Annotated in this window: 47 protein-coding genes (1 of these 47 cut by a window edge); 28 read left to right on the top strand and 19 right to left on the bottom strand. The window is 60.8% G+C overall.

Going from position 1 to position 57671, the window contains the following annotated elements:
- Positions 1 to 185 precede the first annotated feature (185 nt).
- The gene (locus M5G20_RS13365; protein WP_273919455.1) at positions 186 to 2027 is read left to right on the top strand and encodes a sigma-54-dependent Fis family transcriptional regulator; all 1842 of its coding nucleotides are present in this window, start codon (positions 186 to 188) and stop codon (positions 2025 to 2027) included.
- 176 nt (positions 2028 to 2203) lie between these two features.
- Here M5G20_RS13365 and cysS read toward each other — a convergent pair whose 3' ends face one another.
- Complete coding sequence (gene cysS / locus M5G20_RS13360) at positions 2204 to 3586, bottom strand: cysteine--tRNA ligase (protein ID WP_273919454.1); 1383 nt, start codon at positions 3584 to 3586, stop codon at positions 2204 to 2206.
- 20 nt (positions 3587 to 3606) lie between these two features.
- Complete coding sequence (locus tag M5G20_RS13355; RefSeq protein WP_150735191.1) at positions 3607 to 5304, bottom strand: glutamine--tRNA ligase/YqeY domain fusion protein; 1698 nt, start codon at positions 5302 to 5304, stop codon at positions 3607 to 3609.
- A 263-nt stretch (positions 5305 to 5567) separates the two neighbouring features.
- Here M5G20_RS13355 and M5G20_RS13350 point away from each other — a divergent pair, with 263 nt between their 5' ends.
- Positions 5568 to 6071, top strand: a complete 504-nt coding sequence (locus tag M5G20_RS13350; RefSeq protein WP_046037821.1) for a peptidylprolyl isomerase — start codon at positions 5568 to 5570, stop codon at positions 6069 to 6071.
- Positions 6068 to 6817 carry a UDP-2,3-diacylglucosamine diphosphatase gene (lpxH, locus tag M5G20_RS13345; RefSeq protein ID WP_273919453.1) on the top strand — a complete coding sequence of 250 codons (750 nt, stop codon included), beginning with the start codon at positions 6068 to 6070 and terminating at the stop codon, positions 6815 to 6817. Before M5G20_RS13350 ends, lpxH begins: the two co-directional genes overlap by 4 nt.
- Before the next feature lie 150 nt (positions 6818 to 6967).
- Here the strand turns inward: lpxH and M5G20_RS13340 are convergent, their stop codons facing one another.
- From M5G20_RS13340 to M5G20_RS13310, 7 genes are all read right to left on the bottom strand, one after another.
- Positions 6968 to 8500, bottom strand: coding sequence for a DHA2 family efflux MFS transporter permease subunit (locus tag M5G20_RS13340; RefSeq protein WP_273919452.1), 1533 nt, complete (start codon positions 8498 to 8500; stop codon positions 6968 to 6970).
- An 87-nt stretch (positions 8501 to 8587) separates the two neighbouring features.
- Positions 8588 to 9790 (bottom strand): HlyD family efflux transporter periplasmic adaptor subunit, encoded by a 1203-nt coding sequence (locus tag M5G20_RS13335; protein ID WP_273919451.1) that lies wholly within the window; start codon positions 9788 to 9790, stop codon positions 8588 to 8590.
- A gap of 15 nt (positions 9791 to 9805) precedes the next feature.
- Positions 9806 to 11275: an efflux transporter outer membrane subunit gene (locus M5G20_RS13330; RefSeq protein WP_273919450.1), complete on the bottom strand. Its 1470-nt coding sequence runs from the start codon at positions 11273 to 11275 to the stop codon at positions 9806 to 9808.
- A complete protein-coding gene (locus M5G20_RS13325; RefSeq protein ID WP_273919449.1) occupies positions 11265 to 11747 on the bottom strand; it encodes a MarR family winged helix-turn-helix transcriptional regulator in 483 nt (160 codons plus the stop codon). Before M5G20_RS13325 ends, M5G20_RS13330 begins: the two co-directional genes overlap by 11 nt.
- An 874-nt stretch (positions 11748 to 12621) precedes the next feature.
- Complete coding sequence (locus M5G20_RS13320; protein ID WP_273919448.1) at positions 12622 to 16287, bottom strand: translocation/assembly module TamB domain-containing protein; 3666 nt, start codon at positions 16285 to 16287, stop codon at positions 12622 to 12624.
- Positions 16284 to 18011, bottom strand: coding sequence for an autotransporter assembly complex protein TamA (locus M5G20_RS13315; RefSeq protein ID WP_273919447.1), 1728 nt, complete (start codon positions 18009 to 18011; stop codon positions 16284 to 16286). The genes M5G20_RS13320 and M5G20_RS13315 overlap by 4 nt, the downstream gene beginning before the upstream one ends.
- 64 nt (positions 18012 to 18075) lie before the next feature.
- Entirely contained in the window at positions 18076 to 18726 is a 651-nt protein-coding gene (locus tag M5G20_RS13310) for a GNAT family N-acetyltransferase (protein ID WP_273919446.1), read from the bottom strand.
- Between the two features lie 222 nt (positions 18727 to 18948).
- On the opposite strand from M5G20_RS13310, the gene xthA reads away from it, so the two are divergent.
- Together xthA and M5G20_RS13300 are read left to right on the top strand one after the other, a co-directional pair.
- Positions 18949 to 19761 carry an exodeoxyribonuclease III gene (gene xthA / locus M5G20_RS13305; RefSeq protein WP_273919445.1) on the top strand — a complete coding sequence of 271 codons (813 nt, stop codon included), beginning with the start codon at positions 18949 to 18951 and terminating at the stop codon, positions 19759 to 19761.
- Positions 19762 to 19914: 153 nt separating this feature from the next.
- Positions 19915 to 21255: a phosphate ABC transporter substrate-binding/OmpA family protein gene (locus M5G20_RS13300; protein WP_273919444.1), complete on the top strand. Its 1341-nt coding sequence runs from the start codon at positions 19915 to 19917 to the stop codon at positions 21253 to 21255.
- A gap of 74 nt (positions 21256 to 21329) precedes the next feature.
- Here the strand turns inward: M5G20_RS13300 and M5G20_RS13295 are convergent, their stop codons facing one another.
- Complete coding sequence (locus M5G20_RS13295; protein WP_150735202.1) at positions 21330 to 22559, bottom strand: acyl-CoA dehydrogenase; 1230 nt, start codon at positions 22557 to 22559, stop codon at positions 21330 to 21332.
- Positions 22560 to 22724: 165 nt separating this feature from the next.
- On the opposite strand from M5G20_RS13295, the gene M5G20_RS13290 reads away from it, so the two are divergent.
- The 3 genes from M5G20_RS13290 (at position 22725) to M5G20_RS13280 (ending at position 25246) form a co-directional block, all read left to right on the top strand.
- Positions 22725 to 23654, top strand: a complete 930-nt coding sequence (locus tag M5G20_RS13290) for a LysR family transcriptional regulator (RefSeq protein WP_273919443.1) — start codon at positions 22725 to 22727, stop codon at positions 23652 to 23654.
- A 204-nt stretch (positions 23655 to 23858) separates the two neighbouring features.
- Positions 23859 to 24260: a MerR family transcriptional regulator gene (locus M5G20_RS13285; RefSeq protein WP_007992801.1), complete on the top strand. Its 402-nt coding sequence runs from the start codon at positions 23859 to 23861 to the stop codon at positions 24258 to 24260.
- Between the two features lie 86 nt (positions 24261 to 24346).
- On the top strand, positions 24347 to 25246 hold the full coding sequence (locus tag M5G20_RS13280) for a hydroxymethylglutaryl-CoA lyase (protein WP_273919442.1): 900 nt from the start codon (positions 24347 to 24349) through the stop codon (positions 25244 to 25246).
- 657 nt (positions 25247 to 25903) lie between these two features.
- Here the strand turns inward: M5G20_RS13280 and M5G20_RS13275 are convergent.
- The gene (locus M5G20_RS13275; protein ID WP_273919441.1) at positions 25904 to 27598 is read right to left on the bottom strand and encodes an AMP-binding protein; all 1695 of its coding nucleotides are present in this window, start codon (positions 27596 to 27598) and stop codon (positions 25904 to 25906) included.
- A gap of 292 nt (positions 27599 to 27890) precedes the next feature.
- On the opposite strand from M5G20_RS13275, the gene M5G20_RS13270 reads away from it, so the two are divergent.
- The 4 genes from M5G20_RS13270 to M5G20_RS13255 are packed head-to-tail and all read left to right on the top strand — an operon-like array spanning position 27891 to position 33450.
- Positions 27891 to 29054, top strand: a complete 1164-nt coding sequence (locus M5G20_RS13270; protein ID WP_150735206.1) for an isovaleryl-CoA dehydrogenase — start codon at positions 27891 to 27893, stop codon at positions 29052 to 29054.
- 13 nt (positions 29055 to 29067) lie between these two features.
- Positions 29068 to 30675 carry a carboxyl transferase domain-containing protein gene (locus M5G20_RS13265; protein WP_273919440.1) on the top strand — a complete coding sequence of 536 codons (1608 nt, stop codon included), beginning with the start codon at positions 29068 to 29070 and terminating at the stop codon, positions 30673 to 30675.
- A 13-nt stretch (positions 30676 to 30688) separates the two neighbouring features.
- Positions 30689 to 31504 (top strand): gamma-carboxygeranoyl-CoA hydratase, encoded by an 816-nt coding sequence (locus M5G20_RS13260; protein WP_273919439.1) that lies wholly within the window; start codon positions 30689 to 30691, stop codon positions 31502 to 31504.
- Positions 31504 to 33450, top strand: coding sequence for an acetyl/propionyl/methylcrotonyl-CoA carboxylase subunit alpha (locus M5G20_RS13255; RefSeq protein WP_273919438.1), 1947 nt, complete (start codon positions 31504 to 31506; stop codon positions 33448 to 33450). Before M5G20_RS13260 ends, M5G20_RS13255 begins: the two co-directional genes overlap by 1 nt.
- Before the next feature lie 39 nt (positions 33451 to 33489).
- Here M5G20_RS13255 and M5G20_RS13250 read toward each other — a convergent pair whose 3' ends face one another.
- Positions 33490 to 34128 carry a LexA family protein gene (locus M5G20_RS13250; protein WP_273919437.1) on the bottom strand — a complete coding sequence of 213 codons (639 nt, stop codon included), beginning with the start codon at positions 34126 to 34128 and terminating at the stop codon, positions 33490 to 33492.
- Between the two features lie 129 nt (positions 34129 to 34257).
- Between M5G20_RS13250 and M5G20_RS13245 the strand changes: the two genes are divergently transcribed.
- Both M5G20_RS13245 and M5G20_RS13240 read left to right on the top strand, forming a co-directional pair.
- Positions 34258 to 34599, top strand: a complete 342-nt coding sequence (locus tag M5G20_RS13245; RefSeq protein ID WP_150735211.1) for a DUF6124 family protein — start codon at positions 34258 to 34260, stop codon at positions 34597 to 34599.
- A 479-nt stretch (positions 34600 to 35078) separates the two neighbouring features.
- Positions 35079 to 36230, top strand: coding sequence for a M14 family metallopeptidase (locus M5G20_RS13240; RefSeq protein ID WP_273919436.1), 1152 nt, complete (start codon positions 35079 to 35081; stop codon positions 36228 to 36230).
- A gap of 103 nt (positions 36231 to 36333) precedes the next feature.
- On the opposite strand, the gene M5G20_RS13235 is transcribed toward M5G20_RS13240, so the two are convergent.
- Together M5G20_RS13235 and M5G20_RS13230 are read right to left on the bottom strand one after the other, a co-directional pair.
- Positions 36334 to 36879: a cytochrome b gene (locus tag M5G20_RS13235; RefSeq protein WP_273919435.1), complete on the bottom strand. Its 546-nt coding sequence runs from the start codon at positions 36877 to 36879 to the stop codon at positions 36334 to 36336.
- The gene (locus tag M5G20_RS13230) at positions 36876 to 37961 is read right to left on the bottom strand and encodes a catalase family peroxidase (protein ID WP_273919434.1); all 1086 of its coding nucleotides are present in this window, start codon (positions 37959 to 37961) and stop codon (positions 36876 to 36878) included. Before M5G20_RS13230 ends, M5G20_RS13235 begins: the two co-directional genes overlap by 4 nt.
- Positions 37962 to 38119: 158 nt before the next feature.
- On the opposite strand from M5G20_RS13230, the gene M5G20_RS13225 reads away from it, so the two are divergent.
- Together M5G20_RS13225 and M5G20_RS13220 are read left to right on the top strand one after the other, a co-directional pair.
- Positions 38120 to 38626 (top strand): sigma-70 family RNA polymerase sigma factor, encoded by a 507-nt coding sequence (locus tag M5G20_RS13225; protein WP_273919433.1) that lies wholly within the window; start codon positions 38120 to 38122, stop codon positions 38624 to 38626.
- Positions 38623 to 39375: an anti-sigma factor family protein gene (locus tag M5G20_RS13220; protein WP_273919432.1), complete on the top strand. Its 753-nt coding sequence runs from the start codon at positions 38623 to 38625 to the stop codon at positions 39373 to 39375. The genes M5G20_RS13225 and M5G20_RS13220 overlap by 4 nt, the downstream gene beginning before the upstream one ends.
- Before the next feature lie 43 nt (positions 39376 to 39418).
- Here M5G20_RS13220 and M5G20_RS13215 read toward each other — a convergent pair whose 3' ends face one another.
- Positions 39419 to 40255 (bottom strand): IclR family transcriptional regulator, encoded by an 837-nt coding sequence (locus tag M5G20_RS13215; protein ID WP_273919431.1) that lies wholly within the window; start codon positions 40253 to 40255, stop codon positions 39419 to 39421.
- Between the two features lie 245 nt (positions 40256 to 40500).
- Here M5G20_RS13215 and M5G20_RS13210 point away from each other — a divergent pair, with 245 nt between their 5' ends.
- The 9 genes from M5G20_RS13210 (at position 40501) to M5G20_RS13170 (ending at position 49837) form a co-directional block, all read left to right on the top strand.
- The gene (locus M5G20_RS13210; RefSeq protein WP_273919430.1) at positions 40501 to 41526 is read left to right on the top strand and encodes an ABC transporter ATP-binding protein; all 1026 of its coding nucleotides are present in this window, start codon (positions 40501 to 40503) and stop codon (positions 41524 to 41526) included.
- Entirely contained in the window at positions 41523 to 42392 is an 870-nt protein-coding gene (locus M5G20_RS13205) for an ABC transporter permease (RefSeq protein ID WP_273919429.1), read from the top strand. The genes M5G20_RS13210 and M5G20_RS13205 overlap by 4 nt, the downstream gene beginning before the upstream one ends.
- A 6-nt stretch (positions 42393 to 42398) precedes the next feature.
- Positions 42399 to 43193 (top strand): ABC transporter permease, encoded by a 795-nt coding sequence (locus M5G20_RS13200; RefSeq protein ID WP_150735222.1) that lies wholly within the window; start codon positions 42399 to 42401, stop codon positions 43191 to 43193.
- Positions 43194 to 43200: 7 nt separating this feature from the next.
- A complete protein-coding gene (locus tag M5G20_RS13195; RefSeq protein ID WP_075947994.1) occupies positions 43201 to 43491 on the top strand; it encodes a (2Fe-2S)-binding protein in 291 nt (96 codons plus the stop codon).
- The gene (locus M5G20_RS13190) at positions 43488 to 44843 is read left to right on the top strand and encodes an FAD/NAD(P)-dependent oxidoreductase (protein ID WP_273919428.1); all 1356 of its coding nucleotides are present in this window, start codon (positions 43488 to 43490) and stop codon (positions 44841 to 44843) included. The genes M5G20_RS13195 and M5G20_RS13190 overlap by 4 nt, the downstream gene beginning before the upstream one ends.
- Positions 44840 to 45955 carry an NAD(P)/FAD-dependent oxidoreductase gene (locus tag M5G20_RS13185; protein WP_273919427.1) on the top strand — a complete coding sequence of 372 codons (1116 nt, stop codon included), beginning with the start codon at positions 44840 to 44842 and terminating at the stop codon, positions 45953 to 45955. The genes M5G20_RS13190 and M5G20_RS13185 overlap by 4 nt, the downstream gene beginning before the upstream one ends.
- Positions 45956 to 45973: 18 nt before the next feature.
- Positions 45974 to 47020 carry an ABC transporter substrate-binding protein gene (locus M5G20_RS13180; protein ID WP_273919426.1) on the top strand — a complete coding sequence of 349 codons (1047 nt, stop codon included), beginning with the start codon at positions 45974 to 45976 and terminating at the stop codon, positions 47018 to 47020.
- Between the two features lie 232 nt (positions 47021 to 47252).
- A complete protein-coding gene (gene zapE / locus M5G20_RS13175) occupies positions 47253 to 48383 on the top strand; it encodes a cell division protein ZapE (protein ID WP_273919425.1) in 1131 nt (376 codons plus the stop codon).
- Positions 48384 to 48511: 128 nt separating this feature from the next.
- Positions 48512 to 49837 (top strand): leucine-rich repeat-containing protein kinase family protein, encoded by a 1326-nt coding sequence (locus tag M5G20_RS13170; protein WP_273919424.1) that lies wholly within the window; start codon positions 48512 to 48514, stop codon positions 49835 to 49837.
- A 70-nt stretch (positions 49838 to 49907) separates the two neighbouring features.
- Here the strand turns inward: M5G20_RS13170 and M5G20_RS13165 are convergent, their stop codons facing one another.
- Positions 49908 to 50612, bottom strand: a complete 705-nt coding sequence (locus M5G20_RS13165) for a YebC/PmpR family DNA-binding transcriptional regulator (RefSeq protein WP_008063883.1) — start codon at positions 50610 to 50612, stop codon at positions 49908 to 49910.
- Positions 50613 to 50833: 221 nt separating this feature from the next.
- Between M5G20_RS13165 and M5G20_RS13160 the strand changes: the two genes are divergently transcribed.
- Positions 50834 to 52249, top strand: coding sequence for a type VI secretion system Vgr family protein (locus M5G20_RS13160; RefSeq protein WP_273919423.1), 1416 nt, complete (start codon positions 50834 to 50836; stop codon positions 52247 to 52249).
- A 5-nt stretch (positions 52250 to 52254) separates the two neighbouring features.
- On the opposite strand, the gene M5G20_RS13155 is transcribed toward M5G20_RS13160, so the two are convergent.
- Positions 52255 to 53646: an FAD-dependent oxidoreductase gene (locus M5G20_RS13155; protein WP_273919422.1), complete on the bottom strand. Its 1392-nt coding sequence runs from the start codon at positions 53644 to 53646 to the stop codon at positions 52255 to 52257.
- A 69-nt stretch (positions 53647 to 53715) separates the two neighbouring features.
- Positions 53716 to 55041 carry an MFS transporter gene (locus M5G20_RS13150; protein ID WP_273919421.1) on the bottom strand — a complete coding sequence of 442 codons (1326 nt, stop codon included), beginning with the start codon at positions 55039 to 55041 and terminating at the stop codon, positions 53716 to 53718.
- 269 nt (positions 55042 to 55310) lie between these two features.
- Between M5G20_RS13150 and M5G20_RS13145 the strand changes: the two genes are divergently transcribed.
- Positions 55311 to 56183, top strand: a complete 873-nt coding sequence (locus M5G20_RS13145) for a LysR family transcriptional regulator (protein WP_273919420.1) — start codon at positions 55311 to 55313, stop codon at positions 56181 to 56183.
- Positions 56184 to 56301: 118 nt separating this feature from the next.
- Here the strand turns inward: M5G20_RS13145 and M5G20_RS13140 are convergent, their stop codons facing one another.
- Positions 56302 to 57165, bottom strand: coding sequence for a LysR substrate-binding domain-containing protein (locus M5G20_RS13140; RefSeq protein WP_273919419.1), 864 nt, complete (start codon positions 57163 to 57165; stop codon positions 56302 to 56304).
- A gap of 109 nt (positions 57166 to 57274) precedes the next feature.
- Between M5G20_RS13140 and M5G20_RS13135 the strand changes: the two genes are divergently transcribed.
- Positions 57275 to 57671, top strand: partial view of a 2-aminoethylphosphonate--pyruvate transaminase gene (locus M5G20_RS13135; RefSeq protein ID WP_273919418.1) — the start only. The gene runs 713 nt beyond the window's last position; the window shows 397 of its 1110 coding nt (coding positions 1-397); the start codon lies at positions 57275 to 57277; its stop codon lies beyond the right edge, outside the window.

Here is a 57671-nt window from a genome sequence, read left to right as displayed (position 1 = left end):
ATGAACAATCGGAAATGAACAATTGAACAGTTCACCCATTGACAGTGAACAATAGTGAACAACACTCTATGGACTGTTCACGGCTCCTGCAAAATCGTGGAGTGTCAGGAACGTCACGTGAGAGATTCAGCGTGATGCGCAAAAAACCATAAAAACAATAAAAGCTAGCTCAGAGACTGACTGCCATGGCCGTACCCGCCTCGCCGCTGTCCCACGACACCATCATCCAGGACTCCTGGACCCGATGCCGCGCCTTCGGCCTTGATCACCAGAACGCTCCCGCATTCGACCAGCTTGCGGCGCAGGACATCAAGCAGTTGGTCGAGAGCCAGCATTCACTGGTGCAAACCACCCACCAGGAAGTGCTGCCGTACTACGAGAACATCCTCAGCAACTCCAACTGCCTGATCATGCTCGCCGACAATCAAGGCCAGGTGCTGACCTCTTGGGGCACCCAGCGGTTTATCGAGCCAAGCCTGACCCGCGGCTTCAGCGCCGGCGCCAGCTGGATGGAACGCTGCAGCGGCACCAACGCCATCGGCACGGCGCTGGTCTGCGAGCAGGCGGTCCACATTGAACACGATGAACACTTCCTCAAAGCCAACCGCTTCATGACCGGTTCCGCCGCGCCCATTTTCGATGCCGAGCGCAAGGTCATCGCGGTGCTGGACGTGTCCAGCGACAGCTACCTGCCGCCCTCCCACACCCTGGGCATGGTCAAGATGATGAGCCAGACCGTGGAGAACCGGCTGATCCTCAATCTGTTCCACGGCCAGCATTTCCAGCTGACGTTCAACACCGGCCTGAACAACCTCGACAGCCAGTGGGCCGGGCTGCTGATATTCGATGAAAGTGGGCAGGTGCTGTCCGCCAACCGCCGTGCCGACAATTTGCTGGGTATGCGCCTGTCGCGGTTGAGTGTTGAGAGCCTGTTCAAGGTCTCGCTGCTGGAACTGCTGAATCAACCCGAAGGCCTGCCCTTCTCTTTGCAAGCTTCCGGGCGCAACCGCTTCCAGTGTCTGCTGAAAAGACCCAAGCAAGTGCCGATTCAGCCACTCGTGTTCGCCGAACCCGCCGTGACTGCGCCAGCACCAGCGGCGATCAGCCTCGGCACCCTGCACTTTGGCGACAGCCGCGTGGAAAAAGCCGTGCGCCAGGCCGAGCGCTTGCTGGAAAAAGACATTCCCTTGTTAATCCACGGCGAGACGGGCGTCGGCAAGGAAGTTTTCGTCAAAGCGCTGCATCAGGCCAGCTCTCGCAACAAACAGGCGTTCATTGCGGTGAACTGTGCGGCGATCCCCGCCGAACTGGTTGAGTCCGAATTGTTCGGCTACGAGAAAGGCGCGTTTACCGGGGCCAATCAGAAAGGCAGCATCGGCCTGATCCGCAAGGCTGACAAAGGCACGCTGTTCCTCGATGAAATCGGCGACATGCCGCTTCCGACGCAGGCGCGCTTGCTGCGAGTGCTGCAGGAACGTTGCGTGCAACCGGTAGGCAGCAGTGAGTTGTTCCCGGTGGACATCCGCATCATTTCCGCGACCAACCGATCGTTGCGCGAGCAGGTGCAGTTGGGGCGTTTCCGCGAGGATCTGTATTACCGCATCGGCGGCCTGACCCTGGAACTGCCGCCCTTGAGAGAGCGCAGTGACAAAGAGGCGCTGTTCAAACGCTTGTGGGAGCAGCATCGCGAACCCTCGCAATGGGCGGGCTTGAGTCGTGAGGTGCTGGCATTGTTCAGCCGCCACCCGTGGCCGGGGAATTTAAGGCAGGTCAGCAGCGTGATGCAGGTGGCGCTGGCAATGGCCGAGGAACAACCGGTGCGGCTGGAGCATCTGCCGGAGGATTTTTTTGTCGATCTGGAGATGGAGCCGGTGGGGACGCCGCAGCCGCTGGCGGTGGATCTTGACGATGCCGATGAGTTGAATCGGCAGTTGCAGGCGGTGGGGGGGAATATTTCGCATCTGGCGCGCAGGCTTGGCGTAAGTCGCAACACCCTCTACAAACGGCTGCGCCATTCGGAAAGCTGACCGCTACGCGGTCAATCGCTGGCAAGCCAGCTTCTACAGAAATCATGTCGTACACCAAATTGGCGAACGACACGATTCTGTAGGAGCCGGCTTGCTGGCGATGACGTCAGCTCAAACACCGCCATCCAAAAACAAAACCCGCACAAGGCGGGTTTTGTTTACAGCGGATCAAGCAATCAGTCAGCCAGACGCCAGGTCGTGCCACCCTTGCCATCTTCCAGCACCACGCCCATGGCGGTGAGCTGGTCGCGGATGCGGTCGGATTCGGCCCAGTCCTTGCCGGCACGTGCCGCCAGACGCGCTGCGATCAGCGCTTCGACTTCAGCTGCATCCACGCGCCCTTCGGCACCGGCTTGCAGGAAGTCGTCGGCTTCAAGCTGCAACACACCCAGCACGCTGGCCAGTTCTTTCAGGCGTGCCGCCAGACCGGCCGCTGCATTGAGATCGCTCTCGCGCAGACGGTTGATCTCACGCACCATCTCGAACAGCACCGCGCAGGCTTCCGGCGTGCCGAAGTCGTCGTTCATCACCATGGTGAAACGCTCGACAAACGCTTCGCCGCCAGCCGGTGCCACGTTCGGCAGGCCTTTCAACGCGTGGTAGAAACGCTCAAGCGCGCCCTTGGCGTCCTTGAGGTTGTCTTCCGAATAGTTGATCGCGCTGCGGTAGTGGCTCGACACCAGCAGGTAACGCACGACTTCCGGGTGGTACTTGTCGAGCACGTCGCGAATGGTGAAGAAGTTGTTCAAGGACTTGGACATCTTCTCGCCATTGATACGGATCATGCCGCAATGCATCCACGCGTTGGCGTAGGTCTTGCCGGTGGCCGCTTCGCTCTGGGCGATTTCGTTTTCGTGGTGCGGGAACTCGAGGTCGCTGCCGCCGCCATGAATGTCGAAAGTCTCACCGAGGCAGCAGGTCGACATCACCGAGCACTCGATGTGCCAGCCCGGACGCCCGGCGCCCCACGGCGATTCCCAGCTCGGCTCGCCCGGCTTGGTGGCTTTCCACAGCACGAAGTCCAGCGGGTCCTGCTTGGACTCGTCGACTTCGATCCGTGCGCCAATGCGCAAGTCTTCGATCTTCTTGCGCGACAGCTTGCCGTAGCCCATGAACTTGGCGACGCGGTAGTACACGTCGCCATTGCCCGGGGCGTAGGCATAACCCTTGTCGATCAGGGTCTGGATCATGCTCAGCATGCCCGGAATGTGATCCGTGGCACGCGGTTCCATGTCCGGCTTCTTGATGTTCAGGCGCGCTTCGTCTTCGTGCATCGCCGCGATCATGCGCTCGGTCAAGGCTTCGAACGACTCGCCGTTCTCGTTGGCCCGGTTGATGATCTTGTCGTCGATGTCAGTGATGTTGCGCACGTAAGTCAGGTCATAACCGCTGAAGCGCAACCAGCGCGTCACCAGGTCGAACGCGACCATGCTGCGGCCGTGGCCCAGGTGGCAGTAGTCATACACGGTCATCCCGCAGACGTACATGCGCACCTTGTTGCCATCGAGCGGCTTGAAGACTTCTTTGCTCTTGGTGAGCGTGTTGTAGATCGTAAGCACGTTTATTCCTTGACGCTAAATCACTGGCCCCACGAGTCACGCAGGGTCACGGTACGGTTGAATACCGGCTGACCTGGTTTCGAATCCTTGATATCGGCAACGAAGTAGCCTTCGCGCTCGAACTGGAAACGGTCTTCCGGCTGTGCATTGCCCAGCGAGGGTTCAGCACGACAACCGGTGAGTACCTGCAGCGAGTCAGGGTTGATGTTGTCCAGGAAACTGGCGCTGTCTTCAGCCTTCTCCGGGTTCGGAGAGCGGAACAGGCGATCGTACAGACGCACTTCGCACTCGACGCTGGCAGCCGCCGGCACCCAGTGCACCACGCCTTTGACCTTGCGGCCTTCAGGGTTCTTGCCCAGGGTGTCCGGATCGTAGGAGCAACGCAGTTCGACGATGTTGCCATCGGCGTCCTTAATCGCTTCGTCGGCGCGGATCACGTAGCTGCCGCGCAGGCGCACTTCGCCGTTCGGTTCCAGGCGCTTGTAGCCTTTTGGCGGCTCTTCCATGAAGTCTTCACGGTCGATGTAGATCTCACGGGCGAACGGCAATGCACGTACACCCATGTCTTCTTTCGGGTGGCATGGCAGTTCGAGGTGCTCGACCTGGCCTTCCGGGTAGTTGGTGATCACGACTTTCAGCGGACGCAGTACGCACATGGCGCGCGGGGCGCTCTGGTCGAGGTCGTCGCGGATGCTGAATTCGAGCATGCCGAAGTCCACCACGCCGTCGGAACGGTTGGTGCCGATCATTTCGCAGAAGTTGCGGATCGATTTCGGCGTGTAGCCACGACGGCGGAAGCCCGACAGCGTGGACATGCGCGGGTCGTCCCAGCCATTGACGTGCTTTTCATCGACCAGTTGCTTGAGCTTGCGCTTGCTGGTGATGGTGTAGTTCAGGTTCAGGCGGCTGAACTCGTACTGGCGCGGGTTGGCCGGCACTGGCAGGTGCTCGAGGAACCACTCGTACAGCGGACGATGGCTTTCGAACTCCAGGGTGCAGATCGAGTGGGTGATGCCTTCGATGGCGTCCGACTGACCGTGGGTAAAGTCGTAGTTCGGGTAGATGCACCACTTGTCACCGGTCTGGTGGTGATGCGCGTGACGGATGCGATACATGATCGGATCACGCAGGTTCATGTTCGGCGAGGCCATGTCGATCTTGGCCCGCAGTACACGTGCGCCGTCCGGGAATTCGCCGGCCTTCATGCGGGCAAACAGGTCCAGGTTTTCTTCGACGCTGCGGTCGCGGAACGGGCTGTTCTTGCCTGGCTCGGTCAGGCTGCCACGGTATTCCTTGGCTTGCTCAGGGGTCAGGTCGTCGACGTAGGCGTTGCCGGACTTGATCAGTTCTACCGCCCAGTCGTGCAACTGGTCGAAATACTGCGAGGCGTAGCGCACTTCGCCGGACCATTCGAAGCCCAGCCATTTGACGTCGCTTTCGATTGCATCGATGTATTCCTGGTCTTCCTTGGCCGGGTTGGTGTCGTCGAAACGCAGGTGCGTGACGCCGCCGAACTCCTGGGCCAGGCCGAAGTTCACGCAGATCGACTTGGCATGGCCGATGTGCAGGTAGCCGTTGGGCTCAGGCGGAAAACGGGTGACGATCTGCGTGTGCTTGCCCGAGTCCAGGTCTGCCTGGATGATCGGCCGCAGGAAGTTGACCGGCACGGCTGGGCCGGTCTTGGCATTCGAGGTAGGGTCGACAGTGGGCTTGCTCATAGGATCCTTGAACGTACAAGTGCGTGGCCGTAATGAAGGCCGGACAAAACAAAGCCGCTATCATAGCCGATGCCGTCAAGCACCTGACAGAGCGCACCTGCAAACGGTCGCATTTAATGGGCCGTAAATGAAAAACAGCCTCGAAATTCGCGTCTGTCACGCTAAACTGCGCACCTTGGCCGTGACTGGCTGAACCGGTTGCGGGACGAAATGTCCCGAACCACGAATTCCTTAGATACGCTTTCCTCAAAAGAGACCCGATCATGACCCAAGTCAAACTGACTACCAACCATGGCGACATCGTCCTCGAACTGAACGCCGACAAGGCCCCGATCACCGTGGCCAACTTCGTCGAGTACGTTAAGGCCGGTCACTACGAAAACACTGTTTTCCACCGTGTGATCGGTAACTTCATGATCCAGGGCGGCGGTTTCGAACCTGGCATGAAAGAAAAGAAAGACAAGCGTCCAAGCATCCAGAACGAAGCCGACAACGGTCTTTCCAACGACAAATACACCGTTGCCATGGCCCGCACCATGGAGCCGCATTCGGCTTCCGCGCAGTTCTTCATCAACGTGGCTGACAACAGCTTCCTGAACCACAGCGGCAAGAACGTTCAAGGCTGGGGCTACGCGGTATTCGGCAAAGTGACCGCCGGCACCGACGTTGTCGACAAGATCAAAGGCGTGGCCACCACCTCCAAGTCCGGCCACCAGGACGTACCAGCAGACGACGTGATCATCGAGAAAGCCGAGATCATTGAGTGATATTGCTGATTTCAGACTTGCATCTGGAAGAGGAGCGCCCGGACATTACCCGGGCGTTTCTGGATTTGCTCGCCGGACGCGCCCGCTCGGCGAGTGCGTTGTACATTCTGGGCGACTTTTTCGAGGCGTGGATTGGCGACGACGCCATGACCCCGTTCCAGCGTTCCATCTGCCAGGCCCTGCGCGAATTGAGCGACAGCGGCACGGCCATTTTTCTGATGCATGGCAATCGCGATTTCATGCTCGGCCAGGCCTTTTGCAAACAGGCCGGCTGCACATTGCTGAAAGACCCGAGTGTCGTGCAGTTCAACGGCGAACCGGTGCTATTGATGCACGGCGACAGCCTCTGCACCCGCGACGAAGCCTACATGAAGCTGCGTCGCTACCTGCGCAACCCGATTACCCTGTTCATTCTGCGGCATCTGCCGTTAAGCACCCGGCATCAGCTGGCGCGCAAGCTGCGCAGTGAAAGCCGTGCGCAAACGCGGATGAAGGCCAATGACATTGTCGATGTCACGCCCGAAGAGATTCCACGGATCATGCAGCAGTACGGCGTGAAAACCCTGATCCACGGCCACACCCACCGTCCCGCCATCCACAAGTTGCAACTGGGTGAACAGGCGGCGCGGCGCATTGTGCTGGGGGATTGGGATCGTCAGGGCTGGGCGTTGCAGGTCGATGAGCAAGGGTTTGCGCTGGCGCCGTTTGATTTCATAAATCCGCAACTGACACTACCGAACGCCTGACCCCTTCTGTGGCGAGGGAGCTTGCTCCCGCTCGGCGGCGCAGCCGTCGCAAAACCTGTGCATACGGTCTGGATGACAGACTGTGTCGCCAGTCTTGGGGCTGCTTCGCAGCCCAGCGGGAGCAAGCTCCCTCGCCACAACAGCGTTGTATCAATGCCCTGCAGAAGCCGCCGGCCCGGCCTTCGCCGTGAACGGCGGTTTGGCCAGCCAGACAATCAATATCAGCCCCAGGAACATCCAGCCCAGCAAGGTGAAGTAATCCACCGTGGACATGATGTATGCCTGGCTGATCACCATCTGATCCAGCTGCGTATAGGCCTTGGCCCCTGCCCCGCCCAGTTGCGTCAACGTCTCGCGGGTCGCCGGGTCGAACGGGGTGATGCTTTCGGTCAGGTACGCATGGTGCTGGTCGGCGCGGCGAATCCAGATCCAGGTGGTCAGCGATGCCGCAAAACTGCCGCCCAGCGTTCGCAAGAAAGTCGCCAGGCCCGAGCCGTCAGCAATCTGGTGCGGGGGCAAATCCGACAGCAGGATCGTCAAGGTGGGCATGAAGAACAGTGCCACGCCGATCCCCATGAACAGCTGCACCATGGCGATGTGCTGGAAGTCCACTTCATTGGTGAACCCGGCGCGCATGAAACAGCTCAGGCCGATGGCCAGGAACGCCAGCCCCGCCAGCAAGCGCATATCGAACTTCGGCGCGTACTTGCCAACAAAAGGTGACAGCAACACCGGCAGGATACCCAACGGCGCCACGGCAAGACCGGCCCAGGTTGCCGTGTAGCCCAGCCGCGTTTGCAACCATTGCGGCAGGATCAGGTTGATCCCGAAAAACCCGGCGTACCCCAGAATCAACACGATGGTGCCGTAGCGGAAGTTGCGATAGGCGAACAGCCGCAGGTTGACCACCGGGTGCTCATCGGTCATTTCCCAGATCACGAAGAACGCCAGGGCAACCACCGAAATCACCGAGCCAATGATGATGAAGTTCGATTCAAACCAGTCGGCATCGTTGCCCTTGTCGAGCACGATCTGTAAGGCGCCGACGCCAATGATCAGCGCGATCAGCCCGATGTAATCCATCGGTTGGCGGCTGGTGACCACCGGACGTTTTTTCATCTGCTGGGTCACCACCCACGCAGCGAACAGGCCAATCGGCACGTTGATGAAGAAAATCCACGGCCAGCTGTAGCTGTCTGTGATCCAGCCGCCGAGGATCGGCCCGGCAATCGGTGCGACCACCGTGACCATCGCCAACAGCGCCAGCGCCATCCCTCGTTTCGCCGGGGGGTAGACCGCAATCAGCAGCGTTTGGGTCATCGGATACAACGGCCCCGCCACCACCCCTTGCAGAACCCGAAAGCCCACCAGCTCGGGCATGGAAGTGGAAATCCCGCACAGAAACGACGCGAGCACGAACAGCAGCGTCGCCCAGATAAACAGCTTCACCTCGCCGAAACGGCGGCTGAGCCAACCGGTCAGCGGCAGTGCGATGGCGTTGCTCACCGCGAACGAGGTGATCACCCAGGTGCCCTGCTCCGCACTCACGCCCAGGTTGCCGGAAATCGTCGGCAGCGCCACGTTGGCGATGGTGGTGTCGAGCACCTGCATGAAGGTCGCCAGCGACAGGCCAATGGTGCTGAGCAGTAAGCTGGGCGGGGTGAAAGAGGCGTTATTGCTCATCGCGAATCCTTTGGCACTCAAGTTGCGCTGCGCTCTTTACCGGCGCAACTGACCTTTGTGGGGGCGCTGTGATGATGGATTGACGAATCAGCGATGCGCGGTTTTGCTGACTGCGGCGCTGTTGTCGTGAATCAACTGCGTGATCATGACGTCAGCCTCGGCCAACTGGCGGTCGTAGATGCTGGTGCTGAACGACGCCTTCTGTGGCGGCGTTTGCGCCAGCACCGGGCCGCTCTGATCGTGCAGGTCCACATCGACGATGGTCGACAGGCCAACCCGCAGCGGGTGTCTGGCCAGCTCTTCGGCGTTGACATGAATCCGCACCGGCACCCGTTGCACGATCTTGATCCAGTTCCCGGTGGCGTTCTGCGCCGGCAGCAAAGCAAACGCACTGCCGGTACCGGCGCCCAGGCTGTCGATGGTGCCGCTGTACTTCACGTCACTGCCATAGAGGTCGGCTTCGATTTCCACGGGCTGACCGATGCGCATATCGCGCAGTTGGGTTTCCTTGAAATTAGCGTCGATCCACAACTGATTCAGCGGGATCACCGCCATCAGCGCCTCACCCGGCTGTACCCTTTGACCGAGTTGCACCGAGCGTTTGGCCACGTAACCGGTCACCGGCGCGATCAGCGTGCTGCGGGCATTGTTCAGGTAGGCCTGACGCAACTGCGCGGCGGCGGCCATCACGTCCGGATGCGAGGACACCACGGTGTCATCGACCAGCGCGCTGGTGGTCTTGAGCTTCTGCTGGGCGTTGGCCAGGGCGTTTCGCGCCGAGGTCAGGTCGTCGCGGGCGTGGGACAGTTCCTCTTGGGAAATCGCCCCGCCGACGGCAAGGTTTTTCCGCCGGTTGAAGTTGTCCTGGGCTTTCTGCACTTCAGCCTGCTGGGCGTTGACTTGGGCTTTCATGCCGTCAACGTCGCTGTACAAGCCGCGAACCTGACGCACCGTACGCGCCAGATTGGCCTGGGCACTTTGCAGCCCGACCTGCGCGTCGTTGGGGTCGAAATTCACCAACACCTGGCCCTCCTGCACCAGATCCCCGTCATCGGCGCCGATGCTCACAACGGTGCCGGTGACCAGCGGAGTGATTTCCACCACGTTGCCGTTCACATAGGCGTCGTCGGTGCTTTCGCTCCAGCGGCCGTAGAATTCGTGATAGGCCCAGACGCCCGCGCCGCAGAGCAAGACGACCACGGCAAGCACCAGCAACATGATCTTGCGCTTGCCCGCGTTGGGGTTGGCCGGGGTGTTTTCCGGGGTTTGAGTTGTATCGGCAGTGGCCATGACAAGTACCTTGAATTAGTGAGTCAGCGTGGCTGGAGCGGTGTTGGCCGAGGCAATGGCCTCAGGCTGAAACCCGCCACCCAGCGCCTGTATCAGTTGGATCGACAGGTCGATCTGCTCGGCATTCAGGTTGGCCAGCTGACGCTGGGCCTGGAGCAATTGCTGCTCGATGCTGAGCACGTCCAGGTAGTTACCGATGCCGGAACCGTAGCGCTGGACCACGGTGTTGTAAGAATCCTGGGCGATGTCGGTGGCGTGTTGCTGCGCGGCGATCTGCCGGCCGATATCACGCAACTGGTTGATGCTGTCACTGACATCCCCCAGTGCTCTCACCAGGCTTTTGTTGTACTGCGCCACCGCCAGGTCGTAGTCGGCGTCGCGGGAATCGAGGTCGGCGCGCAGGCGGCCACCGTCGAAAATCGGTACGGAAATGGTCGGCGCAACATTAAAGAAGCGGCTTGCCGAACCGAACATCGCATCACCCAACAACGATTCGGCACCCGCCGCCGCACTGAGGTTCAGGTTTGGATAGAACTGCGTCTTGCCGGCGTCGATGTTCTTGCTTGCCGCCTCGACCCGCCAGCGCGCGGCCACCAGGTCCGGACGACGCCCCAGCAACTCGGCCGGCAACACCGACGGCAACGCCACGGCGCCAGGCTTGAGAATGTTCGGCCGGGTGATTTCATTGCCACGATCCGGGCCTTTGCCCAGCAGCACGGCCAAAGCAATTTTGGCGCTTTGCAGGCGCTTTTCGGCGTCGATCAAATTGGCTTGCGAGGTGGCTTCCAGGCTTTCGGTTTGCTGGAACTGATACTGGCTGTCGATCCCGGAGCTCAAGCGGCGCTGGCTCAGGTCGAGCATTTGCCGGGTGCGCTTGAGGTCTTCGGCGGACAGGTCATAGACAATGTGCGCCTGCCCCAGATCGCTGTAGGCGCGGGCGACGTCGGCGGACAAGGTCAGTTGCGCGGCCTGCTGGTCGATTTCGGCGGCACGGGCCTGGCCGAGCGCAGCTTCCCAGGCGTCGCGCTGACCGCCCCAGAGATCGAAGTTGTAGTTGAAACTGGCACTGATGTTTCGCACGGTGGCGTAGTTGTCGCCTTGCCCCAGCGGGTCTTGGTCACGGGCCAGTCGCGAGTGGCTGACACCGGCGCTCGCATCAAGGGTGGGCATCCGCGCGGCATCGGCGGCGTAAGCGGCGGCGCTGGCCTGATGGGCGCGCGCGTCGGCGATCTGCATGTCCGGGCTGTCGCGCAGGGCTTCACGGATCAGGCCATCGAGCTGCGGATCGCCAAGGCTTGTCCACCAGTCACTTTTCGGCCAGGCCGCGGGCGACAGCGTCACGCCGCTGAGGGATTGCCCGGCCTTGAGGCTTTTCGCATCGAGGCTGACGCCTTCGGTGTTCAGACCGCTGTAACTGGCGCAACCGGCCAGGCTCATGGCCAACAGCACCAGGCTCAGGCCGGTGCGCAGGGTTTTACTGTTCATTATTGCCACCTAAGCGCAGCAGGGTGATCGAGTCACCGGCTGCTACCAGAATTTTCTTGAGGATCAGCTCCAGGGTTTTCAGTTCATCCGGAGTAATGGCGCCAGCCAGTTCATTCATCGCTTCAGCGCCGATGTGCGGCAGGCGATCCGCCAAGGCCTGACCTTGTTCGGTCAGCACCAATCGCACCTGCCGGCGATCTGCCTCGGAGCGTTGGCGAGCGAGGAAACCTTTCTGTTCCAGACGATCGAGCATGCGGGTCATCGAGCCGCTGTCCAGGGACAAGTGCCGACACAGCTCGCCCGGCGAATCGACGCCGAACTGGGCCATGATGATCAGCACCTTGAACTGCGCGGCAGTGATGCCGTGGGGTTCCATGTGCGTGTCGATGATCCGGTCCTTGAGCAGCGCAGCGCGCCCGAGCAGGAGACCGAGATGGCAATTGTGGAAATCGTCTGGCGCGAAATGTTTCATCAGGACACCAATTAGCTGCCTAGGCAGTGAATGTATGTCGAGATGTTACTGCTTAGGCAGTGAATGTCAACGTAATAGTTAGCAAGCTTTGTAAATAGTTGACCGGTGGTGTGGGTTTTTTGGATTTTTAGTGCATATCCGTTGCTGCGGTCACGGCGACTTAAGGTTCCGCCCTTACGGCGGGTCACTTGGAAGAGCCCCAAGTAACCAAGGGCTCTTGCCCCTTTCGTTCGGTGCCTCGCTGTGGCTCGGCATGCCCTCGCTCCGGTCCTGCTCCGTGGGCCCGCCGCCATCGGCCATCCATGGCCGGGGGCGGCTAACCCGGCATCCATGCCGGGTTGCCCACTACACAGAACCTCCACTCGGCCTCACGAGGGGGCGAGTACCGCCACAGCACCGCGAGGCGGCCTACCGGCCGGCCTGTTTAACTGGTTCGTGCGCATCTCCCCCTGTAGGAGCCGGCTTGCTGGCGATGGCGGTCGTTCAGACGACCTCGTTACGCCTGACATAGCGCTATCGCCAGCAGGCTGGCCGCACAGTTGGATTGGGGCATTTGGTAATGATTGGGTGATTGGCCGGGCGCTATCGCCAGCAAGCCGGCTCCTACAGTTTGGAATGTGGACCGACCAGACAAACAGGCCGGCCGGCCCTTTTGATCCACCCGCCCCCTCGGCAGGCTGAGTGAATGCCGGAGCGAAGGAACCCCGAGCCCCAGCGAGGGGCCGTGCGTAAGGGGCGAGCGTTTTTTGCTTACTTTTTAGGCGCTTGTAAAAAAGTGAGTCGCCGTAAGGGCGAAACCCTAAGCCGCCGTTACCGAAGAAACGGATATGTACCCAATCAACCAAGAACCAGGTCAGCTCCAAGGCCGCCTGGTCTAAAAATCCCGCTTATAGAAAATATCCAGCGAACTCGCCACACCACCCGCCGCCTCGAGATAAACCCTCTTGCTCAGCTTGTAACGCAAGGCAATGGTATTAGCCGGCTCAAACACCCCAACGCCATAGCGCAAACTGAGCTTCTCCGAAAGATTACCACTCGCCACAACACTGGTGGCGTTACCACTGCCCTCAGTATCAAGCTGAAAATCCTCGATCCCCAGATTCTTCGCCAGGCTGCCAGTAACACCCGAGCTGCCCATCAACCCCAACCCAAGCGCCGCCTGGGCAAGCATGTTGTTGTCTTCACCGTTGGTACTCAATGGTCGCCCCAGCACCAAATAAGACAGCGCCTGCTCCTGGCTCATGGCCGGTTCGGAGAAAATCTGCGTGGTCGGCTGTTCGGCGCTGCCGCTCAAGCGAATACCGGCGATCACGTCGTCAGTCTGGCGAATCGCTTCGATGTCCAGGTACGGTTGATCGATCGGTCCGGCGAACAGCAGCCGCGCCCGACGCACCGACAGGCGCTGGCCGTAGGCGCGGTAACGGCCGTCGTTGAGCCACAGTTCACCACGGGTGTCCATGTTGTCGCCGATGTGCACATGCCCCTGCACATTCGCGGTCAGGCCAAACCCGGCAAAACTGAGTTTTTCCTCGCCAACCACCACGTCGATGTCCATTTTCATCGCCAGTGGCGGTTTGCCCTCTTCGGTCTGATAGCCGACGATCACCGTGTCATCGGAGACCTTGACCGTCGATGGCGGCAACTCGCGGATGGTGATGTCGCCCTTGGGCACCTGCACTTTGCCCACGATGGCCAGCTCATCACCCTTCATCGAGATTTTCAGGTCCGGCGCCACTTCGACCTTGGCGTACGGTTCGACGCTGACCGGCAATTTCGAGCCTTTGAGCGCCAGATCCACCACCAGCGCCTGACCCCACGCAATGTTGCCGTTCAAACTGCCCTGCCCGGTTTTGCCGCTTTTCCAGCCACCGTCGAGTTGAACGGTTTCCCCGGCGATCAGCGCTTGCAAGCGCAAACCCTGAATTTCCATCGGCAACTCCGGGCCGGAAACCTCGCCATCGCTGAGCAACAAGCTGCCGTTGACCAGCGGCGCCAGCAACCCACCGGAAATCGTGCCGCTGCCATTCAAGCGCCCGGTGAGTTTCTCGACCATGGGCACGAAGGGACGCGCCACCGACAAGTCCAGACCACTCAAGCGGAATGATCCGCTCAGCGGCTTGTTTTTCAGCAACGGGTTGATCTGCGCCTGCACCATCAGTTCGCCGAGTTTGCCGCCGACAAAACCAAGGTCCGTGTCGATGCGCTTGGGCGTGAGTCTGCTGGTGAGTTTCAGGGTCTGGTATGGGAAGTCCAGCCACTGGTCTTTCTCGCGAACACGCAACGTACCGCCGCTGGCATCGATGCTGATCACACCGTTCGGGCCGCTGGCCGGCAGGTCCAGCTGCACGTCGGCGTTGAGCCGCCCCTGCCAGGCAAAGTCTTTCGGCAGCCATTGCGCGAGACTTTCGATCGGGAACAGCTTGAGGTGATAGCGCAGCTTCGGATCAGGCATCAGACGCTGGTCTTCGCCGCACAGGCTGGCTTGGCCGGATGCCCAGCAATGGGCGCCGAAGTTGATTTTGCCGTCCGCCAAGCGCTCGAGTTTCGCCGGGCCTTGCAGCTTCCAGTCCTGACCACCGGCCTGGATATCGCCACTGGCCAGACGTCCACGCCAGTTACCTTTGTCCAGCACACCGTCCAGGCCGAGGGCCAGTTTCAGTTTCGGCCCTTGCAGGTCGAGGCTCAGCTTCTGGTTCTTGATGTCGCCCTGACCGCTGGCAGTCAACGTGCCCAACGCGGTATCGCCCGTCTGGATGCCGCTGCCCTTGAGGTCGATTTTCGCCCGTTGGGCGCTGTCGAGCGTGGCGTCGAGGTTCAGGCTTTGCAGGCGGTTGTCCTGAAAAGCCAATCGCGAGCCTTGCAACCCGAGCTTGCCCTGCGGCGCCTTGAGCGTGCCGGCGACATCGACCCGGCCATTGATCTGCCCGCGCAATTGCGGCCAGAGTTGAGCCAGGCGCAGCAACTTGATATCGATCTGGCCACTGAGCTTCTGTTGCAGGCTGCCTTTGCCATTGATGCTGTTGTCGCCGAGGCGAATCTGCAGGGCATTGAGGTTCCATTGCTCACCGGCGCCGTCGGCCTTGGCTTGCAGAACCGCCGGCTGGCCGCGCAGTTTGCCTTTCAGATCGAGGTCGGCGTTGAGGCTGAGTGTTTCATTCTTCATCTCGCCTTTGCTGCGCAATGGCCCGGCCAGGGTGCCCGGCAACTCCGCGACCCAGTACGCCGGGTTGATCGCCGACAAGTCCAGCGCGGTGTCCCAGGCAATGCCATCGGCAAATTGCAGGTTCAGGTGCCCATCGGCCTTGCCCTGCCCGGCGATAAGCTGGAGTTGCTGCAAATAGATTTTCGTCAGGTCGCCGGCGAACGGGCTGGTCAGGCTGAACGCCCCGGCCGGGCCGTCGAGCGCCGCCTTGAAGTTGCCCAGATACTTACCATCGGTGTAGGAGACTTCACCATTGAAGCTGCGCAAGGCGACTTGCGGTTCGTCGATCAGCGGGTAGAGGCGGTGCCAGGGGAAATCCAGCCAATCGACTTTCGCCTCGGCGCTCAGGCCTTTGCTCCAGTCCAGTTGTCCGCTCAGTTTCAGGCTTTGTTGGTCGTTGGCGGTCAGGTCCAGTGCGGCGATCTGCGCGCCATTGGCGTCGACCTTGCCTTGCAGCGCCAGCGTTACCGGGCCTTCTTCGGCCGGCAACGTGGCATTGCCGACCAGCGCATAGCCGTTTTTCAGGTCACCGGAGCCGGTGAGTTGCAGTTGATTGAGTTGCAGGGTGTCCGGCAGATCGGCACTCGGTTTGAAGCCGTCAGCGGTGATGCGCACCTTGGCCGGCAGGTTTTCCACCAGTGGCTGCAGCTCGCCGGACAGTTGCCCGTCGAGATAGCCACTGCTGTCGGCTTTCAGGTTCAGGGTTTTCAGCAGGTCGCCATCAATCTTCAACGCCAATGTCCAGGGTGCCGGGGTTGACAGGGTCAACTGTCCTTCAGCGTCGAGCGGCCAGTTTCCTCCGGGTAGCAGGTGCCCCCTGAGGTTCAGGCTCAGATCGTCACGCTGCAGTTTCACCGAGTCGAGCTGCATGCCCTTTTCTGTCCAGTGCGCCGCCAGTTGCAGGCCCTTGAGCTGTTCACTGCCGTTGAACAGCAGGCGGCCGACCTGGATGTCGCCCAGCTCAAGCGCGACCGGCAGCTGCAAGTCCGGAAGGCTGATCGGCCCACTGCTGGCTTCTTCGCTCGGCGGAAATTGCAGGCTGACCTGATCAGCCTGCAATTGATCGATGCACAAGGTCCTGCGCGTCAGGCACAGCGGCGACCAGGCGAAGATGACTTTGCTCAGTTCAACCCGGCTGGTGTCTTGCTGCCACAACACGCGGTCGGCGCTCCACTGACCGCCCAGGCGCCCCTGGAAATTGTCCAGGGTCAGGCCCGGCACAAAGCCGAGCGCCCAACGGCTGCCCGTCGCGGTCCCCAGCACCGTAACCAGCGTCAACAGCAGCAACATCAACAATGCCGCCATCGCCAGCAGCGTTACTTTCAAGCCACGTTTCAAAGCTCAGGCCCCATGGAAAAGTGCAACCGAATGCCGCCATCGTCGTCCAGCGCATGGGCCAGGTCGAGGCGGATCGGCCCCACTGGCGACACCCAGCGCACGCCGATGCCGACCCCGGTCTTGAGGTTCGGCAGTTCGAGTGTATTGAAGGAGTTGCCCTGATCGACGAAGGTCGCAACCCGCCATTTATCCGCGACGGAGTATTGGTACTCGGCGCTCGCGGCGACCATGTAGCGGCCGCCGATGCGGTCACCTTCGTTGTTTTCCGGGGACAGGCTCTGATAGTCGTAGCCGCGCACGCTCTGATCGCCACCCGCGAAGAAGCGCAGTGACGGCGGTATTGATTTATAACCGTTGGTGGCACTGCCGCCGACCTGTACGCGACCGAGGAAGCGGTGTTTATCGAAGACCGTGGTCAGGCCTTTGACCAAGGCGGTGCCGTACAGCAAGTTGTTGTCCGAGCCCAGGCCTTCCTTTGCCACCTTGCTTTCGAATTGCAGGCGATAGCCGTTGTGCGGGTCGATGCGGTTGTCGCTTTTGAGGTACGAATAGCTGACGCCTGGCATCAACAGGGTACTGAGGCCGGAGTCGTCACCGAGCCGGTATTCCTCGCGCTGCCACTTGAGCGAGACCACTCGCTGCCAACCGCTGGGCAACTTGCTGTGCCATTCCGGGCCGACGGTCAGCAGCTTGCTGAGGCTGTCCTTGTCGGCGATTTCTTCGCTTTGGTAACCCCCGGCGAAACGCAGTTTGTCGGTCAGCGGCGGGTCCAGCGGAATGTCGTAGAACAAGCCGACGTTTTGCCGAGGCGCCGAGACTTCGGTTTCCCATCCGTAACTGTGGCCTTGCGGATTGACCCAGTGCCGGGTCCAATTGGCCTTCACTCGCGGGCCGACATCCGTGGAATAACCCAGACCCAGGCCCATGGTGCGTGGTTTGCGGGTCTCCAGTTTGACGTCCACCGGGATCACATCGTTCTTGGACGCTGTCGGTGCCGCATCGACCCGCACGCCCTCGAAGTAACCACTCGATTGCAGCGCCTGGTTGAGCTCGGCGATCAGCTCGGAGTCGTAGGGTGTTCCGGCCTTGAACGGCACCATGCGTTGCAGCAGGTCTTCGTCGAACGGCGTGTCGCCTTCAAACTTGACCTTGCCCAGTGTGTAGCGCGGGCCGCTGTCATAGATCAGCTCGATATCGGCGACGCCGGCACGGGGGTCGACCGACAGTCTCGAACGGGTGAAATGCCCGCTGAAGAAGCCGTAACGCGAAGCCTGATTCTGGATCAGCCGCTTGGCATCATCGTACTGGCCATGATTGAGCACCGCGCCGGTTTGCAGCGCGTGGTTTTGCGGAACGCGAAAGGATTTCAGGGAGGCCGCCGGTCCGTCGACGCGGATGATGACGTTGCGCAAATGCACCGGTTCACCGGGGTCGATGTTGAGGATCAGGCGCGGTTTGTCGCCGCCCTTCACGTCACTTTCGATTTGCGGCTGGTAATAACCCAAGGCCTGCGCGGCTTTGCGCGCCTGCTCCTCGGCGCCACGACTGAAGCGCAACAAGGCTTCTTCGTCACGATCGCCGAGGCTGCCGATATAGCCCTCTATATTAGCCTTGAGATCATCGTTGGACGGTTTGATCCGCACATCCAATTCACTTTGCGCCAGTGCCGCACAGCTGGTAATCAGCATCAGCACGCCACTGGTAATTCTTCCTGGAAACTTCATAGGCGCGGATGCTATCACGAGCTTGGGAGCGTGATAGAGCCTGGAGGGCGCGGAAAGTTCGACCTTACGCGGTTGCGCTCTGCACGACCTGTGGGTTGGCGTGAAAAAACACATGCTCACGAATCGGTCCTACGGCCACCTCACCAATTTCCTCATAGCCCTGGCGTTTGTAGAACGCCAGATAACGCGGATTACCGGTGTCGAGGATCACGCCCTGAGAGTTTTCATCCACCGCGCACCAGTTGTGCACCGCTTGCAGCAATTGCTCGCCGAAGTGCTTGCCCTGGAATTGCGGGTGAATGCCCAGCAACGGCAGAACGTGCACCGAGTCGGACGGCGAGCACGCCGCCACGGCATCGTGATATTCGAGGTAGCGACGCGTGCAGCGAAAGCCGGTGCTGAGCACCATGCGCAAGCGCCACGCCCAACTTTCGGTGATGCCCAACCGACGTTGCGGCGGCGCGATCAGGGCGATGCCGATCAAGCGGTCATTGACCAGCAGGCCGATGGCCGGCAAATCCTGCAGAAAGTGTTGCTTGACCAGTTCGCGCACGGTGGCGCGCACCCGCTGTTCATAGCCGGGGCGCTCGGCCTCGAACAGGTAGCCGAAGGTCGGCTCGTGCCGATAAGCCTGGTACAACAATGAGCGGGCTTCGCGGGAATAGCCGCTGTCGAGCATATGAATGTCGGCGATGGCGGTCTGGGTTTCAGGCATGACGGTGATTCTCCCCTGGGCGCGTACAAATGGCGGCGCTCTTGTTGGTACGAACCGGTTGCGGGTGGCACAGTTCCCCAAAGGTATAGACCAACTCGGGACATTCCTCGATTTTGCCAGCCTCACAGGCAACACAAATCCCACAGACCAAAATGATCTGTCCCACACTGGCCCATCTCCCCCATGTCAGCTAGCATCGCCCTTTTGCCAGGACTGCCGACCATGAAGATTGTCTCCTTCAACATCAACGGGCTGCGCGCCCGTCCCCATCAGCTGGCGGCGCTGATCGAAAAGCATCAGCCAGATGTGATCGGGTTACAGGAAACCAAGGTCCACGACGACCAGTTCCCGCTTGAAGAAGTCAAAGCCCTGGGCTATCACGTGAATTTCCACGGCCAAAAAGGGCATTACGGCGTTGCCCTGCTCTCGCGCCAGGAGCCGCTGGTCCTGCACAAAGGTTTCGCCACCGATGAAGAAGACGCACAGCGGCGCTTCATCTGGGGCACCTTCGCCGACGCAGATGGCGTGCCGGTGACCATCATGAACGGCTATTTCCCACAAGGTGAAAGCCGCGACCACCCGACCAAATTCCCGGCCAAGCAACGTTTCTACAGCGATTTGCAGCAACTGCTGGAAAGCCAGTTCAAAAACGAACAGCCACTGGTGGTCATGGGCGATGTAAACATTTCTCCGGAAGACTGCGACATCGGTATCGGCCCGGACAACATGAAGCGCTGGCTGAAAACCGGCAAATGCAGCTTCCTGCCGGAAGAGCGCGAGTGGATGGCCCGCCTGAAAAACTGGGGCCTGACTGACAGTTTCCGTCATCTGAACCCGGAAGTGGCGGATGTCTTCAGCTGGTTCGATTACCGTAGCCGCGGATTTGAAGACGAGCCTAAGCGTGGGCTGCGCATAGACGTGATCCTGGCCTCCCACGGTTTGTTGCCACGGGTCAAAGCCGCCGGCGTCGACTATGAACTGCGCGGCATGGAAAAACCTTCGGACCATGCGCCGATCTGGCTTGAGTTGAGCTAAAAAGCAAAAGATCGCAGCCTGCGGCCGCGCCTACAGAATCAGCAGATATGTTCTGTAGGCGCGGCCGCAGGCTGCGATCTTTTGACTGTCATCTTTTAGAAACCTCACTGACTTATTCTCCCGACACCTCCTTTGGCTATGTAAGGTGCTGGCATGACGCTGCGCGTATTGTTCCTGTTGATGCTGTGCCTCGGATTGCCGCAAACGGCCGCGGCCGGCGCGTTGCCGCTGCCCGACCATGGCCCGGTGCTGCGCATCCAGGGTTCCAACACCATCGGCGCAGCGTTGGGCCCGGCGTTGGTCGAAGGGCTGCTGCGCGAACAGGGCCTGCTCAAGGTTCACAGTGAAGCGCCGGACAAGGCCAATGAAATGCGGGTTGTCGCTGAGACCGCTGAAGGCCGTCGGGTGGAAGTGGAACTCGCGGCCCATGGCTCCAGCACCGGTTTCAGTGCGCTGAAAAACGGCAGCGCCGACCTCGCCGCGTCCTCACGCCCGATCAAGGACAGCGAACTGCTGAGCCTCGACTCTTTCGGCGACCTGAAAAGTCCTGGCGCTGAGCAGGTCATTGCCATCGACGGCCTGGCAATCATCCTTCACCCGCAAAATCCGCTGAACCAACTGGACACCGTGCAACTGGCGCGGATTTTCAGTGGCGAGGTCAAAACCTGGGAAGAACTCGGCGGCAGCGGTGGGACAATTCATCTTTATGCGCGGGATGATCAGTCCGGCACCTACGACACCTTCAAGGAATTGGTTCTGAGCCCTCGTGGGAAAAGTCTCAGCAGTACAACGAAACGCTTCGAATCCAGCGAACAGTTGTCCGATGCCGTCAGTGCGGACCCGCAGGGTATCGGTTTTATAGGTTTGCCTTACGTACGCCAGGCCAAAGCGGTAGCGATTGTCGATGGGCAGTCACAGGCCATGCTGCCACTCAACAGCCTGATCGCCACGGAAGATTATCCGCTGTCGCGCCGCTTGTTTTTTTACCTGCCGCCCGCCGGGAAAAATCCCTGGGCGCAAGCGCTGGTGACGTTCGCCCAAAGCAGCAAAGGCCAGGCGATTGTTGCTGCCAACGGCTTTATCGCCCAGACCGTACAGGCCATGGCCGTCGCCCCGAATGCACTGATGCCCGAGGGCTATCAGGCACTCAGTCGTCACGCCCAGCGGCTGTCGGTGAATTTCCGCTTCGACGAAGGCAGCGCCACTCTGGACAACAAGGCGCGGCAAGACTTGACCCGGGTACTCGACTATATAGAGCAGCACGAAAAGACAGATCGGCAGGTGACACTCGTAGGGTTCGGCGATGCCAAGGATGACCCGGCGCGGGCCGATCTGTTGTCGAAACTACGGGCCATGGCGGTACGCCGGGAGCTGGTGAAAAGCGGTGTGGTGTTGCGCGAGATTCGCGGCTTTGGCGCCGAGATGCCGGTGGCGGCCAACAGTGCGGATGAAGGGCGGATCAAGAATCGGCGGGTTGAGGTTTGGGTGTATTGAAACACTGAAAAATGTGGCGAGGGAGCTTGCTCCCTCGCCACCAGTATTCACTCATCAGAAAAGATACCGTGGTGTCACTGCCCGCTACGCATCATTTCTTTCGGCACATACTTGCCAATCTCGAATTTGCCGATCGCCGCGCGGTGCACTTCGTCCGGGCCGTCGGCCAGACGCAGGGTGCGTTGCATGGCGTACATGTAGGCCAGCGGAAAATCGTTGGACACCCCTGCCCCGCCGTGCATCTGGATCGCCCGGTCGATCACCCGCAGCGCCACGTTCGGCGCCACAACCTTGATCTGCGCGATTTCGCTTTTCGCCACTTTGTTGCCGACGGTGTCCATCATGTACGCCGCTTTCAACGTCAGCAGCCGCGCCATGTCGATTTCCATCCGCGAGTCGGCAATCTTGTCGATGTTGCCGCCCAGGCGCGCCAGAGGCTTGCCGAACGCGGTGCGGTTCACCGAGCGCTTGCACATCAGTTCCAGCGCCCGCTCAGCCATGCCGATCGAACGCATGCAGTGGTGAATCCGGCCCGGGCCGAGGCGACCTTGGGCGATTTCAAAACCTCGTCCTTCGCCCAACAGGACGTTTTCGTACGGCACCCGCACGTTTTCGAAATGCACTTCGGCGTGACCATGGGGCGCGTCGTCGTAACCGAACACCGGCAGCGGGCGCACGATCTTCACGCCGGGAGCGTCCACCGGCACCAGAATCATCGAGTGCTGGGCATGGCGCGGCGCATCGGGGTTGCTCAGCCCCATGAAGATCAGGATCTTGCAGCGCGGATCGCATGCACCTGACGTCCACCATTTCTTGCCATTGATGACCCACTGGTCACCGTCGCGCACTGCACGGGCCGCCATGTTGGTGGCATCGGAGGACGCAACGTCCGGTTCAGTCATGGCGAACGCCGAGCGGATCTCGCCACGCAGCAGCGGTTCGAGCCAGCGCTGTTTTTGCTCTTCGTTGGCATAGCGCACCAACACTTCCATGTTGCCGGTGTCCGGCGCCGAGCAGTTGAACGGCTCCGGCCCCAGCAGCGAACGGCCCATGATTTCCGCCAATGGCGCGTATTCGAGGTTGGTCAGGCCGGCGCCGAGTTCGGACTCAGGCAGAAACAAATTCCACAGGCCCTCAGCCTTGGCCTTGAGTTTGAGTTCTTCCATGATTGCCGTCGGCTGCCAGCGGTCACCCTCGGCAACCTGGCGCTCGAACACGGCTTCGGCGGGATAGACGTAGGTGTCCATGAACGCTGTTACGCGCTCACGCAGTTCCTGAACCTTGGGCGAATAAGCGAAATCCATGAGCGAGATACCTTCTTGGGGGAGGTTGTTTTAGGTCATGTATCGATGCTAGAACAGCGCTGATAATTTACCTAGCCTATTCTCGGCGTGTATAAACATTCATCACCGATATATGATCGGCTGATCGTCACGGTCAGCCCATCCATACAATAAGAGAACCGCGTAATGAATCTGAGCAAGGTCGACCTCAACCTTTTCATCGTCTTCGACGCGATCTACACCGAAGCCAACCTGACCCGTGCCGGGCAGATCGTGGGCATTACCCAACCGGCGGTGTCGAACGCTCTGGCCCGGTTGCGCGAGACCTTCAACGACCCGTTGTTCGTGCGAACCGCCCAGGGCATGGTGCCCACGCCGATGGCGCAGAACATCATCGGGCCGGTGCGTAACGCCCTCTCGCTGCTGCGCATTTCCGTTCAGGAAAGCCGCATTTTCAATCCGCAGCAGGCGAACAAGACTTACCGCATCAGCATGACCGACCTCACCGAAGCGGTGATCCTGCCGCCGCTGTTCCAGCGCCTGCGGCGTCTCGCACCGACGGTGATCATCGAAAGCTTCCTGTCCAAGCGCCGCGAAACCACCAAGGAACTGGCGGCTGGCCGCCTTGATTTCGCCGTGGATGCACCGCTCAACACCGACCCGCAAGTGCGCCACGTCAAATTGATGGAAGATCGTTATGTCTGCGCCATGCGCAAGGGGCATCCGCTGGCGAGCAAGGAAAAGCTGACACTCGATGAATACCTGAGCCTGACCCATATCCATATTTCCAGCCGTCGAAGCGGTCTGGGCTATGTCGACCTGGCCCTGGGCAAGATGGGCATCCAGCGCAAGATCGCCCTGCGCTCCCAGCATTACCTGATGGCCTCACAGGTAATGCAGCAAACGGACATGGTCATGACCGTGCCGGAACGCTTCGCCCGCCGTAACGATTTGCACGCCTTCAACCTGCCGGTCAACGACGTGCCGCCCGTGGAAACCCACCTTTACTGGCACGAAAGCACCGACCAGGACCCGGCCAACCGCTGGATGCGCGAGCAGATGATCGAGTTGTGCCAACAGGTGACGGCGCATGAGAAGAAGCTCGAGAAGCTGTAGGACTTGATACCAAGGTGACTTCTTCGCGAACAGGCTCGCTCCCACAAGGATGATTTTTCGTACACAGATATTGAGTTCAATGAAGAACCACTGTGTGCGAGCCTGCTCTCGATGGGGCCAGCAAGAACAGCGAAAATCAATCCCCCTTGACGTAAACGTCAACCTGCCATTAGCTTAGCGCCATGACCTTTTGCGAGCGCTTCCATGAGCAGCCAGACCTACAGCATCTCCGACCTTGCCCGCGAGCTCGACATCACTACCCGGGCCATTCGCTTCTATGAAGAACAAGGCCTGCTCAGCCCCGAGCGCCGTGGTCAGGAACGCATTTACTCGCCCCGTGACAAAGTCAGCCTGAAGCTGATCCTGCGGGGCAAGCGCATCGGTTTCTCGTTGGCCGAATGCCGCGAACTGATCGAGCTCTACGACCCGTCCAGCGGTAACACCAAGCAACTGCACAGCATGCTGGCAAAAATCAGCGAACGCCGGGAACAGCTGGAGCAACAGTTGCTGGACATCGAACAGATGAAGCTTGAGCTGGATACTGCGGAAGAGCGCTGCGTGCAGGCGCTGGAGCAGACGCTCAAAAGCCAGGAATCGGTTCAATAACCCGACACAATTCCCTGTGGAATCGTCGCACCGCCGCTCCCACAGGATCTTTGTAGCCTCAAGACAAAAATCACAGGTCGATCCCCATGCCCCTCCCCACCCACGTACGCCTTGTCGAAGTCGGCCCGCGCGACGGTCTGCAAAACGAAGCCCGGCCCATCAGTGTTACCGACAAGGTGCAACTGGTCGACGCACTCACGGCTGCTGGCCTGGGCTATATAGAAGTTGGCAGTTTCGTGTCGCCCAAATGGGTGCCACAGATGGCCGGTTCCGCCGAGGTTTTCGCACAGATTCAGCGCAAGCCAAGCGTTACCTATGGCGCCCTCGCCCCCAACCTGCGCGGTTTTGAAGATGCCCTGGCCAGTGGCGTGAAAGAGGTCGCGGTGTTCGCCGCAGCCTCCGAGGCGTTTTCCCAACGCAACATCAATTGCTCTATCAGCGAAAGCCTGGCGCGCTTCGTACCGATCATGGATGCGGCCAAGCAGCACGGTGTGACGGTGCGCGGGTACGTGTCCTGTGTCCTGGGCTGCCCTTATGAAGGTGACGTCGCGCCGGAGCAGGTCGCACGGGTGGCCCGCGAGCTCTACGCCATGGGCTGTTATGAGGTTTCGTTGGGCGACACCATCGGCACCGGTACTGCTGGCGCAACGCGCAAGATGTTCGACGTGGTGTCGGCTGATGTTCCGCGAGAAAAACTGGCCGGGCATTTCCATGACACCTACGGTCAGGCCATGGCCAACATCTACGCCAGCCTGCTGGAGGGCATCTCGGTATTCGACAGTTCTATCGCCGGCCTCGGTGGCTGCCCTTACGCCAAGGGCGCCAGCGGTAACGTCGCCACCGAAGACGTGGTGTACCTGCTCAACGGCCTTGGCATCGAAACCGGAATCGACCTGGACGCGTTGATCCTCGCCGGCCAGCAGATTTGCTCTGTACTGGGGCGCCCAACAGGTTCTCGGGTGGCCAAGGCCCGCAGCGCACACTGAGTGGGGGGAATGTGTCCGGGTGTTACCGCTACCTCAGAAGCGTGGGCGCATTCGAGTAACACGGAAACAAAATGCAGGATTTAACCTGATGCGAAAAACCTTACAAAATCACAAACACTTGTTTTTAAAGGATTTTTAAAAGTTGGCACGGCTCCTGCTATCTCTATCGCACAACAAGAATAAAAAATTGCGGCAACCCTAATAAAAACAAGACGTAACGACTCTGACATAACAAAAACAACACGGCAGAGACGCAGCTAACAGATTTTTTTGGAGAAGATGTGCTTTTCAGGGTGCTTTTAGGAGTTACCCGCAACCGGGCAGAGAATAATAAAACTACCTTCAGGTAGCTCCCGAACTGGTTGGATCGCTCAGCGAGAAAGTAGATCAGCGCTCAAAAAAATACGTTTGCTCTTGATCCCGGATGGGGATCGCCAAAAACAGCGGTAAAGGGTAACGGTCACTAAAAACAAAAACAGACCGCCCCTCAATAATAAAAAAAGAGCACGCGCAACGAAAATTAAAGGGGAGCTTCGGCTCCCCTTTGTGCTGCCTGCGTTTTGGAATTCCTGCCTGCAGGAGCTGGCTTGCCAGCGATGAACGATGACGCGGTCTGCCTGATGGACCGCGGCGCCTGCATCGCCAGCAAGCCGGCTCCTACGGTATCGCTTTGAGCTCCTCGATACTGATCTCGCGCATGCGAAATTTCTGGATCTTCCCGGTCACTGTCATCGGAAACTCCTCGACGAACTTGAAGTAACGCGGCGTCTTGAAGTGCGCGATGCGCTCCTTGCACCAGGTTTGCAGTTCTTGCTCGGTGGCGCTGTGGCCCGGATGGAACTTGATCCAGGCGACAATCTCTTCGCCATAGCGCGAGCAAGGAATGCCGATCACCTGCACATCCGCAACCGCCGGATGGGTGAAGAAAAACTCTTCCAGCTCACGCGGATAAACGTTCTCGCCGCCGCGAATGATCATGTCCTTGTTACGCCCGGCGATGCACACATAACCCTCGTCATTCATGCTCGCCAGATCACCGGTGTGCATCCAGCCTGCCTGATCGATGGCTTGCGCGGTGCCTTCGGGATTGTTCCAGTAACCCAGCATCACGCTGTAGCCGCGTGTGCACAGCTCACCGATGGTGCCGCGCGGAACCAGGTTGCCGGCGTCATCGATGATCTTGCTTTCCAGCTGCGGCTGAGTGCGGCCGACGGTGGTCACACGCAGTTCCAGTTCGTCTGACGGACCGGTCTGCAACGACACCGGGCTGGTTTCCGTCATGCCGTAGGCAATCTGCACTTCGCTCATGTGCATTTCACTGATGACCCGGCGCATCACTTCGATGGGGCACGTCGCCCCCGCCATGATCCCGGTGCGTAGGCTCGACAGATCGAATTCGGCACGCTGCGGCTGATCGAGCATGGCGATGAACATGGTCGGCACGCCGTACAGCGCCGTGGCGTTCTCTTCGGCGACGGTGCCGAGCGTCAGCAGTGGATCAAACGCATCGTTGGGGTAAATCATGGTGCTGCCGTGAGTGATGCAGCCGAGATTGCCCATGACCATGCCGAAGCAGTGATACAACGGCACGGGGATCACCAGGCGATCAGCGGCGGTCAAGCCGAGGCTTTCGCCAACCATGTAACCGTTGTTGAGAATGTTGTAGTGACTGAGGGTCGCACCCTTCGGAAAACCGGTGGTGCCGGAGGTGTACTGGATGTTCACCGCCTGATCGAAATGCAGGCTGTCCTGGCGCTCGCGCAAGTGTTCGACCGACACACCGCCTGCCAGGTCAGCCAGTTGCGACCACGGCAGGAAACCACTGGGCGGCTGCGCATCCAGGCTGACGACGCCCCGCAACTCCGGCAGTCGTTCGCTGCTCAGCTTTCCGATGGATTGTTCCGCCAGCTCCGGCACCAGTCCTTGCAACATGGCGTGGTAGTTGGAGGTCTTGAAGGCCCCGGCGCACACCAGCCATTGGCAACCGGATTGCTTCAATACGTATTCGAGTTCGGAACTGCGGTAGGCGGGGTTGATGTTCACCAGAATCACGCCGATTTTTGCCGTGGCGATCTGCGTGATGCACCACTGCGCGCAGTTCGGCGCCCAGATGCCGAGGCGGTCACCGGTTTGCAGCCCCAATGCCAGCAGCGCTCTGGCGTGCAGGTCCGCGGCGTCCGCCAGTTGTTGCCAGGTGTAGCGCAACTGTTGATGGCGCACCACCAGCGCTTCCCCGGCCGGGTACTGTGCGACCGTGTTATCGAACGCCTGGCCAATGGTCATCGCCAGCAAGGCTTTGTCCTGGGAACCGCGGGTGTAACTGCGTTGCGGACTTGCACTGGGTTGATCCATGACGACCCCTATTGTCTTTATTAATGGGTTACCGACGGATACCTGTGGGAGCGAGCCCAGCTCGCGAGAGGCCAGAAAATCCAACAATGATGTCGACTGATCCGACGCATTCGCGAGCTGGCTCGCTCCCACAAAGTCGCTCCGCGTTCTATCTTGAACTGCCTCTACTCTCGCTCAAGTTGACGTTAACGTAAAGGGCGATTGACAGCCTTTCGTCACAGGCTTACGTTAACGTAAAGGTGAGAACTAAAGCACGGCTCTCCCCGCCCAACAAAAAGCCAAAAGGTGACCCATGAGCTACCCATCCCTGAACTTTGCCCTCGGTGAAACCATCGACATGCTGCGCGATCAGGTTCAGTCCTTTGTCGCCAAAGAGATCGCCCCGCGCGCCGCTCAGATCGACATCGACAACCTGTTCCCCGCGGACCTGTGGCGCAAATTCGGCGACATGGGCCTGCTGGGCATTACCGTGCCGGAAGAGTACGGCGGTGCCGGCCTGGGTTACCTGGCGCACGTGGTGGCGATGGAAGAAATCAGCCGCGGATCGGCTTCCGTTGCACTGTCCTACGGCGCCCACTCCAACCTCTGCGTCAACCAGATCAATCGCAACGGCAATCACGAACAGAAATCCAGGTACCTGCCCAAACTGATCAGCGGCGAGCACATCGGCGCCCTGGCCATGAGCGAACCGAACGCCGGTTCCGACGTGGTCTCGATGAAACTGCGCGCCGACAAACGCGGCGACAAGTACGTGCTCAACGGCAGCAAGACCTGGATCACCAACGGTCCGGACGCCAACACCTACGTGATTTACGCCAAGACCGACCTCGAAAAGGGCCCTCACGGCATCACCGCTTTTATCGTCGAGCGAGACTGGAAAGGCTTCAGTCGCAGCAACAAGTTCGACAAGCTCGGCATGCGCGGTTCGAACACCTGTGAGCTGTTCTTCGATGACGTCGAAGTCCCGGAAGAGAACATCCTCGGCGTGCTCAACGGCGGCGTGAAAGTGCTGATGAGCGGCCTCGACTACGAGCGCGTCGTGCTGTCCGGCGGCCCGACCGGGATCATGCAGGCTTGCATGGATCTGATCGTTCCTTATATCCACGACCGCAAGCAGTTCGGCCAAAGCATCGGCGAATTCCAGCTGATTCAGGGCAAGGTCGCCGACATGTACACCCAACTCAACGCCAGCCGCGCCTACCTGTACGCCGTGGCCCAGGCCTGTGAGCGCGGCGAAACCACGCGCAAAGACGCCGCCGGGGTGATCCTCTACAGCGCCGAACGTGCCACGCAAATGGCCCTCGACGCGATCCAGATTCTCGGCGGCAATGGCTACATCAATGAATTCCCGGCGGGCCGTCTGTTGCGTGACGCCAAGCTGTACGAAATCGGCGCCGGCACCAGTGAGATCCGTCGCATGCTGATCGGTCGCGAACTGTTTAACGAAACCCGCTAAAACGGAGCTGTCCATGGCTATCTTGCATACCCAGCTCAACCCTCGTTCAGCGGAATTCGCGGCTAATAGCGCGGCGATGCTCAAACAGGTCGACGCCCTTCACACCCTGCTCGCCCAAGTCGCGCAAGGCGGTGGCCCGAAGGCTCAGGAACGCCACACTTCGAGGGGCAAATTGCTGCCTCGCGAGCGCATCAATCGCCTGCTCGATCCAGGTTCGCCGTTTCTTGAAATCAGCCAGCTGGCGGCTTACGAGGTGTATGGCGAAGACGTGCCCGCGGCTGGCGTGATTGCCGGGATCGGCCGCGTCGAAGGCGTCGAATGCATGATCGTCGCCAACGACGCCACGGTAAAAGGCGGCTCGTACTACCCGCTGACCGTGAAGAAACACCTGCGCGCCCAGACCATCGCCCAGCAGAACCGCCTGCCGTGCATCTACCTGGTGGACTCCGGCGGCGCCAACCTGCCGCGCCAGGATGAAGTGTTCCCGGACCGCGAGCACTTCGGCCGAATCTTCTTCAACCAGGCCAATATGAGCGCCATGGGCATCCCGCAGATCGCCGTGGTCATGGGTTCCTGCACCGCGGGTGGCGCGTATGTGCCGGCCATGGCTGACGAAGCGATCATGGTCCGCGAACAAGCGACAATCTTCCTCGCCGGCCCGCCGCTGGTGAAGGCCGCGACCGGTGAAGTGGTCAGCGCCGAAGATCTGGGCGGGGCGGATGTGCACTGCAAGATTTCCGGGGTGGCCGACCATTACGCCGAAAGCGATGAGCACGCCCTCGCCATCGCGCGACGCAGCGTGGCCAACCTCAACTGGCGCAAGCAAGGCGAGGTTCAGCAACGCACGCCAATCGCCCCGCTCTACCGCAGTGACGAGTTGTACGGCGTGGTCCCGGCCGACGCCAAGCAACCGTTCGACGTGCGCGAAGTGATTGCGCGACTGGTGGACGGATCGGTGTTCGACGAGTTCAAAGCGCTGTTCGGAACGACGCTGGTGTGTGGTTTTGCCTACCTGCACGGTTACCCGATCGCGATCCTTGCCAACAACGGCATTCTGTTCGCCGAAGCCGCGCAGAAAGGCGCGCACTTTATCGAGCTGGCCTGTCAGCGTGGCATCCCGCTGTTGTTCCTGCAGAACATCACCGGCTTCATGGTCGGCCAGAAATACGAGGCCGGCGGTATCGCCAAGCACGGTGCAAAACTGGTGACGGCGGTGGCCTGCGCCAAGGTGCCGAAATTCACCGTGATCATCGGCGGCAGTTTCGGTGCCGGTAACTACGGCATGTGCGGTCGTGCCTACGATCCGCGCTTCCTGTGGATGTGGCCGAATGCGCGCATCGGCGTGATGGGCGCCGAACAGGCAGCCGGCGTGCTGGTGCAGGTCAAACGCGAACAGGCCGAACGCAGCGGCCAGGGTTTCAGCGCCGAGCAGGAAGCCCAGATCAAGCAACCGATCCTCGACCAATACGAAGAGCAGGGTCACCCCTATTATTCCAGCGCGCGCTTGTGGGACGACGGTGTCATCGACCCGGCCCAGACCCGCGACGTACTGGCCCTGGCCTTGTCCGCGTCGTTGAACGCGCCAATCGAACCGAGCCGCTTCGGCGTGTTCCGGATGTGATCGGGAGAAAATCATGAGCGACTTCAACACCCTCGAACTGCTGACCGACCCACGGGGTTTTGCGACTCTCTGGCTCAGCCGTGAAGAAAAGAACAACGCTTTCAACGCCGAAATGATCCGCGAACTGATCCTCGCCCTCGACAAGGTCGCGAGTGATGCCAGCCTGCGTTTCCTGATCGTGCGTGGTCGCGGCAAGCATTTCAGTGCCGGCGCCGACCTGGCCTGGATGCAGCAATCGGCCGAACTCGATTACCACACCAACCTCGACGACGCCCGGGAACTGGCGGAGTTGATGTACAACCTGGCCAAACTGAAAGTCCCGACCCTGGCAGTGGTGCAAGGCGCAGCCTTCGGCGGCGCGCTGGGCCTGATCAGTTGCTGCGACATGGCCATCGGTGCCGATGACGCGCAGTTCTGCCTGTCGGAAGTGCGCATCGGCCTGGCGCCGGCCGTGATCAGCCCGTTCGTGGTGCAAGCCATCGGCGAACGCGCCACCCGCCGCTACGCCCTGACCGCTGAGCGCTTTGGCGGGCAACGGGCGCGGGAACTGGGTCTGTTGTCGGAAAGCTGTCCGATTGCCGAGCTGGAGCAGAAAGTCGATCAGTGGGTCGACAGCCTGCTGCTCAACAGCCCCGCTGCCATGCGCGCCAGCAAGGACTTGCTGCGTGAAGTCGGCGACGGCTCACTGACCCCGGCATTGCGCCGCTACACCGAAAACGCCATCGCCCGCATCCGCGTCAGCCCCGAAGGCCAGGAAGGCCTGCGCGCCTTCCTGCAAAAGCGTCCACCGAGCTGGCAAGCCGAAACCACCAACAAGGAGCCGCGTTGATGAGCGCACCGGTTATTACGTCCCTGCTGGTGGCCAACCGTGGCGAAATCGCCTGCCGGGTGATGCGCACCGCCAAGGCCCTTGGCCTGACCACCGTGGCCGTGCACAGCGCCACCGACCGTGACGCCCGCCACAGCCGCGAAGCCGACATTCGGGTCGACCTCGGTGGCAGCAAAGCCGCCGACAGCTATCTGCAAATCGACAAACTGATCGCCGCCGCCAAGGCCAGCGGCGCCCAGGCGATTCACCCCGGCTATGGTTTTCTGTCGGAGAACGCCGGGTTCGCCCGCGCCATCGAAGCGGCTGGCCTGATCTTCCTCGGCCCACCCGCCTCGGCTATCGACGCCATGGGCAGCAAGTCCGCGGCCAAAGCCTTGATGGAAACGGCCGGCGTGCCGCTGGTGCCGGGTTATCACGGTGAAGCTCAAGACCTCGACACCTTTCGCGACGCCTGCGAGCGCATTGGCTATCCGGTGTTGCTCAAGGCCACGGCGGGCGGCGGCGGCAAGGGCATGAAAGTCGTCGAGGACGTCAGCCAACTGGCCGAAGCCCTGGCCTCGGCCCAGCGTGAAGCGCAATCGTCGTTTGGTGATTCGCGGATGCTGGTGGAGAAATACCTGCTCAAACCGCGTCACGTGGAAATCCAGGTGTTCGCTGATCAGCATGGCAACTGCCTGTACCTCAACGAACGTGACTGCTCGATCCAGCGTCGGCACCAGAAAGTCGTTGAAGAAGCACCGGCGCCGGGCTTGAGCCCGGAACAGCGTCGCGCCATGGGTGAAGCCGCCGTGCGTTCGGCGCAGGCCATCGGTTATGTCGGTGCCGGCACCGTGGAGTTTTTGCTGGATGCGCGCGGTGAGTTCTTCTTCATGGAGATGAACACGCGCCTGCAAGTGGAACATCCGGTCACCGAAGCCATCACCGGCCTCGATCTGGTGGCCTGGCAGATTCGCGTGGCGCGCGGCGAAGCGTTGCCGATGACCCAGGAGCAAGTGCCCCTGATCGGCCATGCGATTGAAGTGCGGCTGTACGCCGAAGACCCGGCCAATGACTTTTTGCCGGCGACCGGGTGTCTGGACTTGTATCGCGAATCCGCTGAGGGGCCGGGGCGCCGCGTCGACAGCGGCGTCGAAGAAGGCGATGAGATTTCGCCGTTCTACGACCCGATGCTCGGCAAGCTGATTGCCTGGGGCGAGGATCGCGAACAGGCGCGCCTGCGCCTGCTGAGCATGCTCGATGAATTCGCGATTGGCGGGCTCAAGACCAACATCAACTTCCTGCGGCGGATCATCGGCCACCCGGCGTTTGCCGAGGCGGAACTGGATACCGGTTTCATCCCGCGTTATCAGGAACAGCTGTTGCCGGCGCCAGCACCGCTCAGCGACGAGTTCTGGCAAGCCGCCGCCCAAGTATTTGCCCTGGGCCAGCGTCGCGCGCCGCGAGCTGATGACCTGAGTTCGCCATGGGTCAACGGCAACGGTTTGCGCGCCGGTTTGCCCGCAGAAATCACCCTGCACCTGAGTTGCGAAGGCCAGGATCGCGCGCTGACGTTGGGCGAGATCAACGCTCAACTGCGGGGCGAGTATCTGCTGACCGACCGCGAGGGTGTGCGTCGCCAGCAGCGGGCGATCCGTCGTGATGATTGTGTGTATTTGCAATGGGACGGTGAACTGCGCCGTATCGAGTCCTACGACCCGATCAGTGCCGTTGAAGCCAGCCACAGCCATCAGGGCGGCCTGACTGCGCCCATGAACGGCAGCATCGTTCGAGTGTTGGTAGAAGCCGGGCAAACGGTCGAAGCCGGGGCGCAATTGGTGGTACTGGAAGCGATGAAGATGGAGCACAGCATCCGTGCACCCCACGCGGGTGTGATCAAGGCGCTGTATTGCCAGGAAGGCGAGATGGTCAGCGAAGGCAGTGCGTTGGTCGAACTGGAAGAAGCGTGAAATGAAGATCGGTCCTACGCATTGCGTGGACCGATCTGATCAGAACCTGGCTGTTGCCTGAACCACCACGCCGATGATTCGGCACTCGCCGGTGTAAAGGGCTTTCGGATACGTCGGATTGAGCGGGACCAGGTAACGCTGCCCGCCCTCTTCGATCAACTTGCGAAAAATCGCCTCGCTGCTGTCCTGCCACTGCGCGATTACCAGTTTGCCCGGTACGGCGTCCACATCCGGGTCCACCAGGATCAACATGCCCTCGGCGATGCTGGGGCCCTTCGGCGCGGTCATCGCATCGCCCACCACGGTCAACCAGAAAGCCGCGCCTTGAGCGTGGTAGTCGGACAATTCGAAGCGGTACGGTGCCTGTTCGCCATCACGCAGCTTGCCGGTATCCCGCCAGTCGCTGACCGGGTAACGGAAGTACGGGTTGTACTTTTGCTTCAGGGAAACCTCGTCGTCCTGCGACTCCCCCGGCTCCCTGATCACCAGCGCCACTTCGAGGAACCCCAGGCCTAGGGCCTGCAAGACCCGATTCATGTCGTCGATGCCGGGCTGACGGCGTTTTGTCAGCCAATGCCCGACGCCACCCTGGGACATCCCGAGGCGCTCGGCGAGTATCTCTTGAGTGACTTTGAGTTCACTCATCTTGGCCTTGACCAATTCAATCCATTTATCCATGTGCGGCACGATACGTGGCAGGCTCCAGCCATCAAAACACAAATTGTAGTATTTAATTTATCGTCACAAATACAGATCGTACTAGGATGAGTTCACGGATCTGAATCTATCACGGAGCTTGCCATCACCATGAACCAACCCGCCAACGACCTGCCCGATCTTCAAATCGACACCTCGCTCACTTCACCAAAAGGCTCCGCCGCTGCACAGCGGGCACTGGACTATTACTTGAAACCAGCTGTTTCAGAGGAGCAGGTCGTGGAGCGCTTCTTCGACGTAAATCGCAATATCAAAAGTGAGGAAGCGCTGGTCCATGCGTCGGACCTGTTGCGATGTGCGGCGGCGACGGCTTCCGAGTCAGCCAGCCATCTGCAGGGTTCAAACCGGGACCTGGCGTTTTCGGCGGTGCACATGATCGACATGGCCAGAGCCATGGTGGACAGATCGTTGGAGTGTCACCAGAACGCTTGAAGCGAAGGTGAAAAAGAGAGGACGGGAAAGAATTTTCCAATCGCCAAGATAAAAACGTTTGACTTGCAAACGAGAATGATTATTATTGCAACAACTGGTCGAGAGATCAGTCGATGGACCAGGGACCTTAGGTCGGTCTCCTGGACTATCTCCTCATCAGGCTAATCACGGTTTTTGACCCGGCTTTTTGCCGGGTCTTTTTTTGCCAGTTTTCTGGCTTATAGCTTCAGGCTAATGAAGTCTTCAGGTGCCGCACATTCGATGGCGCGGATGATATCAAAAGAATATTTGTTGGCAAGAGAACCCTGTGATCATTGGGGCAAACTAATGGTAAATAGCACTTGAGAATCAATCGCACAATCTCTAAGCTGCGACCGCGTCAAGGAAGACGCCCCCGCTCCACCCCGCAATATCCCTCGGTTTCACCTCAATCTTGCGTGTAAAGTAGCCGCCATAAAAATCATATTCAGGAACCGATTATGACCGTGGCTAAATCCTCTTTCGACATCAGCGCCAACTTCGACAGCGGCAACATTCAAGTCATCGACCTTAGCGACCCGCTCAAGCCACTGCTGGCGATCCGCCCCGACACCAAAAGCAACCACTTCCAATGGTTCCACTTCAAAGCCAGCGGCCTGCACGTTGGCCAGGAGCATTGGTTTCGCCTGAACAATGCCAGCCAGTCTTCCTACAACAAGGCTTGGGATGGTTATCAGGCGGTCGCTTCCTACGACCACGTCAACTGGTTCCGCGTACCGACCATCTTTGAAGGTGACTGTCTGCGCTTCTGCCTTGAAGCCTCCCAGACCCACGCCTGGTTCGCCTACTTCGAACCCTACAGCCGCGGCCGCCACGACTGGCTGATCGAGCAGGCGCTGACCAAGGCCGGCACCGAACTGCTGGCAACCGGCAAAAGCGTCGAAGGTCGCGACATTCAGTTACTGCGCAAAGGCACCGGCGCCGAAGGCCAGCGCAAAGTGTGGATCATCGCCCAGCAACATCCGGGTGAACACATGGCCGAATGGTTCATGGAAGGCGTCATCGAACGCCTGGAACACCACGACGACCCGGTACTGAACAAACTGCTGGCCAGCGCCGACCTGTACCTGGTGCCGAACATGAACCCGGACGGCGCCTTCCACGGTCACCTGCGCACCAACGCCATGGGCCAGGACCTGAACCGCGCGTGGCAGAACGCCAGCCCGGAAATCAGCCCGGAAGTGTTTTTCGTACAGCAGCAGATGGAACAATACGGCGTCGATTTGTTCATCGACGTGCACGGCGACGAAGAAATCCCGCACGTCTTCACCGCCGCTTGCGAAGGCAACCCGGGTTACACCCCGCGCATCGAAAAGCTCGAAGAACACTTCCGCAACCACTTGAAGCGCACCACCAAGGACTTCCAGACCAAATACGGCTACACCCGCGACGAACCGGGCAAGGCCAACATGACACTGGCGTGCAACAGCGTTGGCCAGAAATACGACTGCCTGTCACTGACTCTGGAAATGCCGTTCAAGGATCACGACGATCATCCGAACCCGCTGACGGGGTGGTCGGGTAAACGCTCGAAGCAGTTGGGCAAAGATGTTTTGACGACGGTGGCGGAGATGGTTGATACCCTGCGCTGATTACCCTTCGAAATCAAAAGATCGCAGCCGTCGGCCGCTCCTACAGGATTCGGCTTATCTCTGTAGGAACTGCCGACGGCTGCGATCTTTTACCAGGCGGCGATTAACCGCGATCTTTACCCCGCAACATGCTGTTCAACACGTCATCACGCCGCACCCAACCGTGAAACAACGCCGCCGCCAGATGCACCAGCACGATCAGGAACAACAGGTACGCCAGGTAGCCATGGGCTTTGCGCAGGAACGCAAACACCTGCGCATTGGCCGACACGATCGAAGGTAACTGCAGTGAACTGCTGAGCATCACCGGTTCACCCGACGCCGAAATCATCGCCCAGCCCAGTAGCGGCAAGACCAGCATCAAGGCGTACAGCAACACATGGGATACCTTGGCCGCCAGCGCTTGCCAGCCCGGCAGGTCTGCCGGCAGCGGCGGCTGTGTGGTGGAGAAACGCACCACCAGTCGCACGATGACCAACAGCAAAATTGCAACGCCCAACGGTTTGTGCAGATTGATCAGCCATTCATGCCGTTCAGACACCGAGGCGACCATGCCCGCGCCGATGAACAGCATGGCAATGATCATCAGCGCCATCAGCCAGTGCAGCAGTCGCGCCAGGGGAGCGAAGTGGTTCGGTTGTGTGCTCATTGCTGGGCCTCCTGTTTGGCGGCGGGCAACTGGCTGACTTCACTGGTGCGACGCAGGTAGGAATTGGCGTAACCGGCTGAACGCGCGGCGAGCAGTGGGTCGTCGGAGCCTTCGATACCGGCGGGCAATACCAGTGGGTCGTAGTTGATGTCACGGCATTCGCCGTTGAGTTGCGGCTGGGTTTTATCCAGCACCAGGGTGCCTGCGTTCAACACTTTGCGCCCTTCAGGCCAGGCTTTGCTGGCGTCGTTTACCGGATCGCCGGGGTTGGCGAGGATGATGTTCAACTGCCAACGCAGCGGTCCGGCAGCGATGCGCTGGACCAGATCTTTCTCCAGGAAATCACTGCCCTCAGGCGCCGTGGCACCCGGTGCATCTTGCGCGACCGGCACCATGCTCCAGCGCACGGCCTGACGTTGTCCGGCAGCGTTCACCAGATAAAACGCGTTGACGCTGTTATAGGTCTCAGTGACGTAACTGGCTGAAGGCTTGGCGGTCTTGATCCAGGCCAGGAACGGCGCAGCTTCCGGGTGCGAACCGAAAAACGCCGGCACTGCCGCGGGGTCCGGTTTGCCGGTAGCGGGAAGCGGTGACTGGGCTTGCTGCAATTGATAGAACGCCTCGGGCGTGGCCACCGGGAACACCGGCATGCTGTTCATCCCGGTACGCCACTGTTGGCCGTTAGCCTGATTGAAACGCAACGCCATGCTACGGATCGGCACGGCGCCATCCGGCGCATAAGGATTGCCGGCCGGCAGAGCAAAACGTCCAACCACCGGTGTACGCGGGTCGTTGAACACTTGGGCGCTGGAGTAACTGCGCGCCTCGCCGCTGCTCTCGAAATAGCCGATCACGCACACACCTTTGGAGTGGTTGCGGCGGAATCCCGGGTGCACACCGTTGTTGGTCTCCAGCACATTGATCAGTTTTTTCGGCGTCAGGCGCTGTGGGTCAAGGGTGCCATTGACGTAGGCAAACGCCCCGGCGGCGGCGGCGACGACAACGGCGATGCCCGCCAGACGCATGATCAGGCTCGCAGTGCTCAAGGGTGGCCGGGTGGGCGGTGATGATCGATCTACCATGAATAACTCCAGGGCCATCGGCCACAGATGAGAAGAATCAAGCAGACGAACCGCGCGCAGGTTTATTCCAGCGCGCGGTGTTTATTTTTTCAGCCGTGGAATAACCTCGGGTACCGGGCGTCTTCCTAGTCCCAAGCGTAGTGACTAGTCAGAACTTCATGAACGATATCGACGAACAACTGAGAGAAATCATTCCCAGATTGCGCCGGTTTGCGCTGTCGCTGACGCGCAACGCCAGCAGCGCCGACGATCTGGTTCAAGCCAGTCTGGAGCATGCGCTGTCGAGTTGGGGCAGCCGACATGCCGACGGAGATTTGCGCGCCTGGCTGTTTGCGATTCTGTATCGACAATTTCTCGATGCGCACCGACGCACAAGGCGCTATGCGCGAATGCTCGAATTTTTTACCGGACGCGACGATGCGCAGCCTTCCGTGGAGCGCACCGTGATCGCCCAATCGACCCTGGACGCCTTCGACCGCCTGCCCACTGAACAGCGCGCCCTGCTGCTGTGGGTGTCAGTGGAAGGCCTGAGTTATAAAGAGGTCGCCGAGATTCTCGACGTCCCCACGGGCACCGTGATGTCCCGCCTGTCCCGGGCTCGCCAGGCCCTGCGCCAACTCAGTGAAGGTGAAATCACCCGCCCTGCCCTGCGGAGACTCAAATGATCAGCATGCCCCCGAGCGAGCGTGATTTGCACGCCTATGTCGACCACCAACTCAGCGAGGACGACCGACGTCTGGTAGAGACTTTTCTCACAAGTAATCCGCAGGTTTGCGCGCAAGTACGCGCCTGGCAGCAAGATGCCCAGCAACTGCGCGCGGCCCTGAGTGGCGCGCTGCAGCAACCGGCCAATCCGGCACTCGATCCCGCCATGATTCGCCAACGCCTGAAACGCCAATCGCGACGCCATCTGGCCAGCGCGGCCGTGTTGCTGATCGCCGTCAGCATCGGCGGCTTCAGTGGCTGGCAGGCCCGGGAAATGGCATTTGTCAGCACTCAGCTACCGATGACCGATGCGTTGCAGGCCTATCGTCTGATCGCCCAGCAAGGGATTTTGCCGGCCGACTACAAGGCCAGCGACGACGGCGACATGCAGGGCTGGCTCGACCGTTACTTCACCCAGGCCAATCGCTTGCCTGACCTGTCGGGGGCCGGCTTCAAACCGGCCAGCGGGCGCTTGCTCAGCACCGAACAAGGGCCGGCGGCGATGGTGGTCTACGAGAATCAGGGCGGGCAGAAAATCAGTTTTTACGTGCGGCCACCGGGTCCGAAAAATTACCTGCTGCCGAGGGGCAGTCGCAGCGATGGCGGTTTGCAGGCTGAGTACTGGTCGGGGGGCGGCTACAACTATGCGATGGTCAGCCCGACAGATACGCCGGCTGCGCAGTTGCTCAAACAGACCACGCAATTCTGACTCTCCCTTGCAGGAGCCGGCTTGCTGGCTCCTGCAAGGCTGTTTACCCCTGCCCAAACACCTGCGAAGGTCTGCGCAGCAGCGGATCGAACGGGTTGATCCGCGGCCCGATCAGCGCGGCTTCACGTTTGAGCATTTCCACCACCGTCGGCAAGCGATCGGGCCCCAGCCGGTCCGTCACGGTTGCCACACTCAACGCCGCCACCGCCCGCCCTTCACGGTCAAGAATCGGCACCGCCACCCCGGCCATGCCCTGCAACACGCCGGTGTTGCGCCCGGCATATCCGAGCGTGCGTACGCTCTCGACTTCCGCGCGCAGGAACACTTCGTCGTACAAATGGAAATCCTTCAACCGCGGCAGGTTGTAGTGGATCACCGTGTCCCGCTCTTCATCCGGCAGAAACGCCAGGATCGCCAGGCTGCCCTGGCCCACGCCCAGCGCCACGCGCCCGCCGATGTCACCGGTGAACGTGCGGATCGGAAACGGCCCTTCACTGCGGTCCAGGCAGATCGCATCGAAGCCACTGCGCGCCAGCAAAAACAATGAGTCGCCCAGCGAGGCCGACAGCCGCAACAGCGACGGCCGCACCAATTCACGCAAGTTGCCACTGTTGCCCGCGCGGGCGGCCAGCGCGAAAAAATCCAGGCTGAGGCGATAGCGCTTGCTGCGCGCATCCTGCTCAACCATGCCCTCGTCCATCAGGCTGCGCAGCAAACGGTGGGTCGTCGGTTGCGACAAGCCGATGTGTTGGGCCAGTTGTGTTACCCGCTCACCCCCTTCGACCGTATCGCCCAACGCACGCAGCACCGCAAACAGCCTTGAGACGGCGCCGACACCGACCTCATTTTTTGCTTCATTCCGCTCAATGGAATCCGACATGTAGTTTCTCGACAATTAATTTACTGATCGAATAAAACTGAAAATAATCATCGCCTCAGTGAAATAGGCCATTGAGCCCATCCTAGTCTTCGTCCTAATCTGCGTCCAGACAGGGGCGATTCGAACAACAGCGGCAGCCGACTCAAGTCGAGCGCCAACGCACCCCGCAACATCCTTTCGTATCTGCCCATACAAAAAAGCGCGCCTTCGGGCGACGCATAACAATCTCAGGTGGAGGCGCAGTCATGGCTTTTGTGCAACTTGAAAAACTCGGCAAACGCTACGGTGAAATCGACGCCGTGGTCGCCACCGACCTTTCGGTGGAAAAAGGCGAGTTCGTTTCCCTGCTCGGCCCTTCCGGGTGCGGCAAGACCACCACCCTGCAAATGATTGCCGGCTTCGTCGACGTCACCAGCGGACGCATCGTGCTGGATGGCCGCGACATCACCCACGCCAAACCCGCGAGCCGTGGCCTGGGCGTGGTGTTCCAGAGTTACGCGCTGTTCCCGCACATGACCGTCAAGGACAACGTCGCCTTCGGCCTGCGCATGCGCAAGGTGCCGAGTGCCGAGATCCAGCAACGGGTGGATCGGGTGCTGAAACTGGTTCGTCTGCATCAGCACGCCGAGCGTTACCCGCGAGAACTTTCCGGTGGCCAGCGCCAGCGTGTCGCCCTGGCCCGGGCGCTGGTGATCCAGCCGCCGGTCTTGCTGCTCGATGAACCGCTGTCCAACCTCGACGCCAACCTGCGCGAAGAGATGCAATTCGAGATCCGTCGTATCCAGCGCGAAGTCGGGATCACCACGCTGATGGTCACCCACGACCAGTCCGAAGCGCTGTCGATCAGTGACCGTGTGGTGGTGATGCAGGCCGGACGCATCACCCAGATCGATGCGCCCTACACCCTCTACGAACACCCGCGCACCGAATTCATTTCCGGGTTCGTCGGCAAGGCCAATCTGCTGCCCGGCGAACGTGACAACAGCGATGTGGTTCAAGTGTGCAGCCGTGGCGAGGGCGATCTGACCCTCAGTCTGCGTCCGGAGAAAATCGATCTGCGTGATGCCGGTCATGGCCGCTTGCAAGGCAAGATTGCCAGCCGCTTCTTTCTCGGCAGCCAGTGGCTCTACAGCGTCGCGACCCCTCTCGGTGAACTCTGCGTGGTGCGCCGCAACGATGGCTCGGCACCGCTGAGCGAAGGCACGGCGGTCGGCCTCGATTGGGATGCTGCACTGCTGCGCGTGCTGACTGTCGACGAGGTGACCGCATGAGTGCACTCGCCGCCATCCGCCAGGGGCGCCAGGGCTACCTGCTGTCGGCGCCGGCCCTGGCCTTGTACCTCGGTCTGCTGCTCATCCCGCTGGGGTTGACGCTGGTGCTGTCGTTCAACGTCTTCGACTACAACTCCGGCATCAACGGCAACGCCTTCACCGTCGAACACTACAGCAGCCTGCTGGGTGATCCGTACTTCTATGAAATCTTCCTGCGGACCCTGTGGATCAGCGCCCTGACCACCCTGCTCTGCGTGCTGATCGGCGTTCCCGAGGCTTACATCCTCAGCCGAATGGGCACCCCGTGGCGTTCGATTTTCCTGATCCTGATCCTCACCCCGCTGTTGATTTCGGTGGTGGTACGCGCGTTTGGCTGGAGCCTGCTGCTCGGCGCCGATGGCCTGGTCAACCAGACCCTGCAAGCCTTCGGCGGCTCGCCGGTGAAACTGCTCTATACGCCGTTCGCCGTGGTGATCGCACTGGTCCACGTGATGCTGCCGTTCATGATCATTCCGGTCTGGACCAGTTTGCAGAAACTCGACCCGGCCGCCGAACAGGCTGCGCTGTCGCTCGGTGCCAGCCAGTTCACTGTGATTCGCCAGGTGGTGCTGCCACAGATCATGCCCGGTGTGCTGTCCGGCACCCTGATCGTGTTCGGCCTCGCCGCCAGCTCTTTCGCGATACCCGGCCTGCTCGGCGGACGGCGCCTGAAGATGGTCGCCACGCTGATCTACGACCAGTACCTGTCGGAGCTCAACTGGCCCATGGGCGCGGCGATTGCCGTGGCTCTGCTGCTCATCAACCTGCTGATCATGCTGTCGTGGAACCGCATGATCGAAGGCCGCTACAAGAAGTCATTGGGATAATTCGTCATGTCCAGGAACGGTCCTTTCGCCCTGCTGTTTCATACCCTTGTGGTGCTGTTCATGATGGCGCCACTGGTGGTGGTGTGCCTGGTGGCTTTCACCCCGGAAAACACCCTGAGCCTGCCGACCACCGAGTTTTCCCTGCGCTGGTTCCGTGCCGTGTTCGAGCGTGCCGACTTTGTCGATGCGTTCTACAACAGCCTGATCCTGGCGTTCAGCGCCGCCTCGCTGGCGACGCTGGTGGCGGTGCCTGCCGCGCTGGCAATCACCCGTTTCGAGTTTCCCGGCCGGGACTTTCTCAACGGGTTGTTCCTGTCGCCAATCATCATTCCGCACCTGGTGCTCGGGGTGGCGCTGCTACGCCTGTTCGCGCTGATGGGTGTCAACGGCAGCTTCGCCTGGTTGATCTTCGCCCACGTGCTGGTGATCACGCCCTATGTGTTGCGGCTGGTATTGGCCTCGGCCATTGGCCTGGATCGCAGTGCCGAACATGCCGCGCAATCGCTGGGCGCAGGGCGCTTCACGCTGTTCCGGCAGATCACGCTGCCGATGATCCTGCCCGGCGTGGCGGGTGGCTGGCTGTTGGCGTTCATCAACAGTTTTGACGAGGTCACGCTGTCGATCTTTGTCACTTCGCCAGCCACGCAAACCTTGCCGGTACGCATGTACGTGTACGCCACCGAATCCATCGATCCGATGATGGCGGCGGTGTCGGCGCTGGTGATCGCACTGACGGCGCTGACCATGATTTTGCTGGATCGGGTTTATGGCCTGGATCGGGTTCTGGTAGGTAAACAATGAGGTCGCCATGGCGCTGCTGAAACGACTGGCCGAAGGCGACCGCCCGGCCCTGGATTTTACCCTCGACGGCCAACCGGCCAGCGGCCTGCTCGGCGACACCGTGCTGACGGCGGTGCTGACCTGTGGCGAACACTTGCGCGGCAGCGACTTCAGCGCCGAACCCCGCGCCGGTTTCTGCCTGATGGGAGCCTGTCAGGACTGCTGGGTACGCCTGGGCGATGGCCGCCGGGTGCGCGCCTGCTCGACCCTGCTTGAAGCCGGACAACAGATCAACCGCGAACCGGGGCGATCATTATGAAACCGGTGGTCATCATCGGCGCCGGTCCCGCCGGTATCCGTGCAGCTCAAACGCTGGTAGCCCATGGCGTGCGTCCGGTGCTGCTGGATGAAGCGGCGCGTGGCGGCGGGCAGATTTATCGGCGTCAGCCGGCCAACTTCAAGCGTTCAGCGGTCAAGCTGTACGGCTTCGAAGCGCGTAAGGCCAGTGCGTTGCACCAGACAATCGACACCCTGTGCGAACAGCTCGATTACCGTCCGCAAACGCTGGTGTGGAACGCCGAAGATGGCGCCCTCGATACCTTGCACGACGGCCACGCCGCACGGCTGGCGTTCTCAAAAGTGATCGTCGCCACCGGCGCCACCGACCGGATTCTTCCGGTGCCGGGCTGGACGTTGCCAGGGGTCTACAGCCTCGGCGCTGCGCAAATCGCCTTGAAATTCCAGGGTTGCGCCATCGGTGAGCGCGTGGTGTTCGCCGGGAGCGGTCCGCTGCTGTATCTCGTCGCCTATCAATACGCCAAGGCCGGTGCGAAAGTCGCCGCGGTGCTCGACAGTTCGCCCTTCAGCGCACAGGCACGTGCCCTGCCCGGTCTGCTGGCGCAACCCGCCACGTTGGCCAAAGGCATTTACTACCGAGGCTGGCTGACCGCCCACGGCGTCCCGGTGCATCAAGGTGCGACCTTGAACAGCATCGCGGGCGACCGGCGCGCGCAGTCGCTGAGTTGGTCCGACTCGAACGGCCAACATCAACTGGACTGCGACGCCGTCGCCTTCGCCCACGGCTTGCGTAGCGAAACCCAACTCGCCGATCTGCTCGGCTGTGAATTCGCCTGGAACCCGCTCAACCGCGCCTGGCTGCCGACGCGAGACAGCGCCGGACGCAGCAGCGTTGCCCAGGTGTACCTGGCCGGTGACGGCGCCGGCATCATGGGCGCCGATGCGGCGGAAATGGCCGGAGAGCGCGCAGCGTTAGCACTGCTCGAAGACATCGGCTACCTGATCGCCCCGCAACGCGCCGTGCAACTGGAACAGTCGTTGTCACGCATCGGTGATTTTCGACAAGGGCTGGAGCGCGCCTTTGCCTTTCCCGAACACTGGGCTGCCGATGTCGCCGATGACGTAATGGTCTGCCGCTGCGAAGAAATCCGTGCCGGCGATATTCGTGAAGTCGTGCGCGAAGGCCATTGGGAAATCAATCGGGTCAAGGCGCACTGCCGGGTCGGCATGGGGCGCTGCCAAGGCCGGATGTGTGGCGCCTCGGCGGCAGAAATCATTGCCTGCGAGAGCCAGCGTGATGTGTCCGAGATCGGTCGGTTGCGAGCGCAGGCGCCGATCAAGCCATTACCTTTTGGCCTGGAGGTCGAAGCATGATCGACGTCGACGCAGTGATCATCGGCGGCGGTATCGTCGGCGCTTCCGCCGCGCTGTTCCTTGGCCAGGCCGGTCAGCGTGTCGCGCTGCTGGAAAGGGATTTTTGCGGTTCGCACTCCAGCGGAGTGAATTACGGCGGCGTGCGCCGGCAGGGTCGTCCATTGTCACAGTTGCCACTGTCGCAACGGGCCCATGCCATCTGGGCGCAGTTGCCGCAATTGATCGGCATTGACGGCGAATATCAACGCAGCGGCCATCTGAAACTGGCACGCAGCGTTGATGATTTACGAGCGCTGCAAGACTACGCCGCCAGTAGCCAGGGTTTCGGCCTTGATCTGCAAGTGCTTGACCGAGAGCAATTGCGCGCGCGATTTCCATGGGTCGGCGACGTGGCCGTAGGCGCTTCGTACTGTCCGGATGACGGGCACGCCAACCCGCGACTGGTGTCTCCGGCGTTCGCCCAGGCTGCACGGCGGCATGGCGCGCAGGTGCATGAACAGTGTGCGGTGAGCGCGGTTGAACATGACGGCCAGCGTTTTCGCGTCCGCACGCAAACCGGTCAGCAATGGCGCGCGCCCTGGTTGTTGAACTGCGCCGGCGCCTGGGCCGGCAACCTCGCTGCGCAATTTGGCGAACCGGTGCCGATGCACTCCGGGCACCCGGCGATGCTGGTCACGGAGCCCTTGCCGTTGGTGATGGACGCCAGCACCGGCGTCGAGGGTGGCGGCATCTATGCCCGCCAGGTAGCACGCGGTAACTGCGTGTTGGGCGGCGGCCAGGGTTTTGCCCTGGACAACACCCGCGCCCGCCCCGGCCAGAGCGCAGTGCTGGAAATCCTTCGCCAGGCGGTCGAGCTCTACCCGTTTCTTGAAGGTGCCCAGGCGATTCGCACATGGAGCGGCACCGAAGGTTACCTGCCCGATCGCCAACCGGTGATCGGCCACAGCCGCACCCAGGCTGGTCTGCTGCATGCGTTTGGCTTTGCCGGCGCCGGTTTCCAGATCGGTCCGGCGGTGGGCCAGGCACTCACCGAGATCATCTGTAGCGGCGCGTCAAAGACGTCGCTGGATGCGTTTTCGATCAACCGTTTTCACTCCATTTCCGTAGCTTGATAGAGGAAGGTCGCGCCCATGAAAAACTTCAAACGCACTGCTCTGCTCGGTTTGTCCTGCATGAGCGCCCTGCTCACCGTCACCCAGGCCCACGCCGAGCCGACGCTTTACCTGGGCATGAACGGCGGGACCATGGAGCGGCTCTATGCCGACAAGGTGCTGCCGGATTTCGAGAAAGCCAACAACGTCAAAGTGGTCATCGTGCCCGGCACCTCTGCCGACATTTTGGCCAAGGTCCAGGCCAGCAAAGGCAACCCGCAGATGCACGTGATGTTCCTCGACGACGGCATCATGTACCGCGCCATCGCCATGGGCCTGTGCGACAAGCTGCAGGACAGCCCGCCCCTGCAACAGATTCCGGCCAAGGGGCGGATCAAGGATGAGGCTGTGGCGGTCAGCCTCGGCGTCACCGGGCTGGCCTACAACACGCGCCTGTTCAAGGAGAAAGGCTGGGCTGCGCCGACCTCGTGGATGGACATGGCCGACCCGCGTTTCAAGGACAAACTGGTGTTCCAGTCAATGGCGTCTTCGACGTTCGGGCTGCATGGGTTCCTGATGTTCAACCGGATACAGGGCGGCAATGAAACCAACGTCGACCCGGGCTTCAAAGCCTGGCCGAACAGCGTCGGGCGCAACGTGCTGGAGTACATTCCGAGCTCGGCGAAGATTTCCGAAATGCTGCAGACCGACGAAGCTGCGTTGTTCCCGTTGACGCCAACCCAGGTCACCGCGCTCAAACTCAAGGGCATGCCGGTGGAGTACGCCCAACCGAAGGAAGGCGCCGTGGTACTCAACGTCGCCGAATGTGCGATCGCCAACAACACACAACCGGAACTGGCACAGAAACTCGCCGCGTTCCTGCTCACGCCTCAAGCCCAGGCCGCAGCACTAGAGGATGGGGATCAGATTCCTTCCAACCCCAACACACCGACCACCGACCGCACCCGTGGGCAGGTCGAGGCGATGAAGCAGTACCTGGAAACCGCGATTGCGGTGGATTGGGACCAGGTCAACGAACAGCGCCCGGCCTGGAATGCACGCTGGAATCGGAGTATTGAACGGTAGGGATTGCTCCAGCAGGTCACGCAAAACGTGTAGGCGCTGTCGAGTGGATAGGGGCAGCGCCTACACAGGTTCGGACATCGCCAGGAACGGGAGATAACCTGTACACGCCGCAATATTTTGTCCAATATTCCCGGGTTTTCGTCGACACAACTGGCAGCGAAATTAGCCGACTGGTTAAACTATGCCGCCGCAGGTCGGGGAGCCTGCCAGAAGATTACGGGGTGACATCACATTGGCCGTTCGACCGACCAACCGCTCGCGACTCACACCGCGCTGGCCGTCGTTGCGCCGCCTCTTCGGTAAGGCATCGACCGCGTACGGCAATGGCTCGGCAAACGACCGGGTCATTCACGACTACTTTCATCACAAGGCCATCGCCCAGGGCTACACCCTCAGTCACAGCCAGCAACGGGTGATCGACTGCATGGCGCAGCACGCCCGTTCACTGCTTGAAGCCGGGGCCAAGCACCTGCCCGGGCTTTATCTGCATGGCGCCGTGGGCCGTGGCAAGAGCTGGCTGCTGGACGGCTTTTTCCAGGCCATTCCGCTGGCGCAAAAGCAGCGCCTGCATTTCCATGAATTCTTCGCCCGGCTGCACCAAGGGATGTTCAACCATCGCGAACAACCGGACGCGCTGGCCACCACGCTCGATGAACTGCTGAGCGATTGCCGTGTGCTGTGTTTCGACGAGTTTCACGTCCATGACATCGGCGACGCCATGCTGATCACGCGACTCTTCAAGGCACTGTTTCGCCGCGGTATCCTGCTGCTGGTCACGTCCAACTACCCGCCGGAAGGTCTGCTGCCCAACCCGCTCTACCATGCCCGCTTCAAACCGGTGATCGACCTGATCAATGCGCGCATGCAGGTCATGGAAGTCGGCGGGCCGCACGACTACCGCAGTCAGGCCAGAAGCCACGCTCAGCAGTTGTTCACCCAGGGCCAGTACGTCTGGCCCGCGACACCCGCGCAGCGTCGCGCGGCGAACGTGCCGGCCACGGATGCCCCGGCGATTGCCCTGCCTGTCGGCACTCGCCACCTGCCCGCACGCTACTGCGAAGGACGCGCCGTCGGCTTCACCTTCGCTGATCTGTGCGATCAGCCCACGGCTGTCATGGATTATCTGGAACTGTGCCGACGCTTCGATCGCTGGATCATCGATCAACTGCCCAACCTGGCCGACTGCTCGATTGCCGCGCAACAGCGTTTCATCAACCTGGTGGACGTTTTGTACGACCAGGACAAGCATTTGATTTTGCTCGGGCAGCGCTCGTTGCGTGAAAGCCTGGGCGGCGATGCCATCGATCTGGCGCGCACCCGCAGCCGGTTGGGGCAGTTGGTTGAGGTGCGGGAGCCGGTTTGACCCCGGGCTTCAGGTAGACGATACCGGCCTCATCGCGAGCAAGCTTGCTCCTACAGGGGATCTGACCGGCAATGGAGTTTTTCCCGCTATCATGCCGCCCATTCATTCGATCTACAGCGACCCCCAATATGCACACCCTTGCACAACTGCGCGCCGGAGCGCTGGCAGGCATCACTCGCCTGGACCTCAGCGATAACCTGAGCGAATTCCCCCGGGAAATTTTCGACCTGGCGGATTCGCTGGAAGTGCTCAACCTCAGTGGCAATGCCTTGAGCAGCCTGCCGGACGACCTGCATCGCCTGACCCGTTTGCGCGTGTTGTTCTGCTCGGACAACCTGTTCACCGAACTGCCGGCAAGCCTGGGCCAATGCGCGGCGCTGACCATGGTCGGTTTCAAGGCCAACCGCATCGAACACGTACCGGGAAATGCACTGCCGCCGCTGCTGCGCTGGCTGATCCTGACCGACAATAACGTCAGTGAACTGCCGTGCGAACTGGGCCAGCGTCCACACCTGCAAAAGCTCATGCTGGCGGGCAACCGGTTGCAGCAGTTGCCCGACAGTTTGCGTAACTGCCATCGACTTGAATTGATCCGTATTGCCGCCAACCGCCTGACCGGGTTGCCCGAATGGCTGCTGCGCCTGCCAAGCCTGACCTGGCTGGCCTATGCCGGTAACCCGCTGGAAACCGAAGCCGATGTCGCCGCCCTCGAAGCCACCGCGAACATTGCCTGGTCGCAGTTGCATCTGGAACAGCCATTGGGTGAAGGCGCTTCAGGGGTGATTCATCGCGCGACGTGGGCCAAACCGGGGCAGCCTGCCGCAACGGTTGCGGTCAAACTCTACAAAGGCGAAATGACCAGCGATGGCTCGCCGCTGCACGAAATGAACGCCTGCATCACCGCCGGCCTTCACCCCAACCTGATTCGCGTAGAAGGCCGGATTGTCGATCACCCGCAACAAACCGACGGGCTAGTAATGCAACTGATCGACCCGAGTTACCGCAACCTCGCCGGGCTGCCGAGCCTGGCGTCGTGCAGCCGCGACGTCTATGCCGATGACACCCGCTTCACCGCCGCTGTCGCCTTGCGTATCGCCCGGGGCATCGCTTCGGTGGCCGGGCATCTGCACCAGCAAGGCATCACCCACGGCGACCTGTATGGCCACAACATTTTGTGCAACGAGCACGGTGATTGCCTGTTGGGAGACTTCGGCGCGGCGTCATTCCATGCCACGCAAGACAACCTGGAAAGCCGCGCATTGCAACGGATCGAAGTGCGGGCGTTCGGGGTGCTGTTGGGAGAATTGCTGGAGCGGATTACATCGGGGTTGAGCGATGAAGAGCGTCTGCGCCTGGAAGATTTGCAGCAGCGTTGCTGTCAGCCGCAGGTGCTGGCTCGGCCGGGGTTTGATGAGGTTGTTCAGGCGTTGACGGTACTTAACGCCGACAGCTGACAGCCCGTACAAGAATCTGTGGCGAGGGCGCCTGCTCCCACGCCACAGGTCAGGTCAAAGCCAGTCCGGCTTAACCCGCCAATCCGACAAACATGTCCTGCACGTCATCGTGGTTATCGAGGCCTTCAAGGAAGGCTTCGACTTCAGCCATCTGCTCATCGCTCAGGCCGCTGACCGGGTTCTTCGGCTGGTAGCCCAGTTTGGCCGACAGCACGGTGAAGCCTTGCTCTGGCAGGGCTTTCTGGACCGCGTCGAGGTCGGTAGGTTCGGTCAGGAACAGGGTCGCGCCGTCTTCACCGGGCTCGAAATCCTGGGCGCCGGCTTCAATAGCGGCCATTTCCGGATCGGCATCCGGGGTGTCCGGCGAGGCTTCGATCATGCCCACATGGTTGAAGTCCCAGGCCACCGAACCGGAAGCGCCCAACTGGCCCTTGCGGAATGCGACGCGGATTTCAGCGACGGTGCGGTTGATGTTGTCGGTCACGCATTCAACGATCAACGGCACCTGATGCGGTGCGAACCCTTCGTATGTCACGCGATGGTATTGCACGGTTTCGCCCAACAGGCCCGCACCTTTTTTGATGGCGCGATCCAGTGTTTCCTTGGGCATCGATGCTTTCTTGGCCTGTTCCACTACCAGACGCAAGTGTGCGTTGGTGGCGGTATCGGCACCGTTGCGTGCAGCAATGGTGATTTCTTTCACCAGTTTGCCGAAGATCTTGCCCTTGGCGTTGGCTGCCGCTTCTTTGTGTTTAACCTTCCACTGTGCGCCCATTACTCACTCTCTTGTCTATGGCGCCGAGACATCTATTGGCCGACGCATGGCGCCAAGTTTATACGGCCTAAAGTTGGCAATCGACCAAAAAATCTCAGCGGCAGGCATCGACATCTTCACCGGCTGCTGTAGGGCAATTCGGAAACTTCGGTTCGCGATGACTATAAGCGTTCGTGGTCTCGTACCCTCAGCACCCGTACTCCTCGGTAGAAGCGCGTTCGATGCACAACGACAAGGAAAGTCCCTTCACCCTGACACTTCTCGGCGACGACTTGAGTCTGCAGGTGGTGCAGTTCAGTGGCCGCGAGGCCCTCAACCAACCCTATCGATTCGATATCGAAGCCATCGGCCTCGCACCGGCCGTGCCCCTTGAGCGGTTGCTGCAACAACCGGCGCTGCTGGTTATCGACCATCATCAGTGCATTCACGGTGTGCTGCACAGCGCCAGCCACGAACATCGCGGGCAACAGCGAATCGGTTACAAACTGGTGCTGGTGCCTGCGCTTCAGGCGCTGGACCGGCACAGATCGCGACGCATTTTCCAGCAGCTCAGTGTGCCGATGATCCTGGGTCAACTGCTGCAAGACCACGGCCTGGCCGACGACAGCTACCGCTTCGAACTCGAGAATGGCCACTATCCCCTGCGGCCTTTTTGCATTCAGTACGAGGAAAGCGACCTCGCGCTGCTGCAACGGCTGTGCGAGGAAGAAGGCATTCATTATCACTTCGAACATGGCGCCGCCGGGCATGTGCTGGTGTTTGCCGATGACAGCCTGAGTTTTCCGCAGGAACCACTGTTGATGCCTTTTCACACCGACAGGTCCGCGATCGCTCAATCACCGGTGATCAGCGAGCTGTTCCAGCGCCATGATTCACTGCCATTGCCACCACGGGTCGATGCCCGGGATCGTGGTGCACCGGACACCGAGGACGGCGCCGCCAATCACGCCTCCCCGCGAGCGGCCATGCCCTTGTCACGCCCTGCTCAGCCACAGCGCCATCGCGAACAGCTGAGTCGCCGGCATCTGGAGCGCCTGCGGTGTCAGCAGGTAAAAATCCACGGGCAGAGCAATCACGGCCGATTGCGCAGCGGGTGCATTGTGCAGGTGGCTGAACATCCGCTGCCGGGGTTCAACGATCAATGGCTGGTGATCCAGGCGCAGCATCAAGGGCAACAGGATTCGATTCTGCAGCAGGATTCACCCGGTCCGCCCCGTCGTTACCACAATCAGTTCAGCGCGATTCCCTGGTCGACGGTATTCCGGCCGGCGCTTCAACAAGACCGGCCGCGCATCCCCGGCTTCCAGCCTGCACGGGTGTGTGGGCCGGCCGGTAAACCGGCGGTTCAGGATGATCAGGGGCGAATCCAGGTGGATGTGTGGCCGGCGCCAACACGCGATTGCGAGGCGTCTGCCGGTCTCTGGCTGCCGGTGGCGTATGCCGGGCTCAACGCCACCGCGATGCCCTTGGCTGGCAGCGACGGGTTGGTCAGCTTCCTCGACAGCGACCCCGACCGGCCGGTGTTTTGCGCAAGGGTCGGGCAACGCCCATCGCCACCTGCGCCTCGTCCCCAGCCGCGTGGCGACACCCGTCTGTTGTTCGATTGGCTGCTCAATCGCTCCGACCACAAGCTGTAGAGGTATCAGCCCTTGTCGGCCTTGCCGGCGGCGGCCGCGAACTTCGCCAGACGCACGTCCAGGTGCCGTGGTCGATGCCCGTGGTCCTCGGCGCGCTCCTTGCGGCGGATCGCGTTGCGCACCATCAACGAGCCGAGATAGCGAATCGGCTCCGGCGGAAAGAAACCCAGCGGCCCGTTGACCAAAGGCGAGCGGGTCCAGGCATTGTCGAGCCCCTGGACCATCGAAGCGAGAATCTGCCCGCCCATGTGGCACGGGCCGACGCCGCTGCCGGAGTAGCCAAAACCGTAGAACACGTTGCCACTGGCACTCATCTGCCCGAAGAACGGCAGCCCGGTGACCGAGCGATCCGACGGGCCGTTCCAGGTCGCTTCGACCTTGACGTCGGCAAACGCCGGGAAGAAGTCCGTCAGGCTGCTTCGCAACAGACCGGCATAAGGCGATGGCTGATCGAACACCGGCAACATGCGCCCGCCATAGGCGAACGTATTGCCGCCCTTGCCGAGCATGATTCGACCGTCCGGGGTGTTGTGGTAGTAGTGCACGAAAATCCGCGAGTCGAGCACCGTGACGCCACTGGTCAAACCGATCTCATTGAGCAAATCCGGCCGCGGCTCGGTGATCGCCATGTCGCTGGAAACGATCGCCACGCTGCGTTCGAACTGCGGGAAGGCCCGGGCCATCCAGGCGTTCATTGCCAGCACCACGCGATCGGCGCGGACGGTGCCGTGACGGGTTTCGATCCCCGCCGGTTTGCCTTCTGCCAGACCGGTCATGGCGGTGTTTTCATGAATCTTCACCCCCAGTTGCAGGGCCACGCGGCGCAAACCACGCACCAGTTTGCCCGGTTGCACGCTGGCCGCCGCCGGTGAAAACCAGCCCTCCAGGTGTTTGCTGGAACCGGCCATGCGCTGCACATCGGCCACTGGCCGCCGGGTGAACGAGTTGATGCCATTGCGCTCCAGCGCGGCGATCACCGCATCGGTGGAGCCAACCTGGGCGCGGTTGGTCGCGGTGTAGAGCGTGCCATCGAGGCGGTAATCGGCGTCCACCGCGTATTGCTCGCAGAAGGCGCCGATCGCATGAATGCTGCGTTCGGATTCCTGGACCAGTCGCACGGCCTCTTCAACGCCGAACAGTCGCTCAAGGGTGAAATACTTGGCCGACCAGGACAGCGCGCAACCGCCGTTGCGCCCGCTGGCCCCGGCACCGCAAATATCCGCTTCGATCAGCAACACATCCAGTTCGGGGTTCTGCTCCTTGAGCATGATCGCGGTCCACAACCCGGTGTAACCGCCGCCGACGATACATACGTCGGCGCGGGTATCGCCTTCCAGTGGCGGACAGGTTTCGGATGCATCAGCCTTCAGGGCCTGGTCCAGCCAAAAGGGTCTCATGGGTCATTCTCCGGTCAGTTGCCCGCACGCCAGCCTGCCGCAGGTGCAGCAGGCGACGAGGGACAGGATTCAGGTACGCAAGGGTTTGATGGTCATCGCTTGATTGGGCACGTAGGCAAAGTGAGTGCCCATGCCACCGGGGCGGCTGTTCCAGAACGGGATCAACACCAGTGCGGAGAACATCGCGCAGCCGGCGAAGACGATGAACACGGTCACGGTGTCGAAGTAGCCCGGCAGCAACCCGCCAAGAATCGCCCCGACCGAGCCGCAGCCGTTGACGAAACCGGCCGCCGTGGCACCTGCCTTGGCAGTGCCGAAGTCGATGGCGGCCGAGCCGCTGATCATCGAGTCCGGCCCATAAAGAGTCAGGCCCATGACGAACAACAGCGCTACCACCAATACCACGCTGCCGGTATGCATGGCGCCCATGAAAAACGCCAGGGACACAGTCAGCGCCAGCAGACTGATCACGCAGGCCGGCATGCGCCGGGCGCCAAACAGCTTGTCCGAGGCCAGGCCAATCAGGATCGGCCCGAGCAACCCGGCCAGTTCAAACGCGGTGGGAATGATTGCCGCACCGACCTTGCCCACCGAAGGCATCTGTTCGAAAACAATCACCGGGCCCCACAGCAGAATCGCGTAGCGCGCCGGTTTCAACATGAAATACGCCAACCCGAGCACCAGCACCGTGCGGTTGCGCAGGATTTCCTTCAATGGCACCCACATGCTGATTTTGCTTTGTGCCTCAGCTTGTTCGGCGGTCAACTCGGGTTCCGGTTCCACCGCCGGCAAGCCGACGTCTTCCGGTTTGTTGCGTTGGAAAATAAAAAACAGCACAGCGACCAGCCCTACCACCGCCGCACTGGAAATGAACGCCGCATGCCAGCTGCCGACGAGCGTGTACGCCCACCAACCGGCAAACGGTGACGCCACCAGACCACCAAAGGCGTAGCACGAGCTCCATAAGCCCAATACACGCCCACGTTGCTCCGAGGGGAAGAAACTGCCGAGGTTCTTGCACAGCCCCGACCAACCGGTGGACTGCGCCAGGCCTTGAATCAGCATGCAGGTGGCGAAGATCGGTAGCGTGGCGAAACTGCCCATCACCAGCGCGGCGGCTGCCGATATCAACAAACCACCGAGTACCACAACCCTTGGGCCGAAGCGGTCGGCCAGGATGCCCCAGGTGAATTGGCCGATGGCGTAGGCGGTGAGGTAAATCGCGTCGAGGTTGGCCATGGCCATTTTGTCGAGCATGAACGTCGGGTCTTCGCCAATACCGAGTTTGGCGACCGAAAAGGCTTTGCGGGTGAAGTAGAAAGCGGCGTAGGCGAGCCAGGTGATCGCGAAGATCTGCACGCGCCAACGCTTGATGGTGCCGATGTGCTTGTTCATTGTGGTTCTGACCTCAGGGTGTGAGTGTGCCGGCAGAATGTGAAGAAAACGCCTGTGTTTTTTATTGTTGAGCACTGCGAAATCGCCTTGTCCCTGTGGGCGATTCCGGTCAGATGAGTCCTGTTGATGCACGCACAGGCTCATGGCACCCGCTGCTGTTCGACTGAACAGTCAGCGGGGCTGAGGTGGATAAAAACAATTACTGATTAATAAGTGAAATCGATTTATCGTATTTCAAAAATAAGCTCAGCTTGTTACTGGAGATACCCATGTCGGTTTCCCACGCCCAACTCAAAGCCTTCCATGCCGTGGCCGTGCAGGGAAGCTTTACCAAAGCCGCCGAGCGGCTGTTTTTGACGCAACCGGCGATTTCCGACCAAGTGCGCAAACTCGAAGAGCGCTACGGCGTGTTGCTGTTCCATCGCAACAAGCGTTCGGTGCGCCTGACTGACTTGGGCGAACGCCTGCTCGGCGTGACGCAGAAATTGTTCGTCATCGAAGCCGAAGCACAGGAACTGTTACAGGACTCCCAGGCCTTGCAAACCGGCAGCCTGATTCTGGCGGTAGACGCGCCGGTCCACGTGTTGCCGCAGATCGCCCGCTTCTGTGAGCGCTACCCCGGCATCAGCGTCAAGATCGAAACTGGCAACACCGATGAGTCGCTGTTCCGGCTCTTCAACTATCAAGCCGATCTGGCGTTGCTGGGTCGCGATGTCAGCGATGAGCGCTTGCTTTCGTTGCCACTGCGCAATGACCCGATGGTGGCGTTCGTATCCCGCCATCATCCTTGGGCGGATCGCGAATCCATCACCCTCGCGGACCTCGACGACACGCCGCTGGTACTGCGGGAAATCGGTTCGGTGACGCGCCAGACCCTGGAAGAAGAAATGGCCGGCGCGGGGTTTCGTATTCGCCCGGCGATTCAGGTGGAAGGTCGTGAAGCGGCGCGGGAGGCGGTGGTGGTGGGGATTGGTGTGGGTGTCGTTTCGGCGGCCGAGTTTGGTGCGGATTCACGGGTCTGCGCATTGCCGATCACCGATTGCAAACGCCGGCTGACAGAAACCCTGGTGTGTTTGCGCGAGCAGAGTTCGCGGCGGGTGGTGGCGACGTTTCTGCAGATGGTGCGCGAGAGTCTGGTGTAGGCAGGCCCGGCGTCTTCGCGAGCAGGCTCGCACAGTGCTGCTGTGTCGTCCTGAAAATCTGCGGAAGATGCAAATCCCTTGTGGGACCTAGCCTGCTGGCGAATGTTGACGAGTCGCTCTACTTGCCTGTCGCCAATCCGAAAAACGCCTGAATAAGGCGCAAATCCCGCCGCCGCTCCATACACCCCATCATGTGCCGGTTCACCAACCCCTCACCAATAATCGGCACCGCCGCCACCCGTGGATCGTGGCTGACTTCCACCGACGACACCACACCGACCCCCAACTCCGCCGCCACGGCCTCGGTCACCGCTTCGCGACTGTCCAGTTCCAGCAGCACCCGTGGATTGACCCTGGCCTGGGCACACGCTTCATCGAAAGTGCGCCGGGTGATCGAACTCGGTTCACGCAACACCATGATCACCTGATCCAGCTCTTTGAGCGGCACGCCCTTGGATCGCTGCGCCCACGGATGCCCATCGGGCACCAACGCACAAATGCGTGACTCACTCAGCGCCTGCAAATGCAGGCCCTTGCGCGGCTCGACTTCGGTCAACACCGCGACGTCGGCATGCTCGGACAACAACGCCGCCAAGGTTTCCTGAGCATTGCCCAAGCGTAAATTCACGGTGATCCCCGGATAACGCGCACGCAGGCTGGCGAGCATCGGCATGACCATGTGCGGGCCATCCGCCGCCACCTCCAGGCGCCCGGTCAACAACTGCCGGTTGGCCTCGAGCATCACCTGCGCCTCTTCGGCCAGGCCGAACATCGCACGGGTGATCGCCGCCAGTTTGGTGCCCTCCTCCGTCAACTCCACCCGTCGGGCAGTCCGACGCAACAGGGTGATCTGGTAATGCTCCTCCAGCGCCTTGATGTGCCCGGTCACCGCCGGCTGGCTGATGAACAACCGTGCAGCCGCCCTGGTAAAGCTGCCCTCCCGGGCCACGGCATCGAAAGCGCGGAGCTGGAACAGGCTCATGGATAACCCTCACTGATGGCTGGCATAACAACAAACAATTTGATTGATAACCCGGCAAATTGCAATTTAGGCACCAACGCTTCATCCCATCGATTGCGAGGACACGAGAATGAGTACTGCCGCACCCATCCTGCTCACCCCCGGCCCGTTGACCACTTCGGCCCGCACCCGCCAGGCGATGATGGTCGACTGGGGTTCATGGGATGACCGCTTCAATCAACTGACCGCCAGCCTCTGCGAGCAACTGCTGGCGATCATCAACGGCGCCGCCATCCACCACTGCGTGCCGTTACAAGGCAGCGGCACCTTCGCGGTCGAAGCGGCGATCGGCACACTGGTGCCTCGCGATGGCAAAGTGCTGGTGCTGATCAACGGCGCCTACGGCAAGCGCCTGGCAAAGATCTGCGAAGTGCTGGGCCGCTCGTTCAGCACCTTCGAAACCGCCGAAGACGAACCGACCACCGCCGCCGACGTCGACCGCCTGCTGCGAGCCGACGCCGGTATCA

This window comes from Pseudomonas sp. TNT2022 ID1044, assembly GCF_028656895.1.
Classification (GTDB): Bacteria; Pseudomonadota; Gammaproteobacteria; order Pseudomonadales; family Pseudomonadaceae; genus Aquipseudomonas; species Aquipseudomonas reinekei.
The sequence above is the reverse complement of the archived record's forward strand: the minus strand, read 5'-3'. Positions and strand labels throughout refer to the sequence as shown.

Bases quoted from the DNA above. Each gene is read 5' to 3' on its own strand.
- M5G20_RS13200 (WP_150735222.1), top strand. From the start codon at position 42,399: ATGTCCAGGAACGGTCCTTTCGCCCTGCTGTTTCATACCCTTGTGGTG.
- M5G20_RS13265 (WP_273919440.1), top strand. From the start codon at position 29,068: ATGGCTATCTTGCATACCCAGCTCAACCCTCGTTCAGCGGAATTCGCG.
- M5G20_RS13335 (WP_273919451.1), bottom strand. From the start codon at position 9,790: ATGGCCACTGCCGATACAACTCAAACCCCGGAAAACACCCCGGCCAAC.
- M5G20_RS13155 (WP_273919422.1), bottom strand. From the start codon at position 53,646: ATGAGACCCTTTTGGCTGGACCAGGCCCTGAAGGCTGATGCATCCGAA.
- M5G20_RS13190 (WP_273919428.1), top strand. From the start codon at position 43,488: ATGAAACCGGTGGTCATCATCGGCGCCGGTCCCGCCGGTATCCGTGCA.
- M5G20_RS13140 (WP_273919419.1), bottom strand. From the start codon at position 57,165: ATGAGCCTGTTCCAGCTCCGCGCTTTCGATGCCGTGGCCCGGGAGGGC.
- M5G20_RS13330 (WP_273919450.1), bottom strand. From the start codon at position 11,275: ATGAACAGTAAAACCCTGCGCACCGGCCTGAGCCTGGTGCTGTTGGCC.
- M5G20_RS13260 (WP_273919439.1), top strand. From the start codon at position 30,689: ATGAGCGACTTCAACACCCTCGAACTGCTGACCGACCCACGGGGTTTT.
- M5G20_RS13250 (WP_273919437.1), bottom strand. From the start codon at position 34,128: ATGGATAAATGGATTGAATTGGTCAAGGCCAAGATGAGTGAACTCAAA.
- M5G20_RS13160 (WP_273919423.1), top strand. From the start codon at position 50,834: ATGCACAACGACAAGGAAAGTCCCTTCACCCTGACACTTCTCGGCGAC.
- M5G20_RS13230 (WP_273919434.1), bottom strand. From the start codon at position 37,961: ATGGTAGATCGATCATCACCGCCCACCCGGCCACCCTTGAGCACTGCG.
- M5G20_RS13145 (WP_273919420.1), top strand. From the start codon at position 55,311: ATGTCGGTTTCCCACGCCCAACTCAAAGCCTTCCATGCCGTGGCCGTG.
- M5G20_RS13350 (WP_046037821.1), top strand. From the start codon at position 5,568: ATGACCCAAGTCAAACTGACTACCAACCATGGCGACATCGTCCTCGAA.
- M5G20_RS13215 (WP_273919431.1), bottom strand. From the start codon at position 40,255: ATGTCGGATTCCATTGAGCGGAATGAAGCAAAAAATGAGGTCGGTGTC.
- M5G20_RS13205 (WP_273919429.1), top strand. From the start codon at position 41,523: ATGAGTGCACTCGCCGCCATCCGCCAGGGGCGCCAGGGCTACCTGCTG.
- M5G20_RS13240 (WP_273919436.1), top strand. From the start codon at position 35,079: ATGACCGTGGCTAAATCCTCTTTCGACATCAGCGCCAACTTCGACAGC.
- M5G20_RS13295 (WP_150735202.1), bottom strand. From the start codon at position 22,559: ATGGATTTCGCTTATTCGCCCAAGGTTCAGGAACTGCGTGAGCGCGTA.
- M5G20_RS13245 (WP_150735211.1), top strand. From the start codon at position 34,258: ATGAACCAACCCGCCAACGACCTGCCCGATCTTCAAATCGACACCTCG.
- M5G20_RS13255 (WP_273919438.1), top strand. From the start codon at position 31,504: ATGAGCGCACCGGTTATTACGTCCCTGCTGGTGGCCAACCGTGGCGAA.
- M5G20_RS13185 (WP_273919427.1), top strand. From the start codon at position 44,840: ATGATCGACGTCGACGCAGTGATCATCGGCGGCGGTATCGTCGGCGCT.
- M5G20_RS13150 (WP_273919421.1), bottom strand. From the start codon at position 55,041: ATGAACAAGCACATCGGCACCATCAAGCGTTGGCGCGTGCAGATCTTC.
- M5G20_RS13365 (WP_273919455.1), top strand. From the start codon at position 186: ATGGCCGTACCCGCCTCGCCGCTGTCCCACGACACCATCATCCAGGAC.
- M5G20_RS13315 (WP_273919447.1), bottom strand. From the start codon at position 18,011: ATGAAGTTTCCAGGAAGAATTACCAGTGGCGTGCTGATGCTGATTACC.
- M5G20_RS13195 (WP_075947994.1), top strand. From the start codon at position 43,201: ATGGCGCTGCTGAAACGACTGGCCGAAGGCGACCGCCCGGCCCTGGAT.
- M5G20_RS13235 (WP_273919435.1), bottom strand. From the start codon at position 36,879: ATGAGCACACAACCGAACCACTTCGCTCCCCTGGCGCGACTGCTGCAC.
- M5G20_RS13285 (WP_007992801.1), top strand. From the start codon at position 23,859: ATGAGCAGCCAGACCTACAGCATCTCCGACCTTGCCCGCGAGCTCGAC.
- M5G20_RS13180 (WP_273919426.1), top strand. From the start codon at position 45,974: ATGAAAAACTTCAAACGCACTGCTCTGCTCGGTTTGTCCTGCATGAGC.
- M5G20_RS13325 (WP_273919449.1), bottom strand. From the start codon at position 11,747: ATGAAACATTTCGCGCCAGACGATTTCCACAATTGCCATCTCGGTCTC.
- M5G20_RS13340 (WP_273919452.1), bottom strand. From the start codon at position 8,500: ATGAGCAATAACGCCTCTTTCACCCCGCCCAGCTTACTGCTCAGCACC.
- M5G20_RS13210 (WP_273919430.1), top strand. From the start codon at position 40,501: ATGGCTTTTGTGCAACTTGAAAAACTCGGCAAACGCTACGGTGAAATC.
- M5G20_RS13300 (WP_273919444.1), top strand. From the start codon at position 19,915: ATGACGCTGCGCGTATTGTTCCTGTTGATGCTGTGCCTCGGATTGCCG.
- xthA (WP_273919445.1), top strand. From the start codon at position 18,949: ATGAAGATTGTCTCCTTCAACATCAACGGGCTGCGCGCCCGTCCCCAT.
- M5G20_RS13170 (WP_273919424.1), top strand. From the start codon at position 48,512: ATGCACACCCTTGCACAACTGCGCGCCGGAGCGCTGGCAGGCATCACT.
- M5G20_RS13275 (WP_273919441.1), bottom strand. From the start codon at position 27,598: ATGGATCAACCCAGTGCAAGTCCGCAACGCAGTTACACCCGCGGTTCC.
- M5G20_RS13290 (WP_273919443.1), top strand. From the start codon at position 22,725: ATGAATCTGAGCAAGGTCGACCTCAACCTTTTCATCGTCTTCGACGCG.
- M5G20_RS13310 (WP_273919446.1), bottom strand. From the start codon at position 18,726: ATGCCTGAAACCCAGACCGCCATCGCCGACATTCATATGCTCGACAGC.
- M5G20_RS13165 (WP_008063883.1), bottom strand. From the start codon at position 50,612: ATGGGCGCACAGTGGAAGGTTAAACACAAAGAAGCGGCAGCCAACGCC.
- M5G20_RS13280 (WP_273919442.1), top strand. From the start codon at position 24,347: ATGCCCCTCCCCACCCACGTACGCCTTGTCGAAGTCGGCCCGCGCGAC.
- M5G20_RS13225 (WP_273919433.1), top strand. From the start codon at position 38,120: ATGAACGATATCGACGAACAACTGAGAGAAATCATTCCCAGATTGCGC.
- M5G20_RS13355 (WP_150735191.1), bottom strand. From the start codon at position 5,304: ATGAGCAAGCCCACTGTCGACCCTACCTCGAATGCCAAGACCGGCCCA.
- M5G20_RS13270 (WP_150735206.1), top strand. From the start codon at position 27,891: ATGAGCTACCCATCCCTGAACTTTGCCCTCGGTGAAACCATCGACATG.
- M5G20_RS13220 (WP_273919432.1), top strand. From the start codon at position 38,623: ATGATCAGCATGCCCCCGAGCGAGCGTGATTTGCACGCCTATGTCGAC.